This is a genomic window from Streptomyces sp. NPDC107581 (genome assembly GCF_055657175.1).
In genome coordinates this window covers 55,976-112,113 of sequence record NZ_JBVKBH010000006.1, presented here as the reverse complement: position 1 = coordinate 112,113, position 56,138 = coordinate 55,976, and the positions used below count along the sequence as shown (strand labels likewise).

53 protein-coding genes and 1 riboswitch (2 of these 54 running past the window's edge) are annotated in these 56,138 nt (G+C 73.2%); of the genes, 24 read left to right on the top strand and 29 right to left on the bottom strand.

Features of this window, described 5'->3' with window-relative positions; genetic code table 11:
* Together ACZ7P3_RS16720 and ACZ7P3_RS16715 are read left to right on the top strand one after the other, a co-directional pair.
* Positions 1-1,431, top strand: partial view of an aldehyde dehydrogenase (NADP(+)) gene (locus ACZ7P3_RS16720; protein ID WP_472082210.1) — the 3' portion only. It extends 99 nt beyond the left edge of the window; only the last 1,431 of its 1,530 coding nucleotides appear in the window; the start codon falls outside the window, past its left edge; the stop codon is at positions 1,429-1,431.
* 212 nt (positions 1,432-1,643) lie between these two features.
* On the top strand, positions 1,644-2,252 hold the full coding sequence (locus tag ACZ7P3_RS16715) for a DUF1349 domain-containing protein (protein WP_472082208.1): 609 nt from the start codon (positions 1,644-1,646) through the stop codon (positions 2,250-2,252).
* Here the strand turns inward: ACZ7P3_RS16715 and ACZ7P3_RS16710 are convergent.
* Positions 2,212-3,597 (bottom strand): MFS transporter, encoded by a 1,386-nt coding sequence (locus ACZ7P3_RS16710; protein ID WP_472082206.1) that lies wholly within the window; start codon positions 3,595-3,597, stop codon positions 2,212-2,214. The two genes, ACZ7P3_RS16715 and ACZ7P3_RS16710, sit on opposite strands and share 41 nt — an antisense overlap.
* 49 nt (positions 3,598-3,646) lie before the next feature.
* Between ACZ7P3_RS16710 and ACZ7P3_RS16705 the strand changes: the two genes are divergently transcribed.
* The 4 genes from ACZ7P3_RS16705 to ACZ7P3_RS16690 all read left to right on the top strand — a co-directional run bounded on the left by ACZ7P3_RS16705 (position 3,647) and on the right by ACZ7P3_RS16690 (position 7,106).
* Positions 3,647-4,645 carry a GlxA family transcriptional regulator gene (locus ACZ7P3_RS16705; RefSeq protein ID WP_472082204.1) on the top strand — a complete coding sequence of 333 codons (999 nt, stop codon included), beginning with the start codon at positions 3,647-3,649 and terminating at the stop codon, positions 4,643-4,645.
* Positions 4,642-5,145, top strand: a complete 504-nt coding sequence (locus tag ACZ7P3_RS16700; protein WP_472082202.1) for a GNAT family N-acetyltransferase — start codon at positions 4,642-4,644, stop codon at positions 5,143-5,145. The genes ACZ7P3_RS16705 and ACZ7P3_RS16700 overlap by 4 nt, the downstream gene beginning before the upstream one ends.
* A 76-nt stretch (positions 5,146-5,221) precedes the next feature.
* The gene (locus ACZ7P3_RS16695) at positions 5,222-5,938 is read left to right on the top strand and encodes a DsbA family oxidoreductase (protein WP_472082200.1); all 717 of its coding nucleotides are present in this window, start codon (positions 5,222-5,224) and stop codon (positions 5,936-5,938) included.
* Between the two features lie 97 nt (positions 5,939-6,035).
* Positions 6,036-7,106, top strand: coding sequence for an aminotransferase class V-fold PLP-dependent enzyme (locus ACZ7P3_RS16690; protein WP_472082198.1), 1,071 nt, complete (start codon positions 6,036-6,038; stop codon positions 7,104-7,106).
* 5 nt (positions 7,107-7,111) lie between these two features.
* On the opposite strand, the gene ACZ7P3_RS16685 is transcribed toward ACZ7P3_RS16690, so the two are convergent.
* Positions 7,112-7,618 carry a MarR family winged helix-turn-helix transcriptional regulator gene (locus tag ACZ7P3_RS16685; protein WP_472082196.1) on the bottom strand — a complete coding sequence of 169 codons (507 nt, stop codon included), beginning with the start codon at positions 7,616-7,618 and terminating at the stop codon, positions 7,112-7,114.
* Between the two features lie 163 nt (positions 7,619-7,781).
* On the opposite strand from ACZ7P3_RS16685, the gene ACZ7P3_RS16680 reads away from it, so the two are divergent.
* Positions 7,782-8,843, top strand: a complete 1,062-nt coding sequence (locus tag ACZ7P3_RS16680) for an alkene reductase (protein WP_472082194.1) — start codon at positions 7,782-7,784, stop codon at positions 8,841-8,843.
* A gap of 282 nt (positions 8,844-9,125) precedes the next feature.
* On the opposite strand, the gene thpD is transcribed toward ACZ7P3_RS16680, so the two are convergent.
* From thpD to ACZ7P3_RS16655, 5 genes are all read right to left on the bottom strand, one after another.
* Complete coding sequence (gene thpD / locus ACZ7P3_RS16675; RefSeq protein WP_472082192.1) at positions 9,126-10,013, bottom strand: ectoine hydroxylase; 888 nt, start codon at positions 10,011-10,013, stop codon at positions 9,126-9,128.
* Between the two features lie 5 nt (positions 10,014-10,018).
* The gene (locus ACZ7P3_RS16670; RefSeq protein WP_451377436.1) at positions 10,019-10,423 is read right to left on the bottom strand and encodes an ectoine synthase; all 405 of its coding nucleotides are present in this window, start codon (positions 10,421-10,423) and stop codon (positions 10,019-10,021) included.
* A 27-nt stretch (positions 10,424-10,450) separates the two neighbouring features.
* The gene (ectB, locus tag ACZ7P3_RS16665; protein ID WP_472082190.1) at positions 10,451-11,722 is read right to left on the bottom strand and encodes a diaminobutyrate--2-oxoglutarate transaminase; all 1,272 of its coding nucleotides are present in this window, start codon (positions 11,720-11,722) and stop codon (positions 10,451-10,453) included.
* A 13-nt stretch (positions 11,723-11,735) separates the two neighbouring features.
* Complete coding sequence (gene ectA / locus ACZ7P3_RS16660) at positions 11,736-12,254, bottom strand: diaminobutyrate acetyltransferase (protein ID WP_472082188.1); 519 nt, start codon at positions 12,252-12,254, stop codon at positions 11,736-11,738.
* Positions 12,255-12,704: 450 nt separating this feature from the next.
* Positions 12,705-13,805 (bottom strand): pyridoxal-phosphate-dependent aminotransferase family protein, encoded by a 1,101-nt coding sequence (locus ACZ7P3_RS16655; protein ID WP_472082186.1) that lies wholly within the window; start codon positions 13,803-13,805, stop codon positions 12,705-12,707.
* A 201-nt stretch (positions 13,806-14,006) separates the two neighbouring features.
* On the opposite strand from ACZ7P3_RS16655, the gene ACZ7P3_RS16650 reads away from it, so the two are divergent.
* From ACZ7P3_RS16650 to ACZ7P3_RS16630, 5 genes are all read left to right on the top strand, one after another.
* Positions 14,007-14,852 (top strand): transporter substrate-binding domain-containing protein, encoded by an 846-nt coding sequence (locus ACZ7P3_RS16650; RefSeq protein ID WP_472082184.1) that lies wholly within the window; start codon positions 14,007-14,009, stop codon positions 14,850-14,852.
* Complete coding sequence (locus tag ACZ7P3_RS16645; RefSeq protein WP_472082182.1) at positions 14,849-15,682, top strand: amino acid ABC transporter permease; 834 nt, start codon at positions 14,849-14,851, stop codon at positions 15,680-15,682. Before ACZ7P3_RS16650 ends, ACZ7P3_RS16645 begins: the two co-directional genes overlap by 4 nt.
* Complete coding sequence (locus ACZ7P3_RS16640) at positions 15,679-16,473, top strand: amino acid ABC transporter ATP-binding protein (RefSeq protein WP_472082180.1); 795 nt, start codon at positions 15,679-15,681, stop codon at positions 16,471-16,473. Before ACZ7P3_RS16645 ends, ACZ7P3_RS16640 begins: the two co-directional genes overlap by 4 nt.
* A 41-nt stretch (positions 16,474-16,514) precedes the next feature.
* Entirely contained in the window at positions 16,515-17,606 is a 1,092-nt protein-coding gene (locus ACZ7P3_RS16635; protein ID WP_472082178.1) for an amidohydrolase family protein, read from the top strand.
* A 168-nt stretch (positions 17,607-17,774) separates the two neighbouring features.
* A complete protein-coding gene (locus ACZ7P3_RS16630; protein WP_472082176.1) occupies positions 17,775-18,722 on the top strand; it encodes an SCO1860 family LAETG-anchored protein in 948 nt (315 codons plus the stop codon).
* Positions 18,723-19,093: 371 nt separating this feature from the next.
* Here the strand turns inward: ACZ7P3_RS16630 and cobC are convergent, their stop codons facing one another.
* The 6 genes from cobC to cobM are packed head-to-tail and all read right to left on the bottom strand — an operon-like array spanning position 19,094 to position 25,465.
* Entirely contained in the window at positions 19,094-20,185 is a 1,092-nt protein-coding gene (gene cobC / locus ACZ7P3_RS16625; protein WP_472082174.1) for an Rv2231c family pyridoxal phosphate-dependent protein CobC, read from the bottom strand.
* A complete protein-coding gene (locus ACZ7P3_RS16620) occupies positions 20,175-21,104 on the bottom strand; it encodes a sirohydrochlorin chelatase (RefSeq protein ID WP_472082172.1) in 930 nt (309 codons plus the stop codon). The genes cobC and ACZ7P3_RS16620 overlap by 11 nt, the downstream gene beginning before the upstream one ends.
* A complete protein-coding gene (locus tag ACZ7P3_RS16615) occupies positions 21,101-21,688 on the bottom strand; it encodes a precorrin-8X methylmutase (protein WP_472082963.1) in 588 nt (195 codons plus the stop codon). Before ACZ7P3_RS16615 ends, ACZ7P3_RS16620 begins: the two co-directional genes overlap by 4 nt.
* 5 nt (positions 21,689-21,693) lie before the next feature.
* Positions 21,694-23,412 carry a precorrin-3B C(17)-methyltransferase gene (gene cobJ / locus ACZ7P3_RS16610; RefSeq protein WP_472082170.1) on the bottom strand — a complete coding sequence of 573 codons (1,719 nt, stop codon included), beginning with the start codon at positions 23,410-23,412 and terminating at the stop codon, positions 21,694-21,696.
* The gene (gene cbiE / locus ACZ7P3_RS16605) at positions 23,409-24,650 is read right to left on the bottom strand and encodes a precorrin-6y C5,15-methyltransferase (decarboxylating) subunit CbiE (protein WP_472082168.1); all 1,242 of its coding nucleotides are present in this window, start codon (positions 24,648-24,650) and stop codon (positions 23,409-23,411) included. Before cbiE ends, cobJ begins: the two co-directional genes overlap by 4 nt.
* The gene (cobM, locus tag ACZ7P3_RS16600; RefSeq protein ID WP_472082166.1) at positions 24,647-25,465 is read right to left on the bottom strand and encodes a precorrin-4 C(11)-methyltransferase; all 819 of its coding nucleotides are present in this window, start codon (positions 25,463-25,465) and stop codon (positions 24,647-24,649) included. The genes cbiE and cobM overlap by 4 nt, the downstream gene beginning before the upstream one ends.
* 118 nt (positions 25,466-25,583) lie before the next feature.
* Here cobM and ACZ7P3_RS16595 point away from each other — a divergent pair, with 118 nt between their 5' ends.
* The gene (locus ACZ7P3_RS16595; protein WP_472082164.1) at positions 25,584-26,315 is read left to right on the top strand and encodes a ZIP family metal transporter; all 732 of its coding nucleotides are present in this window, start codon (positions 25,584-25,586) and stop codon (positions 26,313-26,315) included.
* A 14-nt stretch (positions 26,316-26,329) separates the two neighbouring features.
* On the opposite strand, the gene cobI is transcribed toward ACZ7P3_RS16595, so the two are convergent.
* The 10 genes from cobI to ACZ7P3_RS16545 form a co-directional block, all read right to left on the bottom strand.
* Entirely contained in the window at positions 26,330-27,079 is a 750-nt protein-coding gene (cobI, locus tag ACZ7P3_RS16590) for a precorrin-2 C(20)-methyltransferase (RefSeq protein ID WP_472082162.1), read from the bottom strand.
* A complete protein-coding gene (locus ACZ7P3_RS16585; protein WP_472082160.1) occupies positions 27,076-28,641 on the bottom strand; it encodes a cobyrinate a,c-diamide synthase in 1,566 nt (521 codons plus the stop codon). The genes cobI and ACZ7P3_RS16585 overlap by 4 nt, the downstream gene beginning before the upstream one ends.
* Positions 28,635-29,234 carry a cob(I)yrinic acid a,c-diamide adenosyltransferase gene (cobO, locus tag ACZ7P3_RS16580; protein ID WP_472082158.1) on the bottom strand — a complete coding sequence of 200 codons (600 nt, stop codon included), beginning with the start codon at positions 29,232-29,234 and terminating at the stop codon, positions 28,635-28,637. Before cobO ends, ACZ7P3_RS16585 begins: the two co-directional genes overlap by 7 nt.
* Complete coding sequence (locus ACZ7P3_RS16575) at positions 29,234-31,237, bottom strand: putative cobaltochelatase (protein WP_472082156.1); 2,004 nt, start codon at positions 31,235-31,237, stop codon at positions 29,234-29,236. The genes cobO and ACZ7P3_RS16575 overlap by 1 nt, the downstream gene beginning before the upstream one ends.
* Positions 31,234-34,902 carry a cobaltochelatase subunit CobN gene (gene cobN, locus ACZ7P3_RS16570; protein ID WP_472082154.1) on the bottom strand — a complete coding sequence of 1,223 codons (3,669 nt, stop codon included), beginning with the start codon at positions 34,900-34,902 and terminating at the stop codon, positions 31,234-31,236. Before cobN ends, ACZ7P3_RS16575 begins: the two co-directional genes overlap by 4 nt.
* Positions 34,899-36,407 carry a cobyric acid synthase gene (locus ACZ7P3_RS16565; protein ID WP_472082152.1) on the bottom strand — a complete coding sequence of 503 codons (1,509 nt, stop codon included), beginning with the start codon at positions 36,405-36,407 and terminating at the stop codon, positions 34,899-34,901. Before ACZ7P3_RS16565 ends, cobN begins: the two co-directional genes overlap by 4 nt.
* Positions 36,404-37,348, bottom strand: a complete 945-nt coding sequence (locus ACZ7P3_RS16560) for a cobalamin biosynthesis protein (RefSeq protein ID WP_472082150.1) — start codon at positions 37,346-37,348, stop codon at positions 36,404-36,406. The genes ACZ7P3_RS16565 and ACZ7P3_RS16560 overlap by 4 nt, the downstream gene beginning before the upstream one ends.
* A gap of 101 nt (positions 37,349-37,449) precedes the next feature.
* Positions 37,450-37,592: riboswitch (cobalamin riboswitch) on the bottom strand.
* Between the two features lie 544 nt (positions 37,593-38,136).
* Positions 38,137-38,364: a hypothetical protein gene (locus tag ACZ7P3_RS16555; RefSeq protein WP_472082148.1), complete on the bottom strand. Its 228-nt coding sequence runs from the start codon at positions 38,362-38,364 to the stop codon at positions 38,137-38,139.
* Positions 38,365-38,398: 34 nt separating this feature from the next.
* Positions 38,399-39,664 carry an inorganic phosphate transporter gene (locus ACZ7P3_RS16550; protein WP_472082146.1) on the bottom strand — a complete coding sequence of 422 codons (1,266 nt, stop codon included), beginning with the start codon at positions 39,662-39,664 and terminating at the stop codon, positions 38,399-38,401.
* Positions 39,665-39,791: 127 nt separating this feature from the next.
* Positions 39,792-40,580, bottom strand: a complete 789-nt coding sequence (locus tag ACZ7P3_RS16545) for a lysozyme (protein WP_472082144.1) — start codon at positions 40,578-40,580, stop codon at positions 39,792-39,794.
* A gap of 187 nt (positions 40,581-40,767) precedes the next feature.
* Between ACZ7P3_RS16545 and ACZ7P3_RS16540 the strand changes: the two genes are divergently transcribed.
* From ACZ7P3_RS16540 to ACZ7P3_RS16530, 3 genes are all read left to right on the top strand, one after another.
* Positions 40,768-41,436: a class II aldolase/adducin family protein gene (locus ACZ7P3_RS16540; RefSeq protein WP_472082142.1), complete on the top strand. Its 669-nt coding sequence runs from the start codon at positions 40,768-40,770 to the stop codon at positions 41,434-41,436.
* Positions 41,437-41,638: 202 nt separating this feature from the next.
* Positions 41,639-42,766, top strand: a complete 1,128-nt coding sequence (locus tag ACZ7P3_RS16535) for an alpha/beta hydrolase (protein ID WP_472082140.1) — start codon at positions 41,639-41,641, stop codon at positions 42,764-42,766.
* Positions 42,767-43,098: 332 nt separating this feature from the next.
* Positions 43,099-44,403, top strand: a complete 1,305-nt coding sequence (locus ACZ7P3_RS16530; RefSeq protein ID WP_472082138.1) for a hypothetical protein — start codon at positions 43,099-43,101, stop codon at positions 44,401-44,403.
* Positions 44,404-44,461: 58 nt separating this feature from the next.
* Here ACZ7P3_RS16530 and ACZ7P3_RS16525 read toward each other — a convergent pair whose 3' ends face one another.
* Positions 44,462-44,872 (bottom strand): VOC family protein, encoded by a 411-nt coding sequence (locus tag ACZ7P3_RS16525; RefSeq protein WP_472082136.1) that lies wholly within the window; start codon positions 44,870-44,872, stop codon positions 44,462-44,464.
* 66 nt (positions 44,873-44,938) lie between these two features.
* The gene (gene ypfJ, locus ACZ7P3_RS16520) at positions 44,939-45,829 is read right to left on the bottom strand and encodes a KPN_02809 family neutral zinc metallopeptidase (RefSeq protein ID WP_472082134.1); all 891 of its coding nucleotides are present in this window, start codon (positions 45,827-45,829) and stop codon (positions 44,939-44,941) included.
* 432 nt (positions 45,830-46,261) lie between these two features.
* Here ypfJ and ACZ7P3_RS16515 point away from each other — a divergent pair, with 432 nt between their 5' ends.
* The 3 genes from ACZ7P3_RS16515 (at position 46,262) to ACZ7P3_RS16505 (ending at position 49,365) form a co-directional block, all read left to right on the top strand.
* Entirely contained in the window at positions 46,262-47,860 is a 1,599-nt protein-coding gene (locus ACZ7P3_RS16515) for an ABC-F family ATP-binding cassette domain-containing protein (protein WP_472082132.1), read from the top strand.
* A 335-nt stretch (positions 47,861-48,195) separates the two neighbouring features.
* A complete protein-coding gene (locus ACZ7P3_RS16510; RefSeq protein ID WP_004002281.1) occupies positions 48,196-48,417 on the top strand; it encodes a helix-turn-helix domain-containing protein in 222 nt (73 codons plus the stop codon).
* Positions 48,418-48,561: 144 nt separating this feature from the next.
* Positions 48,562-49,365, top strand: a complete 804-nt coding sequence (locus tag ACZ7P3_RS16505; protein ID WP_472082130.1) for an enoyl-CoA hydratase/isomerase family protein — start codon at positions 48,562-48,564, stop codon at positions 49,363-49,365.
* Between the two features lie 319 nt (positions 49,366-49,684).
* On the opposite strand, the gene ACZ7P3_RS16500 is transcribed toward ACZ7P3_RS16505, so the two are convergent.
* A complete protein-coding gene (locus ACZ7P3_RS16500; RefSeq protein WP_472082128.1) occupies positions 49,685-50,464 on the bottom strand; it encodes an Asp23/Gls24 family envelope stress response protein in 780 nt (259 codons plus the stop codon).
* An 87-nt stretch (positions 50,465-50,551) separates the two neighbouring features.
* Here ACZ7P3_RS16500 and ACZ7P3_RS16495 point away from each other — a divergent pair, with 87 nt between their 5' ends.
* The 5 genes from ACZ7P3_RS16495 to amaP are packed head-to-tail and all read left to right on the top strand — an operon-like array spanning position 50,552 to position 52,865.
* On the top strand, positions 50,552-51,022 hold the full coding sequence (locus tag ACZ7P3_RS16495; RefSeq protein WP_472082127.1) for an Asp23/Gls24 family envelope stress response protein: 471 nt from the start codon (positions 50,552-50,554) through the stop codon (positions 51,020-51,022).
* Positions 51,023-51,068: 46 nt separating this feature from the next.
* Positions 51,069-51,263: a hypothetical protein gene (locus ACZ7P3_RS16490; protein WP_053654947.1), complete on the top strand. Its 195-nt coding sequence runs from the start codon at positions 51,069-51,071 to the stop codon at positions 51,261-51,263.
* Positions 51,260-51,643 carry a hypothetical protein gene (locus tag ACZ7P3_RS16485; RefSeq protein WP_472082125.1) on the top strand — a complete coding sequence of 128 codons (384 nt, stop codon included), beginning with the start codon at positions 51,260-51,262 and terminating at the stop codon, positions 51,641-51,643. The genes ACZ7P3_RS16490 and ACZ7P3_RS16485 overlap by 4 nt, the downstream gene beginning before the upstream one ends.
* The gene (locus ACZ7P3_RS16480; protein ID WP_472082123.1) at positions 51,640-52,275 is read left to right on the top strand and encodes a DUF6286 domain-containing protein; all 636 of its coding nucleotides are present in this window, start codon (positions 51,640-51,642) and stop codon (positions 52,273-52,275) included. Before ACZ7P3_RS16485 ends, ACZ7P3_RS16480 begins: the two co-directional genes overlap by 4 nt.
* Before the next feature lie 5 nt (positions 52,276-52,280).
* Positions 52,281-52,865, top strand: coding sequence for an alkaline shock response membrane anchor protein AmaP (gene amaP / locus ACZ7P3_RS16475; RefSeq protein WP_472082121.1), 585 nt, complete (start codon positions 52,281-52,283; stop codon positions 52,863-52,865).
* Between the two features lie 382 nt (positions 52,866-53,247).
* Here amaP and ACZ7P3_RS16470 read toward each other — a convergent pair whose 3' ends face one another.
* From ACZ7P3_RS16470 to ACZ7P3_RS16460, 3 genes are all read right to left on the bottom strand, one after another.
* Positions 53,248-54,003, bottom strand: coding sequence for an SDR family oxidoreductase (locus ACZ7P3_RS16470; protein ID WP_472082119.1), 756 nt, complete (start codon positions 54,001-54,003; stop codon positions 53,248-53,250).
* A gap of 5 nt (positions 54,004-54,008) precedes the next feature.
* On the bottom strand, positions 54,009-55,814 hold the full coding sequence (locus ACZ7P3_RS16465) for a glycoside hydrolase family 15 protein (protein ID WP_472082117.1): 1,806 nt from the start codon (positions 55,812-55,814) through the stop codon (positions 54,009-54,011).
* A gap of 285 nt (positions 55,815-56,099) precedes the next feature.
* Positions 56,100-56,138, bottom strand: the 3' portion of a protein-coding gene (locus ACZ7P3_RS16460; protein WP_472082115.1) for an SURF1 family cytochrome oxidase biogenesis protein. The gene runs 762 nt beyond the window's last position; the window shows 39 of its 801 coding nt (coding positions 763-801); the start codon falls outside the window, past its right edge — the gene reads right to left on this strand; it ends in the stop codon at positions 56,100-56,102.

Here is a 56,138-nt window from a genome sequence, read left to right as displayed (position 1 = left end):
GAGGCGGCCCGGGACGCCCGGGCCGCACTCGCCGTCCGTTCGGTCCGCTCCGGCTTCCTGCGCTCGGCCGCCGCCGGCCTGGACGCGGCCCGGGACGGCCTGGTCGAGGCCGCCGACGCCGAGACGGCCCTCGGCCCGGTCCGGCTGAACGGCGAACTCGCCCGCACCACCTACCAGTTGCGGGCCTTCGCCGACATCGTCGACGAGGGCGCCTTCCTCGACGTCGTCATCAACCACCCCGACGACACCGCCACCCCGCCCGTCCCCGATCTGCGGCGCTACAAGGTCCCGCTGGGCGTCGTGGCCGTCTACTCCGCCTCCAACTTCCCCTTCGCCTTCTCCGTCGCCGGCGGCGACACCGCCAGCGCGCTGGCCGCGGGCTGCCCCGTGGTCGTCAAGGCCCACCCCGACCACCCGGCCCTGTCCGAGCTGGTCGCCAAGGTGCTGCGCCGGGCCGCGGCCGAACACGGCATCCCCGAGGGCGTCGTCGGCCTCGTGCACGGCTTCGACGCGGGCCTCGAACTGATCAGGCACCCGCTGGTCGCCGCCGCGGGCTTCACGGGTTCCGTGCGGGGCGGCCGGGCCCTGTTCGACGCGGCCGCCGCACGTCCGGTGCCGATCCCGTTCCACGGTGAACTGGGCTCGCTGAACCCGGTCGTGGTGACCGAGGAGGCCGCGGCCGAGCGGGCGGAGGCCATCGGCTCCGGGCTGGCCGGATCCATGACCCTGGGCGTCGGCCAGTTCTGCGTCAAGCCGGGCCTGGTGCTGGTGCCGTCCGGCGCGGCGGGCGACGGCCTCGTCAAGGCGCTCACGGACGCCGTCAGCGACACCGACGCGGGTGTCCTGCTCGACCACCGCATGCGGGACAACTTCCTCGCCGGAGTCGCCGAGCGGGCGCGGCTGCCCGAGGTGGACTCGCCGGTCACGCCGGGAGCGGGAAGCGAGCACACGGTGAGCGCGGGCTTCCTCACGGTTCCGGCGGCGAAGCTGGCCGCGCAGGGGGCGTACGACCTGCTGCTGGAGGAGTGCTTCGGGCCGGTGACCGTGGTGGTCCGCTACGAGGACGAGGGCGAGGCGACGGCGGTGCTGTCGCGGCTGCCGGGCAACCTGACGGCGACGGTCCATCTGTCCGCCGAGGAGGCCGCCGGTGCCGGCCGCGGTGCCGAGATCCTGGCCGAGCTGACCCGGCTGGCCGGGCGGGTGCTGGTGAACGGATGGCCGACCGGGGTCGCCGTGGCCCCGGCCCAGCATCACGGGGGGCCGTACCCTGCGACCACCTCCACGTCCACGTCCGTGGGCGGCACGGCCATCGAGCGGTGGCTGCGGCCGGTCGCCTATCAGGGCGCGCCCGAGGCCCTGCTGCCCAGGGAACTGCGCGACGACAATCCGCTCGGGCTTCCGCGGCGGTTCAACGGGGTTCTGGAGCGGTAGGGGCGCCGGGGGGCTCCGGCCGGGGTGTGGCTGCGTCACGGTGGGCCCGGCTCTGGCCGGGCTGCGGCTCCCTCGCGAGGGGCCGGGCTCTGGCCGGGGTGCGGCTCCGTCGCAGAGTGCGGGCTCCGGCCGGGCCGCGGCGCCGTCGCGGCCCCTCGCGCAGTTCCCCCGCGCCCCTTGGGCGGGCTCGGCCGCCCTGCGAGAATCGGCCGATGGACGTCGAACTTCCCGAACTCCCCTTCCCCCTGCGGACCTACGGGCCCGACGGCAACTGGACCTACGAGGGAGGCGTGCTCACCGGGTGGGCCGGCCCCCGGCAGGACCGGTTCGTGCCGCCCGCCGGGGAAGGCCTGGAGCCCGCCTCCGACGCACCCCGGCTGCTCGGGGCGCCCGAGGGCGACTTCCAGCTGATCGCGCGGGTCACCGTCGGGTTCAACGCGGCCTTCGACGCCGGAGTGCTCTACGTCCACGTGGGCGACCGCGCCTGGGCCAAGCTCTGCCTGGAGTACTCCCCGGACGTGCCCACCGTCTGCACGGTGGTCACCCGGGGCCACTCCGACGACGCCAACTCCTTCTCCGTGCAGGGCAGTTCGGTGTGGCTGCGGATCAGCCGCACCGGACGCGTCCTCGCCTTCCACGCCTCCCGGGACGGCGAGCGGTGGACCTTCGTCCGGCTGTTCACACTGGGCGAGGAGAAGGAGACCGGCGCGGCCCTGGTCGGCTTCATGACCCAGTCGCCGATGGGGGAGGGGTGTGTGGTCACCTACGACCACATCGGGTTCAGGCCTGCCTGGCCGGACGACCTGCGCGACGGAAGCTGAGCAGGAAGGTCACGGCGAACAGGGCCGCACCCAGGGCCAGGCTCACCCGCAGACCGGCGACGAAGCCGTCGGCCACCAGTGCGCCGAACACCGCGATGCCCAGCCCGCCGGCCACCTGCCGCGCCGCGTTCAGCACCCCGGCCGCAAGACCGGCGCGCTCGGCCGGTACGGCGTCCAGCATCACCGCCGTCAGCGGGGGAATGGTCAGCGCGCAGCCGAGCGCCATCGGTACGAGGAGTACGGCCACCACGGCGGCGGGTGTGCCGGCGTCGACGCAGAGCAGTCCGAGCAGGCCCACCAGCGCGAGCGCCTGTCCGAGCAGCATCGGCAGGCGCGGTCCGTACCGCCCGGCGAGCTTTCCGGACACCACGTTCGTCACCGCGATCAGTCCGGACATCGGCAGGAACATCAGCCCGGTGTACAGCGCCGAACGGCCCTGCACCTGCTGGAAGAAGAGCGAGAACACGAACACCATGCCGTAGAACGCCACGCTGCACGCCGCCCCCGCCGCGACCGCCACCCGCACCGCTCCGTCGCGGAACAGGCCGAGCGGGACGACCGGGTGCGGCTGCCGTGCCTCGATCCGGACGAACAGGACGCCCGCGCCGACCGCCACGGCGAAGGCGGCGATGCCCGTCGTACCGCCCTCGATCACCGCGAAGGTGAGGGCCGTCAGGGCGACCACGGCCGTCAGCTGGCCCGGCAGGTCGAGCGGCGCGGGCCTGCGCCGCGAGCGCGGCGCCCGCAGCAGCAGGGCGAGGGCGACCGCGCCCAGCGGCAGATTGATGAAGAAGATCCCCCGCCAGTCCCAGACCGTGGTCAGCGCGCCGCCCGCCACCGGACCCAGCGCCACCGCGACCGAACCCCCGGCCGCCCAGAGGGCCACCGCCCGGGCCCGCCGGGCCGGATCGGCGTACGCCTGCCGCACCAGGGACAGCGAGGCGGGCAGCACCACGGCCGCCGCCACGCCCTGCACCACCCGCGCGCCGATCAGCGCCGGCAGGTTCGGCGCCAGGCCGCAGGCCGCCGAGGCCAGGGTGAACACCGTGATGCCGAGGGCGTACGCCCGGCTCGCCCCCGAGCGGTCGGCGAAGGCGCCCGTGGAGAGCATGAGAGCGGCGAAGGCCAGGGTGTAGGAGTCCACCACCCACTGCAGCCCGGACAGCCCGCCGCCGAGCGCGGAGCCGATCGCCGGGAGGGCCACGTTCACCACCGACGCGTCGAGGGTGATCAGCGCGAAGCCGAGAAGGGCGGCGGTGAGGGCGAGGGCGGGGGAGTGATGGCCCTTCAAGTCACCCTCGGTCCGGGGGAGTTCATGGGTGCTGACGGTCTCTTTCGTTGGCATGGCTCCATGCTGCGGATCTTTTCCGGCGTACAGTAGTGGCCTGAATGCCATGCATCCGGAGGTTCTGGCCATGTTCCGTGTCGCCGTCGTCGCCTCGCCGCCCGTGTCGATGTTCAACCTCGCCATCCCCGAGCTGCTGTTCGAGAAGGTCCAGGTGTCCGGGCGGGCCGGGTACGAGGTGGTCATCTGCGCTCCCGATCCCGGGCGGGTGCCCACCACCGGCGCACTCGCACTGCACGTGCCGCACGGCCTGGAGGCGCTGCGGGAGGCCGACACGGTGATCGTGGCGGGCACCGGGGAGCCCTTCTCGCCCGACCCGCGCGTGGTGGAGGCCCTGCGCGAGGCCGCCGGGGCCGGCATCCGCATCGCCTCCATCTGCTCCGGCGCCTTCTCGCTCGCCGAGGCCGGCCTGCTCGACGGCCGCAAGGCCACCACCTACTGGGCGCACGCCGAGGAGATGCGCCGGCGCCATCCCGGCGTCGAGGTCCAGGGGGACGTCCTCTACGCCCAGGACGGGCAGTTCCTGACCTCCTCCGGCTACGCCGCCGGCATCGACCTGTGCCTGCACATCGTCCGCACCGACTACGGCGCCGCCGTCGCCAACGAGGTCGCCCGGCTCGCCCTGGTCGCACCGGTCCGCCCCGGCGGCCAGACCCAGTTCACCCAGACCCCGCTGCCGCCCGAGCGCGGCACCGCCTGCGCCGACACCCGGGGCTGGGCCATGCGCCACCTCGACCGGCCGCTCACCCTCACCGACCTGGCCCGGCACGCCGGCGTCAGCGTGCGCACCCTCACCCGCCGCTTCCACGCGGAGAGCGGGGTCAGCCCCCTGCAGTGGCTGCTCCACCAGCGCATCGAGCGCGCCAAGGAACTGCTGGAGACCACCACCCTGCCGATGGACCAGGTGGCCGCCGCCTGCGGCCTCGGCACCGCCGACTCGCTGCGCGCCCACCTGGTCCGCCGCGCCGGCCTCACGCCGAGCGCCTACCGCGCCCAGTTCAGCCGCCATGGAACCGGGCCCGGTGGCGTCACGTCCTCCGTTGCATGATCAGTGAACGTGTGACCGGCGCGCTGGTGATCCGCACCGCTCTGTCCGCCGAGACCGAAGCCATCGCCGATCTGCACGTCCGGGCGCGCTCCACGTACGACCCGGACGGCCTCCCGCAGGCCGACTTCGACGGGGCCGAGGCCTGGCGCGGCTCCATCGAGCGCCCCGACGGCCATGTGCTGTGCGCCGTCGAGCGGGGCCGGATCGTCGCCATCGCCTCCTTCCGGACCCCGGACGGCGCACCCGCGGACACGGTCAAGCTGTTCCAGTTCCATGTCGACCCCGGCCACTGGCGCTGTGGCACCGGCACGGCCCTGCACGCGGCCTGCGTGGAGGAGTGGCAGGCCGACGGCAGACGGACGGCCGTCCTCGACGTCCCCGCGGACAACGCCCGCGCCCAGGCCTTCTTCGCCCGCCAGGGCTGGATCCCCGACCCGGAGAACCCGCCGGCCGACGGCGACCACCGGCTCTTCCTGCGCTTCTCCGTGCCCGGGGAATGAACATCGCTGTTTGAACGTTCACGTACCGCGCGGGGGGAGTCTCCGTGCCGGTACGAGCTGGAGAGAGCCGAAAGACATGCGCGTCGAGATCTGGAGCGACATCGCCTGCCCCTGGTGCTACGTGGGCAAGGCCCGCTTCGAGAAGGCGCTGGCTGCCTTCCCGCACCGCGACGAGGTCGAGGTGGTGCACCGCTCCTTCGAGCTGGACCCGGGACGCGCCAAGGGCGATGCCCAGCCGGTGATCACCATGCTCACGAAGAAGTACGGCATGAGCGAGGCCCAGGCCCAGGCCGGCGAGGACAACCTGGGCGCCCAGGCCGCGGCCGAGGGCCTGGACTACCGGACCCGGGGCCGCGACCACGGCAACACCTTCGACATGCACCGCCTGCTGCACTTCGCCAAGGAGCGGGGCGGGCAGGACGAGCTGATCCAGATCCTGTACCGGGCGAACTTCGCGGAGGAGCGGTCCGTCTTCACCGAGGGCGACGAGCGGCTGGTGGAGCTGGCCGTGGAGGCCGGGCTGGACGCCGAGGCCGTCCGCGCGGTGCTCGCCGACCCGGCCGCCTACGCCGACGAGGTGCGCGCCGACGAGCGCGAGGCCGCCCAGCTCGGCGCGAACGGCGTGCCCTTCTTCGTCCTGGACCGCACCTACGGAGTCTCCGGCGCCCAGCCCGCCGAGGTCTTCACGCAGGCGCTGAGCCAGGCCTGGGGTGAGCGTTCCCCGCTCGAGCAGGTCGGCCAGGAGGACGCCGAGGCATGCGGCCCGGACGGCTGCGCGGTGCCGCAGCACTGAGAAGCCGCAGGTCGGCGCGGACGTATAAGCGCGGCTGAGGGACTCCACGTAAAAATCAGCAATGGACTACGACTTCACGGGGCCGCAGAGTGGACCCATGGAGACCACGGAGACCACGGAGACGTTCGAGAGCCTCGTCCGCGCCGAGTTCACCCCGCAGAACACCTACCTGAACACCGCGAGCAGCGGCCTGCTGCCCGCTCGTACCGTCGCCGCCCTGCACGAGGCGGTGGCCGTCCGGGCGGAGGGCAGGCCGCTCGATCCGTTGTTCGAAGACGTGGAACTGGCCCGGGCCGCGTTCGCCCGGCTCGCCGGAGTGCCGGTGACCCGGGTGGCGGCGGGTCCCTCCGTGGCGACCCAGACCGCTCTGGTCGCCACCTCCCTGCCCGCCGGTGCCGAAGTCCTGACCGCCGAGGACGACTTCACCTCGGTCGTGAACCCCTTCCACACCAGGGGCGACCTCAAGGTGCGCGAGGTCCCGCTGGAGCGGCTCGTCGAGTCCGTGCGGTCCGGCACCGCGCTCGTCGCGGTCAGCGCCGCCCAGTCCGCCGACGGCCGGATCGCCGACCTGCCCGCCCTGCGCGAGGCCGCCCGGACCCACGGGGCGCGCACCTACGTCGACTTCTCGCAGGCCGCCGGCTGGCTGCCGATGCAGGCCGACGCGTACGACTTCACCGTCTCCACGACCTTCAAATGGCTGCTCGGCCCGCACGGGGCGGCCTTCCTCGTCGTCCCCGAGGACCTCGGCGGGCTGTCCCCGCTGCTGGCGGGCTGGGTCGCGGCCGAGGAACCGTGGAACAGCTGCTACGGCCCGGTGGCCGAACTCGCCCACTCCGCACGGCGGTTCGACGTCAGCCCCGCCCTGTTCACCTACGCCGGCGTGCGCCACTCCCTGGCCCTGATCGAGGAACTCGGCGTGGCCGCCGTACAGGCCCACGACCTGGCCCTGGCCGACCGGTTCCGGCACGGACTCGCGGCCCTCGGCCACGAAGCCCTGCCCGCCCCCGGCTCGGCGATCGTCTCGGTCCCCGGCCTCGGCGACCGCCAGCCCGAGCTGAGCCGCGCCGGCATCGAGGTCTCCAACCGCGCGGGCAACCTGCGCGCGGCCTTCCACCTCTACAACACGGCCGAGGACGTGGACCGCCTGCTGACCGTGCTGGCCGGCTGACCCGCTCAGGACGCCTGCGCGGCCCGCCCGCAGAGATTGGCCTCGACCCGGCCGAGCAGTCCCAGCAGCTGCTCGCGCTCGGCCGGCTCCAGCCCGCCGAGGGCCTCCTCCTCCAGCGTGCTCCACAGCCGCTCGACCTCGTCGAGCAGCCGTGCCCCGGAGTCCGTCGCCTCCACCAGCACCGCGCGCCGGTCCGCCGGGTCCGGCAGCCGGCGCAGGTGTCCGGCCTGCTCCAGCCGCTGGAGCATCTTGGTCACCGTGGACGGGTCCAGACCGAGCAGCCGGATCAGCTCCGCCTGCCGGGCCGGGCCCCGCTCCCACAGGTGCATCATCACCAGTTCCTGGCCCGGGTACAGCCCGAGCCCGCGCAGCAGGGAGCCGGCGGCCGTGCGGTGCAGCCGCGCCACCCGGCTCAGCGCATGGCTGACCGGCCCGCCCCGGGCGGCGGCGGGCAGCCGGGCGCACTCGGGTCCGGCCCCGTTCGCCGCTGCCGGCCCGTTGGTGGCGTCCATGGCTTGTTCCCGCGCTTTCCGTCGCCCTGCTCGTCCCGCCCGTTCCGTCCCGAAGGGTACTCAGGGGAATTTACTTGGCTGGCCAATAATTGGGTTAGGGTAGGTCCCGGCCGCTTTGCTTGGCCGACCAATCAACTGTCTCCTGTATCTCCTGGGGGTACCCGTGACCACCGCCTTCGACCCGATCGACCTCGCCGGACTGCGCCTGACCAGCCGCATCGCCATGGCCCCGATGACCCGCAGCCGAGCCGCCGCGGGCGCACTGCCCACCGACCTCACCGCCGCGTACTACGCCCAGCGCGCCTCTGCCGGCCTGATCGTCACCGAGGGGATCCAGCCCTCGGCGGTCGGCCAGGGCTACCCCGACACCCCCGGTCTGCACACCCCGGAACAGATCGCCGCCTGGCGGACCGTGACCGGCGCCGTGCACGACGCCGGCGGCCGGATCTTCGCCCAACTCATGCACACCGGCCGCGTCGGACACCCCGACCTGCTGCCCGACGGGCTGGTCAACGTGGCCCCCTCGGCGGTGGCGGCCCGCGGCCAGGTCTTCACCCACCAGGGCCCCAAGGACTTCGTCACGCCCCAGGAGCTGACCGGCGACGAGGTCCGCGCCACGATCGCCGACTTCGCGGCCGCGGCCCGGGGCGCGCTCGCGGCCGGCTTCGACGGGGTCGAACTCCACGGTGCCAACGGCTATCTGATCCACCAGTTCCTGGCGCCCGGCAGCAACCGGCGCACCGACGAGTGGGGCGGCTCCGTGTCCGGCCGGATCCGCTTCGCCGTGGAGACCGTCCGGGCCGTCGCCGACGCGATCGGCCCCGAGCGCACCGCGCTGCGGATCTCCCCGGGCAACCCCTTCAACGACATCGAGGAACCGGAGCCGGAGCCGGTGTACACCGCCCTGGTCGACGCGCTGGAGCCGCTCGGACTCGCCTACCTGCACGTGATGGAGAACGGGGACTTCCGCGCCCTGACCCCGGTGCTGCGCAAGCGCTTCGGCGGGCCCTTCGTGCTCAACCCGGCCACCGAGGGCCCGACCGGCCCGGAGGCGCTCGCCCTCGTCGAGGACGGCTCGGCCGACCTGATCGCCTACGGTCAGCTGTTCCTGGCCAACCCGGACCTCCCGGCCCGGCTGCGGGCGGGCGGTCCGTTCAACACGGCGAACCCGGCGACCTTCTACGGCGGGGGAGCCGAGGGATACACGGACTACCCGGCGCTGTGACCCGCACCAGGGGCCTCCGGCCGACGCCCGGAGGCCCCTGGAACGGCGTAGTCACGTCAGCGCACGGGAACGAAGCCCCGGGCCCCGATGCCGCATGTCCCCGGACCCGGCCGGGGTCGGTTCACCGCACCGGCGTGAAATCCCGCGCCCCGATGCTGCATGTTCCGGGGGGCGACCCCCGGACCCCCGGCCGGGGGTCGGCTCACCGCACCGGCGTGAAATCCCGCGCCCCGATGCTGCATGTTCCGGGGGGCGACCCCCGGACCCCCGGCCGGGGTCGGCTCACCGCACCGGCGTGAAATCCCGCGCCCCGATGAACGCGGGCCGGGGCACCGGTGCCGCGAACGGCTCCACCGCCTTGTTCTCCACACTGTTGAACACGATGAAGACGTTGCTGCGAGGGAACGGAGTGATGTTGTCGCCGGATCCGTGCATGCAGTTGCAGTCGAACCAGGTCGCCGAGCCCGCGCGGCCGGTGAACAACTTGATGCCGTACGCGGATGCCATGGCGGTCAGTGCCTCGTCCGAGGGCGTGCCCGCGTCCTGCATCTGCAGCGACTTCTTGTAGTTGTCCTCCGGCGTGGCCCCCGCGCATCCGAGGAACGTCCGGTGCGACCCCGGCATGATCATGAGGCCGCCGTTGGTGTCGTAGTTCTCGGTGAGCGCGATCGAGACGGACACGGTGCGCATGTTCGGCAGGCCGTCCTCGGCGTGCCACGTCTCGAAGTCGGAGTGCCAGTAGAAGCCGCTGGCGCCGAAACCGGGCTTGACGTTGATCCGCGACTGGTGGACGTAGACGTCCGAGCCGAGGATCTGCCGGGCCCGCCCGACCACCCGCTCGTCGCGCACCAGGCTCGCGAACACCTGGCTGATCCGGTGCACTTCGAAGACGGAGCGGATCTCCTTCGACTTCGGCTCGACGATCGACCGCTCGTCGGCCCGGATCGCCGGGTCGGCGACGAGCCGCTCCAGCTCCTGCCGGTACACGGCTACTTCGTCATCGGTGATCAGCTGGTCGATGGCGAGGAAGCCGTCGCGCTCGAACGACTGCAGACCGGCGGCCGGGATCGGGCCGGGCGTGTCGGGGGAACCCCAGACGACGGGGTCCTGGCGCGGGGTGGACACCTCGGTGGTGCCGCGACTGGGGTACAGGTCGGTGACGGTGGTCATGGTGGTCACACCTCCTCGGGCTCGGTGAGCAGCGGGTAGACGCCGTTCTCGTCGTGGTCCTCCCGTCCGGTCACGGGCGGGTTGAACACGCAGATGCACCGGAAGTCCTCCTTGACGCGCAGCGTGTGCCGCTCGTGCCCGTCCAGGAGGTACATGGTGCCGGGAGTGATCGTGTGCGTCTTCCCGGTCTCGTGGTCGGTGAGTTCGGCTTCGCCCTCGGTGCAGACGACGGCCTCGATGTGGTTGGCGTACCACATCGACGTCTCGGTCCCGGCGTACAGGACCGTCTCGTGCAGGGAGAAGCCGACCCGCTCCTTGGCGAGGACGATCCGCTTGCTCTCCCAGGTGCCGGACTTCGCCCTGACGTGCCGGTCAGTGCCTTCGATGTCCTTGAACGATCGGACGATCACGGTGCTGTGCTTCCCTCTCGGTTGGTGCTAGGCGGTCTCGCGGACGGCGCGGGCGACGATGCTGAGGCCCTCGTCCAGCTCTTCGGGGGTGATGGTGAGGGCGGGCAGCATCTTGACGACCTCGCTCTCCGGGCCGGACGTCTCGATGAGCAGCCCGAGTTCGAAGGCCCGCCGGGCGACCCGGGTGGCCCGCGCCTTCTCGTGGAACTCCAGGCCCCACACCAGGCCGCGCCCGCGGTACTCCTTCACGTCGGCGAGGTTCTCCTCGGTGATCGAGATCAGCGCCTGCTCGATCTGCTCGCCGCGGGTGCGGGTCTGCTTCTCCATGGCGGAGCCGTCGGCCCAGTACGTCTCCAGGGCGGCGGTGGCGGTGACGAACGCGGGGTTGTTGCCGCGGAAGGTGCCGTTGTGCTCGCCCGGCTCCCAGACGTCGAGTTCGGGCTTGAACAGGCACAGCGACATCGGCAGCCCGTACCCGCTGATCGACTTGGACACGGTGACGATGTCGGGCACGATCCCGGACTCCTCGAAGGAGAAGAAGGCGCCCGTGCGGCCGCAGCCCATCTGGATGTCGTCGACGATCAGCAGCATGTCCTGCCGCTCGCACAGATCCTTGAGGGCGCGCAGCCATTCGGGCCGGGCGACGTTGATGCCGCCCTCGCCCTGCACGGTCTCCACGATCACGGCGGCCGGCTTGTTGAGGCCGGAGCCCTGGTCCTCCAGCAGCCGCTCGAACCACAGGAAGTCCGGCACCGTGCCCTCGAAGTAGTTGTCGAAGGGCATCGGTGTGCCGTGCACCAGCGGGACACCGGCGCCGGCCCGCTTGAAGGCGTTGCCGGTGACGGCGAGGGAGCCCAGGGACATCCCGTGGAAGGCGTTCGTGAAGGACACGATCGCCTCCCGTCCCTTCACCTTCCGGGCCAGCTTCAGCGCCGACTCGACGGCGTTGGTGCCGGTCGGCCCCGGGAACATGACCTTGTACGGCAGGTCGCGCGGGCGCAGCACCAGATCCTGGAAGGTCTGCAGGAAGGAGCGCTTGGCCGTGGTCGACATGTCCAGGCCGTGGGTCACCCCGTCCCGCATCAGATAGTCGATCAGCGCCCGTTTGAGAACCGGGTTGTTGTGGCCGTAGTTGAGTGAGCCGGCACCGGCGAAGAAGTCGAGGTACGCGTGTCCGTCCTCGTCGTACATGCGGCTGCCCTGCGCCCGGTCGAACACGGTGGGCCAGCCGCGGCAGTAGCTGCGCACCTCGGACTCGAGGGTCTCGAAGACGCTGAGGTCGGGCTGGGTGATGGTCACGGTGAATCGCTCCTCAGAGGGCGGTGGAGGGTGTCAACGGGCCGATGCGGTACAGGACTTCGGGGTCGTGCGGGCCGTCCGGGAACAGGTCGGCGGAGAACAGCACCTCCCGGTGGAGGTCCGCGCCGTGCCGGGCGGCGAACGAGGTGAACAGACGCTCGGAAGCCGTGTTGCCGGGAGTGATGGTGGTCTCGATGCCGGTGATCCCGCGCTCATCGGCGAGCCGGGCGGCCAGCCCGTCCAGCAGCGTGGCGGCGAGGCCGCGCCCCCGGTGGGCGGGGTCGACGGCGACCTGCCAGACGAGCAGGACGCCGGGACGGTCGGGCCGCACGTACCCGGTGACGAAACCGACGGGCTCGCCGTCCGCGCCGCGAGCCACCGCCGAGGTGGCGGCGAAGTCCCGGCACCACAGCAGATAGCTGTACGAGGAGTTCAGGTCGAGGGTTTTCGAGTCCTTGGCGATACGCCAGAGCGCGGCTCCGTCGGACAACGCCGGTCGGTCGATGAACAGGTCTGCTTGTGCGGCAGTCATGCGGCACGAATTTAGCGAGGCAAATTCAGAAATGCACGGGCGTGGTGACCGGGGCAGTTGCCAGGGGCGTAGAAATGCCAGATTTGACCTATGGCAAACTAGGACAAAGACCCCCGTCTGTGGAGTGTGTCACAGCCTGGAAACCCATATGAAATCTTGTTGTTTAGCCTTCGAGAAAGCGGGCAGAAGAAGATGGGAAGCTATCCTCGGGGGAATTGGCGGAAATTGTGAAACTAAATTGAATTCAAGTCCCGCCGGTTCCGTCGATACGTTCACGAAGAATGCCGGCGTGCCCCTCGTGCGGCGCCCGTCGTGCCGCGCCCGCACCCCGCTGTGCAGTGCGTACGCCTCGCTGGGCCGAATCGGCACCCGGCGCCTACGACGACGGCCCGCGCCGTGCGGACGCTGCGTCCGTGCGGCGCGGGCCGTCGTCGTCCGGTCACCCGGTGTCTACTGCCAGGCCTGCTCCACGGCCCGGCGCGCCGCCTCCAGGTCCACGTCCAGGCCCTGTTCGGAGAGGGCGGAGCCCAGTGCCGCCAGAGACCCCAGCACCGCACCCGGTGTCGCGTCGGGGCCGTAGTGGTTGACCCTGATCATCTCCTTGGCCAGCGCGCCCCCGCCCGCGGCCAGCGGCAGCGCCGGGTCGCCGGCCAGGGCCCGGGCCACCAGCTCCGAGGCCACCACTGCGGAGGGCACCCGCAGGGTCGTGGCGACCGGCGCCGCGTCCTTCTCCTCGTACACATACGGCTCCAGGCCCCCGCCCAGCGCCACCGCGCCCGCCCGGCACGCCAGCGCGGCGCTGCGGTGCCGGGCCATCACCGCGGCCGGCCCGGCCGCCTCGATCCGCTCCAGGCACGCCTCCAGCGCCAGCATCTCCAGCTGGGCCGGGGCGTGCAGCAGGGCCGTGCGGCCGGCGTCGATCCAGCGCTCCTTCCAGTCGAGGAGGGAGAGGTAGGAGCGGCGTGGGGCGTGCGGGTTGGCCGCCATGCGGGACCACGCCCGCTCGCTCACCGAGATCGCCGACACGCCCGCCGGGCCGCCCATCGCCTTCTGTGCCCCGATCACGCACAGGTCCACGCCCCATGCGTCCGGCAGCACCGGTTCCGCGCCGACGGAGGCGACCGCGTCCAGGTAGAACAGCGCGCCGTGCTCCCGCACCGCCTCGCCGATCTCCGCGACCGGGTTGGTGTTGCCGGTCGCCGCCTCCGCGTGGACGAGCGAGACGAAGTCGATCTCCGGGTGCTCGGCGAAGGCCTCCCGGACCTGGTCGGCGGTGACCGCCGTCTGGAACGGGACGGACAGGTCGTGCACCGTCGCGCCGCAGTCCCGGAGCCAGTCGCCGAAGGTCTGCCCGTACGGGCCCGTGATCACGTTCAGCGCGGTGGTGCCGGGACCGGCCGCCGCGCGGATCGCGCCCTCCAGCGGCAGCAGCGCCTCGCCCTGTGTGATCACCACGTCCTGCCGGGTGTCCAGCAGCCGGGCCACCCGATCCGCGATGGCGGCGAAGCGCTCGGCGCTCAGCGGGGGCAGGTCGAGAAACGGGTGGGTCACGGCGGTGCTCTCTTCGCTCACGAGGGGCCACAAAGGCCGGCCGGAGGCCGACGGTGACGAGCGTAACTCTCGCCCTTCCCCGCCCCCGAGACCGGCGAGTTCTCAGGCCGGACAGCCTTGAGGCCATGGGTTTGGTTTGAGAGACCCAAACATCTCCTTATAATCGGAAGCCACCGTTCCCCCCACAGGGAGATCCCCCCCATGAAAACGCTCCTCGGGCGCCGGACCCGCGTTCTGGCAGCCATCACCGTGACGGCCGGGCTCGCGCTCGTGGCCGGCTGCTCCTCGGACAACGGGGGGAGCGGCAAGACCACCGTCAAGGGGGTCCACCTCGCCAAGGGCGGTCAGCTGACCACCTGCACCCACCTTCCGTACCCGCCGTTCCAGTCGGAGGTCGACGGCAAGGTCCAGGGCTTCGACGTCTCCCTGATCGACCTCGTCGCCAAGGACCTGGGCGTCAAGCAGCAGATCCTCGACACGCCGTTCGAGAACTTCAAGACCGGCGCCTTCCTCAACTCCGGCCAGTGCGACCTGGCCGCCGCCGGCATGACCATCACGCCCGAGCGGAAGAAGAACGTCGACTTCTCCGACCCGTACTTCGAGGCCACCCAGGCCGTCCTCGTCGACAGGAAGAGCGGCGTCACCTCCCTCGCGGACGTCAAGGCCAAGGGCAAGAAGCTCGGCGCCCAGGCGCAGACCACCGGCGAGGACTACGTCAAGGGCAAGGGCTTCGACCCGATCTCCTTCGAGTCCTCCGACGCGGTCCTCAACGGCCTGCGCACCGGCCAGGTCCAGGCGGTCGTCATCGACTACCCGGTGGTCCAGGGCTGGCTGAAGGACAAGGCCAACGCGGACAAGTTCAAGGTCGTCGACAACCTCAAGACCGGCGAGCAGTACGGCTTCACCGTGAAGAAGGGCAACACCGCCCTGCGCGACGCCATCGACAAGGCCCTCAAGAAGGCCAAGGCCGACGGCACCTACAAGAAGATCTACGAGCAGTGGATCGGCCCGTACAACACCTCCGTGGCCTCTCCCGCCGCCTCATGACCGATCTCGACGTACCACTCCAGCCGAAGAAGAAGGGGCTGACCCGGCGGCAGAAGCGCCGGCTGTCCCGGGGCGCGCAGTACGTCGTCTTCGCCGCCGCCGTGATCGCCTTCGCGGTCACGGCGGACTGGGGCCGGCTGCAGAACCAGTTCGCGCAGGCCGGCATCGCCCGGCAGATGTTCCCGGACGTCATCACGCTGGCGCTGAAGAACACCGTGCTCTACACGCTGTCCGGCTTCGTCGTCGGGCTGGTTCTCGGCATGCTCATCGCGCTGATGCGGCTGTCCTCGGTGGGGCCCTACCGCTGGGTCGCGAGCGTCTACATCGAGATCTTCCGCGGTCTGCCCGCCCTCCTGATCTTCATCTTCGTCGGCGTCGCCGTGCCCCTGGCCTTCCCGGGCACGGAGATCCCCGGCGGCACCTACGGCAAGGTCGCCCTCGCGCTCGGCCTGGTGTCGGCCGCGTACATGGCGGAGACGATCCGCGCGGGCATCCAGGCCGTGCCCAAGGGACAGCTGGAGGCGGCCCGTTCGCTGGGCTTCTCGCCCGCCCGTGCCATGGTCTCGATCATCCTGCCGCAGGCCTTCCGGATCATCCTGCCGCCGCTGACCAACGAACTCGTCCTGCTCTTCAAGGACTCCTCGCTGGTGCTGTTCCTCGGCGTCACGCTGGAGGAGCGCGAACTGTCCAAGTACGGCCGCGACCTGGCCAGTACGACCGCCAACTCCACGCCGATCCTGGTCGCGGGCCTGTGCTACCTGCTGGTCACGATCCCGCTCAGCCTCGTCGTGCGCCGCATGGAGTCCAAGTCCCAGGAGGCGATCCGATGAGCCGCCCGGAGATCCAGGTACGTGACCTGCACAAGTCCTTCGGCGACAACCACGTCCTGCGCGGCATCGACCTGGAGATCGGCCAGGGCGAGGTCGTCTGCGTGATCGGCCCCTCCGGCTCCGGCAAGTCCACGCTGCTGCGCTGCGTGAACCTGTTGGAGGAGCCCACCGGGGGCCAGGTCTTCGTCGGCGGCACCGAGATCACCGACCCGGACGTCGACATCGACGCCGTACGCCGCCGCATCGGCATGGTCTTCCAGCAGTTCAACCTGTTCCCGCACCTGAACGTCACCGAGAACCTCACGCTGCCGCAGCGCCGGGTCCTCGGGCGGGACAAGGCGAAGGCGGCCGGGATCGCCGCCGAGAACCTGGCCCGCGTGGGCCTCTCGGAGAAGGCGGAGGCCTATCCGTCCTCCCTGTCCGGGGGCCAGCAGCAGCGGGTGGCCATCGCGCGGGCGCTCGCCATGGGCCCCGAGGTGATGCTCTTCGACGAGCCGACCTCCGCGCTCGACCCCGAACTGGTCGGGGACGTCCTCGCGGTGATGCGCAGGCTCGCCGAGGAGGGCATGACGATGATGGTCGTCACCCACGAGATGACCTTCGCCCGCGAGGTCGCCGACCGGGTCGTCTTCATGGACGGCGGCGTGATCGTCGAGGACGGCACCCCCGACCGGGTCATCGGCAGCCCGCAGCACGAACGCACCCGCCACTTCCTGTCCCGCCTGCTCGACCCGGCCATGGCCGAGGTGGAGGAGGAGACCCCGGACCGGGCGGCCGGGACCGAGGCCTAGCTCACTGACGCGACCGGGCACCGGCTCACTAAGGTGCCGGTATGAGCGATCACGCCGTGCTGCACGTGAAGGGCCGGGTCCTGGCGGGGCCCGAGGACGTCCGCGACGAGCTGTGGGTGGTCGGGGGCCGCATCTCCTACGACCGCCCCGCCGGCGCCGGTGACGTCCGGACCGTCGAGGGCTGGGCCCTGCCCGGTCTGGTCGACGCGCACTGCCACGTCGGCCTGGGCGCGGAGGGCCCGGTCGACGCGGCCACCGCCGAGAAGCAGGCGCTGGCCGACCGGGAGACCGGCACCCTGCTGATCCGCGACGCGGGCTCGCCCTCCGACACCCGCTGGGTGGACGACCGCGACGACCTCCCGAAGATCATCCGGGCCGGCCGGCACATCGCCCGCACCCGCCGCTACATCCGCAACTACGCCCACGAGGTCGAGCCGGACGACCTCGTCGCGTACGTCGCCCAGGAGGCCCGGCGCGGGGACGGCTGGGTCAAACTGGTCGGCGACTGGATCGACCGCGACCTCGGCGACCTCTCCGCCTGCTGGCCGCGCGGGGTTGTCGAGGCCGCGATCGCGGAGGCCCACCGCCTCGGCGCCCGCGTCACCGCGCACTGCTTCGCCGAGAGTTCCCTGCGCGACCTGGTCGAGGCGGGCATCGACTGCATCGAACACGCCACCGGCCTCACCGAGGACCTGATGCCGCTGTTCGCGGAGCGCGGCGTCGCGATCGTCCCGACCCTCGTCAACATCGCCACCTTCCCCAAGCTGGCGGCCGGCGGCGAGACCAGGTACCCGCGCTGGTCGGCCCACATGCGCCGGCTCCACGAGCGGCGCTACGACACGGTGCGCGGCGCGTACGACGCGGGCATCCCGGTGTACGTCGGCACGGACGCGGGCGGGTCGCTGGCGCACGGCCTGGTGGCGGGGGAGGTCGCGGAGCTCGTCACCGCGGGCATCCCGCCCGTCGAGGCGCTGTCGGCGACCAGCTGGGGCGCCCGGGCCTGGCTGGGCCGTCCCGGCCTGGAGGAGGGCGCACCGGCCGATCTGGTGGTGTACGAGTCCGACCCGCGGGCGGACGTACGGGTGCTGGCGGCGCCGCGCCGGGTGGTGCTCAACGGGCGCGTGGTGGAGTAGGAGCCGGGGTGCACCGGACGGGCCGCAGGAACGCATGTGCCCCGCGATCCGAAAGCCCGTACGGAAACTCCACGATGGGGTGAAGTGACGCAGGATTGCTGACCGTTCACCCACAGTGCGTACAAGGTTGACGAGTCCCAAGCATGTTCCGTCTGGGGGTCCCCCGCCTTGAACAGCAACAACTTCCGCATGCCCGCACGCCGTCTCGCCACGGTCGCGACGGTCACCGCCCTGGCCGCAGCTCCCGCGGTCCTGGGCGCGGGCGCCGCGCACGCGACCGGTGACCACGGTCGCGCCTCCGCCGTCGTGCTCCGCACCGGGCTCGACGTGTCCCTGCTCAACAAGACCGTGAACGTCCCGCTCGCGGTCACCCTCAACGAGGTCCAGGCACCCGAGAGCGCCGGGAAGACCGCGCTCACGGCCCGGCTCGACGGCGTCGACGGCGGCAGGCCGTTCACCGTCCTCGGCGCCGAGGTCGCGCAGTCCAGAGCCACGGTGAACAGCAAGCTCGCCGAGGGCTCGGTCCGTGTCGCCCACGCCAGGCTGCACGTGCCGGGCCTGCCCCTGCTCTCCCTCGTGGAGATCGGCACGGTCACCGCGAAGGCGACCTGCGCGGTGGGGAAGCCGCCGGTCGCCGCCGCGAACGTCCTGGGGGCCGTCACCGTCCTCGGCAAGCGCGTCACCCTCACCGCCGGCGGCCCGACCGAGGTGAAGGTGCCCGGCGTCGGCGAGGTCCGCCTCGACCTGTCCCGGCACAGCACCACGTCCCGTACGGCAGCCGCCACGGCCCTCGAACTCAAGGTCTCCGTCAACCCGTTGAGGCTCAACGTGGCCGAGGTCGAAGGAACGATCACCCTGGCCAGGGCGACCTGCGAGTCCCCGATGGTCCCGCCCACCGGGCACCCGGTACCGAGCCATGACCCGGCCGGGGGCACCAAGTCCCAGGGAGCCCCCGTGAAGGCCGGCGCACCCGCCGATGTGAAGCCCCAGGGCACCCGTGCCGACCTCGCGGAGACAGGCGGCAGTTCGGCGACGCCGTACATCGCGGGCGGCGCGCTGGCGCTGCTGCTGGCCGGCGGGGGAGCGGTGACGGTGGCCCGGCGCCGCAAGGGCTGAGGCCCCGAGGCCCCGCATCGCACACGAGCTGCTGGACACCACGGCGGACGTCCAGCAGCTCGTCGTTCACCCTCCGCCTGACGTCACCGTCCGTCTGACGTCACCGTCCGCCGGACGTCGTGGTCTGCCGGACGTCGTCCTCCGCCGGACGTCACCCTCCACCGGACCTAGTGGTCTGCCGGACGTCGTAGTCCACCGGACCTCATGGCCTGCCGGACCTCATGGTCTGCCGGACCTCGTGATCCGCCGGACGTCGTCCTACGCCGGACCCGGTCCTCCGCGGTCCGGCGGACGAGGCGGCGCAGGAGGTGAACGCCGACCTCCGGGCGGATGCGCGGGGCGGGCTCAGGGCGATCTCGTGACCGGGCTCCTCAGCCGGGTCGTCCGGGCCGGCGGGGAGGATCCAGTGCGGCGGACAGCGCCTCCAGGAACCTGTTCACCGTCCCCCGGTCCCGCACCGCGACCCGCACCCACTCCTCGCCGAGCCCCGGGAACGTGTCCCCCCGCCGCACGGCATAGCCGAGCTCGCGCAACCGGCGCCGCACCCCGGCCGCCCCCTCCACGCGGACCAGCACGAACGGCCCCTCCGCAGGCTCCGCCACCCGCACACCGCGGGAGGCGAACGCGGCCAGGCCCGCCACCAGATGCGCCCGGTCCCCGGCGATGCGGTGCGCCGCATGCCCCGCCTCGGCCAGCGCCCGCGGCGCCACACACGCCTGCGCCGCGGCCAGCGCCGGTGTGGAGACGGGCCACAGCGGCTGGGCCCGCTCCAGCTCCGCGATCATCTCCGGCGCGGCCAGCACATAACCGATCCGCAGCCCGGCCAGCCCCCATGTCTTGGTCAGGCTGCGCAGGACGACCAGGCCGGGGAGGTCCGTCCGCCCGGCCAGGGCCTCCCGCTCACCCGGCACCGCGTCCATGAACGCCTCGTCGACCACCAACGTCCGCCCGGGCCGGGCCAGTCGGGCGATCCCGTCCGCCGGATGCAGCACGGACGTGGGGTTGGTCGGATTCCCGATCACCACCAGATCGGCATCCTCCGGCACGGCCGCCGGATCCAGCCGGAACCCGTCCGCCTCCCGCAGCAGGACCCGGTCCACGGTGTGCCCCGCGTCCCGCAGCGCGGCCTCCGGCTCGGTGAACTGCGGGTGCACGACCACCGGCCGGCGGACCTTCAGGGCGCGCGCGAGCAGCACGAACGCCTCCGCCGCCCCCGCCGTCAGCAGCACCCGCTCCACCGGCAGCCCGTGGCGCGCCGCCACCGCCGCCCGTGCGGCCCGCCCGTCCGGGTAGGCCGCGAGCGACGACAGGGACCCGGCGATCTCCTCCCGCAGCCAGGCCGGAGGCGTGTCCGCCCGGACGTTGACCGCGAGGTCGACCAGCCCGGCCCCGTCGTCACGGACCTCGGCGTCCCCGTGATGGCGCAGATCGTCCCCGGTGTACCGGGTGTCCTCAGTGTGCATGGCTGTGCGAATGCCCCCCATGGTGGTGGTGCCCGTGGTGGTGGCCGTCGTCGTCCGGGTGGAAGTGCGGCTGCTGCGGCAGCCCCACCTTGTCCTCGAAGCCCGGCAGCGCGATCCGGTACACGCAGGAGTCGCAGTTCATGCGCAGGTCACCCTTGACGGCTTCCTCGTACCGCTCCATCACCAGGTCCAGCAGCTCCGGCTCGGGCCCGATGACGTCCGCCGAGCGCACCTCGGCCTCCGGGTGGGCGGCCGCCCAGCCCTCGGTCTGCTGCCGCACCCGGTTCGGCAGGATCCCGGTGAACAGGAAGTAGGGCAGCACGACGATCCGCTTCGCCCCCAGCCGCACGCACCGGTCGAGCCCGCTCGGCACGTCCGGCGCGGCCAGCGACACGAACGCCGTCTCCACCCCGGCGTACCCCCGGCCCTCCCACAGCAGCCGCGCCGCCTTGTACACCTCGGCGTTGGCGTCCGGGTCGGTCGAGCCGCGCCCGACCAGCAGCACGGTCACGTCGGCCCGGTCCTCGGGCGTGCGGGCGGTGCCCCCGAGGGCCTCGTCCAGCCGCCGCTCCAGCACGTTCAGCAGCGCCGGGTGCGGACCGAGCGGGCGCCCGTAGGTGTACGAGATGCCCGGGTGCCGTTCCTTCTCCCGGGCCAGCGCGGCCGGGATGTCGCCCTTGGCGTGCCCGGCGGACACCAGCATCAGCGGCACGGCGGCGAACCGCCGTACGCCCTGCTCGACCAGCTCGGTGACGGCATCGCCCAGCGGCGGCGGGGACAGCTCGATGAAGCCGCCCGCGACGGGCAGATCGGGGTGACGGCGGCCCAGCTCCCGTACGAAGTCGCGGAACGCCTCGGCTCCGGCCTCGTCCCGGGTTCCGTGGCCGGCGATGAGCAGAGCGGGCGGCGGGGTGGTCACGGTTTCTCCTCGGTGGAAATCGGGTGGTACAGCAGGGCGTTGAGCGCGGCGGCGGCGACCGCCGAACCGCCCTTCTCGGACACGTTGCTCACGGCGGGCAGCCCGCTCGCGCGCAGCGCCTCCTTGGACTCGGCCGCGCCGACGAAGCCGACGGGCAGGCCGATGACGAGCGCGGGGGAGGCGTCCAGGGTGAGCAGCTCCTCCAGGGCGGTCGGCGCGCAGCCGATCACCCACAGGGCGCCGGGCCCGACCTGCTCGTAGGCGAGCCGGACGGCGTGCGCGGAACGGGTCAGCCCCGGCCCGGACACCGCGTCCTTCAGCCGGCACACGGTCTCGCGCCGGGTGATGCCGGCCGCGACCATCTCCACGTCCACGACGACGGGAGCCCCGTCGTGCAGCGCGGTGTGCGCCCTGGCCAGGTCGCCCTCGTCCATGACGAGGTCGGCCGCGTACTCCAGGTCGGCGGCGGAGTGGATGACCCGCTCCACGACCGCCCGGGTCAGCGGCGGGAAGTGCGAGGTGTCCAGTCGGGCGCGCAGCCGCCGGAAGGACTCCTGCTCGATGGGGTGGACCACACGGGCCACGGGGTTCACCGGGTGCCCTCCTGCCTCGCGCCGGAGCCGCTCATCGGCGCGGACTCCTGCCAGCGGTAGCCGCGCGGGGTCACCATGCGCCCGGCGATGTTCCGGGTCGCGGTGTTGCCCACGGTCACGACCGTCATCATGTCGACCGTCGCCGGGTCGAGCGCGGCCAGCGTCGTCAGCCGGCTCGACTCGTCCGGCCGCGAGGCGTTGCGCACGACACCGACCGGCGTCGTCGGCTCCCGGTGGCCGGCGAGGATCTCGAGCGCCTTGGGCAGCTGCCAGTCGCGGCCCCGCGAGCGCGGGTTGTAGAAGGTGACCACGATGTCCGCCTCGGCCGCCGCCCGCACCCGCCGCTCGATGACCTCCCACGGGGTGTGCAGGTCGGACAGGCTGATCGAGACATGGTCGTGGCCCAGCGGCGCGCCCAGGACCGCCCCGGCGGCCAGTGCGGCCGTCACACCGGGCACCCCCACCACGTCGATGTCGTCGGACGCCTCGGCGAGCGCCGGGGAGGCCATGGCGTACACGCCCGCGTCCCCGCTGCCGATCAGCGCCACCGCATGCCCCCTGCGGGCCTCGGCGACCGCCGTGCGGGCCCGCTCCTCCTCCGCGCCGAGCCCCGACTCCAGCACCCGGGTGCCGGGCCGCAGCAGGTCGCGGATCTGGTCGACGTACTGGTCGAGCCCCACCAGCACGGAGGCCCGGCGCAGCTCGGCCGTCGCGCGCGGGGTGAGCAGGTCCCGGGCGCCCGGGCCGAGCCCGACCACCGCGAGCCGCCCGCGCCCCGGGCGCCGTACGACGGCACAGGTCGCCATGGCCGGCTGCGCCGCGGACTTCCGCTTGGGCACGAGGAGTTCACCGCCGCGCACCAGCGCGGCCGCCTCGGCGACGGACGGGGTGCCGACGGCCGCGAGCGGCGCGTCGGACGGGTTGGGCACCGCCACGGCCGCCAGTTCCGCGGCCGCGTACGTCACCAGGGGCACCCCCAGCCGTTCGGCCGCGGCGACGATGCCGGGCTCCTCGGACTTGGCGTCCACGGTGGCGAGTTCGGCCACCGAATCCGGTGAGAGCCCCGCCTCCCGCAGCGCCTCCTCGACCAGCCCGAGCACCTCCTCGGCCGGCGCGCCCCTGGAGGCGCCGACACCGACCACCAGGGACGGCGGCCGCAGCAGCAGCTCCCGCTCGCCCGCTGCGACGGCCCGGTCGGTGAGCCGGATCGTGTACGACCCCTCGGGCGCGGTCGGCAGCGGCGGCAGCGGCCACGGCACCTCGGCCCGGAGGACGACCGCCTCGCCGTCCAGCAGGGCCCGCGACACCGTCGCCACCGAGCCCTCGTACGGGAACCCGAGGGTGTCCAGGCCCGGCAGCCCCACCGCGTCCGTCGCGGTCGTCACCACCGGCTCCGCCCCCAGCAACGCGCCCACCTCGCGGGCGAGTTCATTGGCGCCGCCGCCGTGCCCGCCGAGCAGCGACACCGCGAACCGGCCGCCCTCGTCCACGCACACCACACCCGGGTCCGTCGCCTTGCCGCCGAGCAGCGGCGCCAGCAGCCGTACCGTCGCGCCCGTCGCCAGGAAGCACACCAGCTGCCCGCACTCGACGAACGCGGCCCGCACGGCCTCCCCGACGGGACCGTCGTACACCCGCGCACGGTCCGGCCAGGCCGCGGCCAGCCGGTCGCGCGCCGCCGCCCCCGCCGCGGTGGCGGAAATGAGGCCGATCACTCAGCAACTCCTTCACTGGAAGCCGGGGTTCTCACGCCCCACAGCAGAAAAACGGGATTGGTCGCCGCCAGCCGGGTCACATCACCCGGCAGCGGCGCCAGCCGCGACGACTGCACCAGCACCCCGTCACAGGTGAACCCGGCACCCGTCAGCGCCTCGCGCGCCGCCGGCACCCGGTCCAGGGCGGCCATCGCGACGACGACGGTGCGCCGCGCCCGGCGCGCGCACGCGCCGACGACGTCGGGCAGCTCGCGCCCCGCGCCGCCGATGAACACGGCGTCGGGATCGGCGCCGAGCCCGGACAGCGCGGCCGGTGCCACGCCGTGCACCACGTGCACGTCGACACCGTGCGCCCGCGCGTTGGCCCGGATCCGCTCGACGCCGTCCGCAGCCTTCTCGACGGCGACGACGGCCGCACCGAGCCGTGCGCACTCCACGGCCACCGAACCCGAGCCGGCGCCGACGTCCCACACCAGGTCGCCCAGGCGCGGTCCGAGCCGGGCGAGTGCCAGGGCCCGCACCTCGAACTTGGTGATCATCGAGTCCCGGTGCGCGAACTCGCTCTCGTCCAGGGCCCAGCCGGACGGCTGCCCGGGCACCCCGGCGACCGTGCGCACGGCACCGAGCGCCCGTGCCTCGTCCAGGCACAGCACCACGCTCACCGCCGTACCCCAGTCGCGGGCCGCCGCCTCGGCGGGCGTCACCCGCTCCACGCGCTCGCGCTCCGGATCGCCGAGCGCGCACGCCACGACAAGGATCCGGTCCGGGCCGTCGGCGAGCGCGGCGCCCAGCTCGGCGGGCCCGGCCCCCGGACCGGTCAGCACGGCCGCCTTCGGGTGCGCCCGGCACACGTTGACGGCCGTGTGCAGGTCACGCCCGTGCGCACTGACCACCACCGCGTCGTCCCAGGGCAGCCCGAGCCGCGCGAACGCGGTGGCCACGGAGGACACCCCGGGCCGCACGTCCAGCCGTCCGGCCCCGAACCGCTCGGCCAGCACCCGCACGATCCCGAAGAACCCCGGATCCCCGGAGGCCAGCACGAGGACCGGCTGCTCCTTGCCGACGTACTCGCCGATCGCGTCCAGGGCGGGCGCCAGCGGCCCGAGCACGATCCGCTCCACGCCCTCGGGCAGCCGTACGGCGTCCAGATGGCGCCGCCCGCCGACCACCAGGGCGGCACCGGCGAGGACGTCCGCGGGGACCGGCGTCCCCGTCCCCGTACCGACGACCGTGATCAACTGTTCGCACCCCGTTCGCGCAGCGCCCGCCGTGCCTCGGGGTCGGCCTTGCGGTACCCGTGGAAGTGGCCGGGGTGGTACAGGTGCGAACGCGTCCCATGGGCGTCCAGCGCCGGGCCGACCAGGAAGAGCGTGTGCTTCCAGAGCCTGTGCTCCTTGACCGTCTCCTCCAGCGTGCCGATCGTGCACTTCACGACCAGCTCCTCCGGCCAGGTCGCCTGGTAGGCGACGACCACGGGGGTGTCCGTCGGGTAGCCGCCCTCCAGCAGCTCCCGCACCAGCTGGCCGCTGCGCGCCGCCGACAGGAAGATCGCCATGGTGGTGCCGTGCCGGGCGAACTCGCGCACCTCCTCGCCGGGCGGCATCGGCGTCTTGCCGCCGCCCAGCCGGGTGAGGATCACGGACTGGGCGACCTCGGGGACGGTCAGCTCGCGCTGCGCGAGCGCGGCGACGGCGGAGAAGGACGAGACGCCCGGTACGACCTCCGTCCCGATCCCGAGCTCGGCGCACCGGTCCAGCTGCTCCTGCGTGCCGCCCCACAGCGCCGGGTCGCCGGAGTGGATCCGCGCGACCTTCAGGCCGTCCGCCCCGGCCCGCCGGTACACGGCGACGACGTCCTCCAGGGACATGGCCGCCGAGTCCAGGATCTCCGCGTCCTCGCGCGCGTGCTCCAGGACCTCCGCCTGGACCAGGCTCGCGGCCCAGATCACCACGTCGGCCTCCGCGATGGCGCGCGCCGCGCGGAACGTCAGCAGGTCGGCGGCGCCGGGGCCGGCACCGACGAACGTCACCTTGCCGGTGGGGGCATCGGCCATGGGAAGGGGTCCTCTCGTACGGAAACTCAGGGCGGAAGCGGGCGGAATGTCAGGGTCTGGGGGAGTGCGGACAGCGCCGGATGTGCGCGAAGGCGCTTCCATCGGATAGCAAGGGCCTATGGCGGTCTTTGTCGCGCTCGGCGCGTTCCTGATGACGCTGGCCGGCGGCTGGACGGCACAGCGTGTGACCGACCGCCGCCATCTCGTCCTGGGACTGGCCGGCGGTCTGATGCTCGGCGTGGTCGGCCTGGATCTGCTGCCGGAGGCGCTGCACGCGGCCGACCGCGAGATCTTCGGCGTACCCGCGGCCCTGCTGCTGTTCGTGGCCGGCTTCCTGCTGGCCCATCTGGTCGAACGCACGCTGGCCGCGCGCCAGGCCGCCCACGGCGGTGACGAGCACAACCACCGGGCGCCCGAGGTGGGCCTGACGGCCGCCGCCGCGATGGTCGGCCACAGCGCGATGGACGGCGTGGCGATCGGCGCGGCCTTCCAGGTGGGCGGCGGCATGGGCACCTCCGTCGCGCTCGCCGTGATCGCTCACGACTTCGCCGACGGTTTCAACACCTTCACCCTCACGAGCCTGTACGGCAACGCGCGCCGCCGCGCGATAGGCATGCTGGTGGCCGACGCCTGCGCGCCCCTGGCCGGCGCCGTGTCGACCGTCTTCTTCCACATCCCGGAACCGGTGCTCGGCGGCTATCTCGGCCTCTTCGGCGGCGTACTGCTCTACCTCGCCGCCGCCGAGATCCTTCCCGAGGCCCACCATGAGCACCCGGCCCGCTCCACGCTGCTGTGCACGGTGGCGGGCGCGGCCTTCATCTGGCTGGTGGTCGGCATCTCCGGCGGCTGACCGCACCGGCGGTCTCACAGCTTCCCGCCCCGCCCGCCGTCGCGCCGCGGCGGCGCGATCAGCGTCGAGAGGTACGGCAGCGGCTCCCCGTCCAGCTCGGCGGCCGGCCGCACCGACTCCTCCGGCAGCCCGAGCGCAGAACCCCACACGGCGTCCCCGATCCGCCCGGTCTCCCGCAGCGCCTCGGCGACCTCGGCGGCCTGCCGCCCGAACTTGTACGCCACGACGGTCCCCGGCCCGGCCAGCGCCTCCTTCAGCACCGTGGAACCCGCCGTCACCGGCACCAGCGTCAGCGGCTCGGTGCCCTCCGTGAGCACGGCCCCCGAGCGCGCGGCCAGATCCTGCATGGCGGTGATCCCGGGCACGGTCTCCACCGCGACACCCGGCACCAGCTCCGTGATCGTCTGCGCGAGATAGGTGAACGTCGAGTACACGTTCGGATCCCCGATGGTGGCGAAGGCGACGCACCCGTGCGCGCGCAGCAGGCCCGCGACCCGCTCGCCCGCCGCGTCCCAGGCCGCCTCCCGGCGCGCCCGGTCGCTCCGCTCGTTCAGCGCGAACACCACCCGGACGACCTTCTCCGCGGGCACGTAGTGCAGCACGGTCGCCTCGGCCCGGCCCGGCTCCCCGCCGTCCTTCCCGTCGGATCCGGCCATCACGGGTACGACGACGACATCGGCCGCGCGCAGCGCGTTGACCCCCTTGACGGTCACCAGTTCCGGGTCACCGGGACCGACCCCGACACCGATCAGCCTGCTGCTCATGACGTCCGGCACCTCTCCACGAACCGACGGGCCACACCGGGCTCGGACGCCCAGTGCGTGTGCAGATAACTCGCGTGCACGCCCTGCTGTACAAAACCTTCGACCCGCCGGACCGGGGCGCGCACGCCCCAGGCGGGAGCCGCACCGGCGCCGGGCTCGACGACCGTGCGATGGAACTCGTGCCCGCGCATCCGCGTGCCAGCGGCGGCCAGCACACTGTCCCCGACGGCCACCGCGTCCCGGTAGCCCAGGGTGAGCCGTTCCGTCATCCGCGCGGTGGCGTCCAGGACGCCGCACAGGGGCCGCCCGTCCAGCTCCCGGCAGAGGTAGAGCAGCCCGGCACACTCCGCGGCCACGGGGGCACCGCTGAGGGCCAGCTCGGCGACGGCCCTGCGCAGCGGTTCGTTGGCGGACAGCTCGGCGGCGTACACCTCGGGGAAACCGCCCCCGATGACCAGCCCGGCCGTCGCTTCGGGCAGTCGCTCGTCCCGGAGCGGATCGAAGGTGACCACGTCGGCACCGGCGGCGGCGAGCAGCTCGGTCTGCTCGGCGTAGGAGAAGGTGAAGGCGGCCCCACCGGCAACCGCGACAACGGGCCGGCCGGTCCCGCCCGACAGAGCCGACGGCTGAGCCGCACGTCCGCCTGTCCCACCCGACAGAGCCGTACGTCCGCCCGTCCCGGCTGTGCCGGCTTCCTTCCCGGCCTGCTTGTCGTCCGACCGAGCCGCATCTCTGTCCGACCGACCCGTACCTGCGTCCGACCGAGCCGGGCCCGCCGGCTTCTCGGCCGGCTTCTCTGCCGACCGAGTCGGGTGGAGGGTCGGCGGGGCAGGGGTCCAGGGGGCGGAGCCCCCTGGTACGGGGCCGGCAGCACGGGCAAGTGCCTCCAGCGCAGCCAAGTCGCAACCCCGCGCCACCTGCTCACCCATCGCGGCAACGGCCCCGACCGCAGCGGAGTGCCGCTCGGCCACCGGCACCAGCCCCAGATGCCGGGACGGCGTGTCCACCTGGGCCACCCGCCGCAGCACACCCAGCACCGGCACCCCGGAGGCATCCAGCGCCTCCCGCAGCATCGACTCGTGCCGGTCGGAGCCGACCTTGTTCAGGATCACGCCCCCGACCCGCACCTGCGGATCCCAGGACGCGAACCCGTGCACCAGCGCCGCCACCGACCGCGACTGCGACGACGCGTCCACGACCAGCACCACCGGCGCCCCCAACAACTTGGCGACATGGGCCGTGGACGCGAGTTCCCCCTCGCCCGCGGCCCCGTCGTACAGCCCCATCACGCCCTCGACGACCGCGAGGTCGCACCCCCGAGCCCCGTGCAGGAACAGCGGAGCGACCAGCTCCGGCCCGCACAGGTACGCGTCCAGGTTGCGGCCGACCCGCCCGGTCGCGAGCGCGTGATACCCGGGGTCGATGTAGTCCGGGCCCACCTTGTGCGGGGACACGGCGAGCCCCCGCGCGGCGAACGCGGCCATCAGCCCCGTGGCGACGGTGGTCTTGCCGCTGCCGGAGGACGGCGCGGCAATGACCAGCCGGGGGACGGAACTCACCACTCGATGCCCTTCTGGCCCTTCTGCCCCGCGTCCATGGGGTGCTTGACCTTGGACATGTCGGTGACCAGGTCGGCGAAGTCCACCAGCTTCCCGGGCGCGTTCCGCCCGGTGATCACCACATGCTGGGTGCCGGGCCGGTTCCGCAGCACCTCCACGACCTCGTCCGTGTCCACCCAACCCCAGTGCATGGGGTACGCGAACTCGTCCAGCACGTACAGCCGGTACGTCTCGGCCGCCAGGTCCCGCTTGACCTGCTCCCAGCCCTCCCGGGCCTTGTCCTCGTTGTCCATCTGGGCATCCCGCTGGACCCAGGACCAGCCCTCGCCCATCTTGTGCCAGTCGACGGTCCCGCCCTCGCCACAGGCGCCGAGCACGCGCAGCGCGTTCTCCTCGCCGACCTTCCACTTCGCCGACTTGACGAACTGGAACACCCCGATCGGCCAGCCCTGGTTCCAGGCGCGCAGCGCAAGACCGAACGCGGCCGTCGACTTGCCCTTGCCGATGCCCGTGTGGACGACGACCAGCGGCCGGTTGCGCCGCTGCCGGGTCGTCAGCCCGTCCTCCGGAATCACACTCGGCTGTCCCTGCGGCATTACGCGGCCCTCCTCGAAGTCCCCTGCACGTCCCTGACCAGGCCGGCGATCGAATCGGCCCGCAGCTCGTCCAGCGTGACGGCGGTACCGCCCAGCTCACCCGCGAGCTGCCCGGCGAGCCCGAGCCGCACCGGCCCCGACTCGCAGTCCACGACCACGGACGCGACCTGCTCGGCCGCGAACAGCCGCGCCGCACGCCCCGCCAGCGCGACCGGCTCCGGGCCGCCCGTCGCCCGCCCGTCGGTCACCACCACGACCAGTGCCCGCCGCGCCGGATCCCGCAGCCGCTCCACGCGCAGCACCTCGTGCGCCTTGAGCAGCCCGGCCGCCAGCGGGGTACGACCCCCCGTCGGCAGCGACTCCAGCCGGACCGCCGCCGCGTCCACGGACGAGGTCGGCGGCAGGGCGACATCCGCCGAGGCGCCCCGGAACGTCACCAGCCCCACCTTGTCGCGCCGCTGATAGGCGTCGAGGAGCAGGGACAGGACGGCACCTTTGACGGCGCTCATCCGCTGTCGCGCCGCCATCGAACCGGAGGCGTCGACCACGAACAGCACGAGGTTCCCCTCGCGCCCCTCCCGCGTCGCCTGCCGCAGATCGTCCCGGCGCAGCACCAGCCCCCGCCCGGACCGCCCGCGCGAGCGCTGGTGTGGGGCGGCGGCCTGCATGGTCGCCGCCAGGTGCAGCTTGGTCAGCGTGCCCCGGGGCCGCCGGGCCCCGGTCGTCCGCCCGTGCTCGGTCCGCGCCCGCGAGCGCCGCCCGGCGGCACCCTCACCGAGGCCCGGCACGCTCAGCACCTTCGTACGGAACGGCTCGGCGGCCCGTGCGGCCGGCTGCTCCTGCGCGCCGGCGGTCTGCGGCTCCCCGCCCTCACCGGCCTCGGGCCGTGCGGCGGAGCCGCCGTCGTCCTGCGGGCCGTCGTCGGGCGCGGGCTGCCCGCCGCCGCCACCGGGCCCGTCGGGGTCCGGATCGTCGTCGCCGTTCCCGTCGTCCCCGGAGAACTGCTCCAGCGTCTCGTCCAGCTTGTCCTCGTCGAGCCCCGGCGCGTCGAACGGATTGCGCCGCCGCCGGTGCGGCAGCGCGAGCAGCGCGGCCTGCCGCACGTCCTCGGCGAGCACATCGGTGCGGTCCGCCCAGGCGGCCAGCGCGGTGGCGGTACGCGCCATCACGATGTCGGCGCGCATCCCGTCCACCTCGAAGGCCGCACAGGTCGCCGCGATCTGGCGCAGCGCCCCGTCGCCCAGCCGCACCTGCGGCAGCAGCTCCCGCGCCGCCACGATCCGTCGGCGTACGGCGGCCTCCTCCTCGGCCCACCGTGCGGCGAAGCCGGCCGGGTCGTCGTCGTAGGCCAGCCTGCGCCGTACGACCTCCACCCGCAGGTCGGGCTCCCGCGAGGCCGCGACCTCCACGGTCAGCCCGAACCGGTCGAGCAGCTGCGGCCGCAGCTCCCCCTCTTCGGGGTTCATGGTGCCGACGAGCAGGAAGCGGGCCGCGTGCCGCACCGACACACCCTCGCGCTCGACGTAGGACGCGCCCATCGCCGCCGCGTCCAGCAGTAGATCGACCAGGTGGTCGTGGAGGAGGTTGACCTCGTCCACGTACAGGATCCCGCGGTGCGCGTCGGCCAGCAGGCCGGGCTCGAACGCCTTCACGCCCTCGGCGAGCGCCCGCTCGATGTCCAGGGCGCCGACCAGCCGGTCCTCGGAGGCGCCGACGGGCAGCTCGACCATCCGCGCGGGCCGCGGCCCACCGGCCCCGGCCTCGTGCGGCCCGTCCGGGCAGGACGCGTCCGGCGCCGCCGGGTCACAGGAGAAACGGCATCCGGGAACCACGGACACCTGGGGCAGCAGCGCCGAAAGGGCGCGTACCGCCGTCGACTTGGCGGTGCCCTTCTCGCCGCGCACCAGCACACCGCCGACCGCCGGCGAGACGGCGTTCAGCAGCAGCGCGAGCCGCAGGTCGTCCTGGCCGACGACGGCCGTGAACGGAAACGGGGTACTCACTTCTCCTCGCCCTCCAAGTCGCCTTCGAGCTCCAGATAGGTGGCGCGCAGCCGCTCCAGCGTCTCCGCGTCCGGCTCGGCCCACAGCCCGCGGTCCGCCGCCTCCAGGAGCCGCTCGGTGATGCCCCGCAGGGCCCACGGGTTGGACTTCTTCATGAAGTCCCGGTTCTCCGGGTCGAAGACGTACTCCGCGCTGAGCTTCTCGTACATCCAGTCGTCGACCACGCCCGCCGTGGCGTCGTAGCCGAACAGGTAGTCCACGGTCGCCGCCATCTCGAAGGCGCCCTTGTACCCGTGCCGGCGCATGGCCGCCATCCAGCGCGGGTTGACCACACGGGCACGGAAGACCCGGTGCGTCTCCTCGCCCAGCGTGCGGGTCTTCACCTGGTCCGGCACGGCGCTGTCACCCACGTACGCCTCGGGGCTGGCGCCGGTCAGATGGCGCACCATGGCGACCATGCCGCCGTGGTACTGGAAGTAGTCGTCGGCGTCGACCAGGTCGTGCTCGCGGGTGTCGACGTTCTTCGCCGCCACCGCGATCCGCCGGAACGCGGTCTCCATGTCCCCGCGCGCCGCCCGCCCGTCCAGCCCGCGCCCGTACGCGTACCCGCCCCACACCGCGTACACCTCGGCGAGGTCGGCGTCGGAGCGCCAGTTGCGGGCGTCGATCAGCGGCAGCAGACCGGCGCCGTACGCCCCCGGCTTCGAGCCGAAGACACGGGCCGTCGCGCGCCGCCGGTCACCGTGCTCGGCGGTGTCCTCGTCGGCGTGCGCCTTCACGAAGTTCTGCCCGGCCGGCTCGTCCAGCTCGGCCACCGCCCGCACCGCGTCGTCGATCAGCCCGACCACGTGCGGGAACGCGTCCCGGAAGAAGCCGGAGATGCGGACCGTGACGTCGATGCGCGGCCGCCCCAGCTCCGCCGGGGGGATCACCTCGAAGCCCGTCACCCGGCGCGAGGCGTCGTCCCACACCGGGCGGCAGCCCAGCAGCGCCAGGATCTCGGCGATGTCGTCGCCCTGGGTGCGCATCGCCGATGTGCCCCACACCGTCAGCCCGACCGACCGCGGGTACTCCCCGGTGTCCTGCAGATACCGCTGCACGAGCGAGTCGGCGAGCGACTGGCCGACCTCCCAGCTCAGCCGGGAGGGGATGGCCTTGGGGTCGACCGAGTAGAAGTTCCGGCCGGTCGGCAGCACGTTGACCAGACCGCGGGTCGGTGAACCGGACGGGCCCGCCGGGACGTAACCGCCGTTCAGCGCCTTGAGGATGTGAGCGATCTCGTCGGTGGTGCGGGCGAGCCGGGGAACCACCTCGGTGCAGGCGAACTCCAGTACGGTGACCGCGTCCGGCAGCTCGGTGCCCAGCACCTCACGGACGAGCGGCGCGCTCTCGGCGACCGCCCAGCCGCGGGCCTCCATGCCCTCCGCGATCCGCCGGCACAGGTGCTCCAGCAGGTCGATCGCGTCGGCGGCCGTGCGGGCGGGGCCCTCGGCCAGATCCGTCAGCTCGACGGGCACCTTCACCGGGGCCCCCGGCTCGGCGAGCAACTCCTTCTCCACGAGCCCGAAGTGCCCGGCCAGCGCGGCCCGCAGCCCCGGCAGCGCGTTCGCCTGCCCGCCCCACACCTGCGAGGCGCGCAGCACGGCCAGGACCAGGTTCACCCGCGGCTCGGCCTCCGGCCCGCCGCCGAGGATGTGCAGGCCGTCCCGGATCTGCACGTCCTTGATCTCGCACAGATAGCCGTCGATGTGCATGACGAACTGGTCGAAGTCGTCGTCGCCCGGCTGCTCGTCCACGTGCAGGTCGTGGTGCAGCTCGGCGGCCTTGACCAGCGTCCAGATCTGCGCCCGTACGGCCGGCGCCTTCGTCGGGTCCAGGTCGGAGACGAGCGCGTACTCGTCCAGCAGCTGCTCCAGCTTGGCCAGGTCCCCGTAGGTGTCGGCGCGCGCCATCGGCGGCACCAGGTGGTCGACCACCGTGGCGTGCCCGCGCCGCTTGGCCTGGGTGCCCTCGCCGGGGTCGTTGACGATGAACGGGTAGACGAGGGGGAGGTCGCCGAGGACGGCGTCCGGGGCGCAGACCCTGGACAGGCCGAGGCCCTTGCCCGGCAGCCACTCCATCGTGCCGTGCTTGCCCATGTGCACGATCGCGTCCGCGCCGAAGCCCCCCTCCGACGGTGCGGCCGCCAGCCAGCGGTAGGCCGCCATGTAGTGGTGGGAGGGCGGCATGTCGGGGTCGTGGTAGATCGCGATCGGGTTCTCGCCGAAGCCGCGCGGCGGCTGGATCATCACGACGACGTTCCCGAACTGCAGGGAGGCGAGGACGATGTCGTCGCCGTCCACGTACAGGCTGCCCGGCGGCTCGCCCCACGCCTGGAGCATGGCGTCCCGCAGCTCGGGGTCGAGCCGGTCGAACCAGGCCCGGTAGTCGGCCAGCGGCACCCGCGCGGGCGCCACGCGCAGCTGCTCCTCGGTGAGCCACTCGACGTCGTGCCCGCCGGCCCCGATCAGCCGGTGGATCAGCTCGTCGCCGTTGTCGGGGTACTCGGTGAGGCCGTAGCCGGCTTCCCTGAGGGCGTCCAGGACCCGCACCGCCGACGCGGGCGTGTCCAGGCCCACCGCGTTGCCGACGCGCGAGTGCTTGGTCGGGTACGCGGTGAAGACGAGCGCGAGCTTCTTGTCGGCGTTCGCCTTGTGCCGCAGCCGCGCGTGCCGTACGGCGATTCCGGCCACGCGCCCGGCCCGCTCGGGGTCGGCGGCATAGACCGGCACGTCGTCCGGACCCTGCTCCTTGAAGGAGAACGGCACCGTGATCAGGCGCCCGTCGAACTCCGGGATCGCGACCTGCATCGCCGCGTCCATGGGGGACAGGGCGGCGTCGGACTCCTCCCAGGCGCTCTTCGAGGAGGTCAGGCACAGCCCCTGCAGGACGGGCACGTCGAGGTCGGCGAGCGCCCCGATGTCCCAGGCCTCCTCGTCGCCGCCCGCCGAGGCCTCGGAGGCGTGCGTGCCGCCGGCGGCGAGGACGGTGGCCACCAGGGCGTCGGTCCGGCCGAGGATCTCGTACAGCCCGGCGTCCGCGTCGCGCAGCGAACCGCAGTACACGGGAAGGGCGTTGGCGCCGTGCGCCTCGATCGCCTCGCACAGCGTGTCCACGAAGGCGGTGTTGCCGCTCAGCTCGTGGGCCCGGTAGAAGAGCACGCCGACGGTGGGGCGGCCCTCGACGAGGTCACGCCCGCCGTGCACCCCGAACTCCGGCATCTTCCGCGGTTCCTCGAACCCCTCGCCGGTCAGCAGCACCGTGTCGGAGAGGAACCGGGCCAGCTCGGTCAGGTTCGCGGGCCCGCCCTCGACCAGGTACTTCAGCGCCTCCGCCACGACGCCCGCCGGAACGGACGACTCGGCCATCAGCTCGGCGTCCGGCACGGCCTCGCCGCCCAGCAGCACGGTCGGGATCCCGGACGCCTTCAGCGCGGCGAGCCCGTCCTCCCAGGCACGCTTACCGCCCAGCAGCCGTACGACGGCGATACCCGAGCCCTCGATCAGACCCGGCAGTTCCCCGGCCACGTCGACCCGGGTCGGGTTGCCGATCCGGTACCCGGCGCCGGAGGCCCGGGCCGCCAGCAGATCGGTGTCGGCGGTCGACAACAACAACACTGTGCTCATGCGGGCGCTCCCGGTGGAATGAAAGGCAGTCCTTGCGGCGCGCCCGACTCGATGAGCCGCCAGAGCGCGTCCGTGTCCGCGTGCTGTTCGATCAGGTCGCCGAGCCGGTCGAGCTGCTCCTCGCGCAGCGCGGCGAAGCATGTGTCCGGGGCCGGCACGAACCGGCGGCCCGCGGCGGCCGCCACCTCGCGCAGGAAGGCCCGGCGGAAGCCGTCCGACTCCAGCGAGCCGTGCCAGTGCGTGCCCCAGGCCGGGCCGACCCGGCAGCCGTCCAGGAAGGGCTCTCCGCCCGTCACTTCGGCGACCCCGTGGTGGATCTCGTACCCCTCGACCCGCTCGCCGAGGGCTTCGCCGGTGGGCCGGGTGAGGGTCTTCTCCCGGGCGAATTTCACGCGCACCGGGAGCACCCCGAGGCCCCGGACCTGCCCGGCGCGCGACTCGACCTCGTCCTCGATGTGCTCGCCGAGGATCTGGAAGCCGCCGCAGATGCCGAGGACCGGCCGCCCCTCGGCGGCCCGGCGCACGAGCGCCTCCGCCAGGCCCCGTTCCCGCAGCCACTCCAGCGCCCGTACGGTCCCGCGCGTACCCGGGACCACCACGAGGTCGGCGTCCGCCAGCTCCTCCGGCCGGTCCACGAACCGCACCACGACGCCCGGTTCGGCGGCCAGCGCGTCCACGTCCGTGAAGTTCGACATCAGCGGGATCGCGCAGACGGCGACCCGCAGGACGTCCTCGCCGAGCGGAGGCGTCACGGCCGACTCCCGGACCGTGCCCCGCAGGGACACCCGCAGCCCGTCCTCCTCGTCGATGCCGAGCCCGTGCCGGAACGGCAGCACGCCGTAGGTGCGCCGCCCGGTGAGACCGTGCAGCATCTCCAGCCCCGGCTCCAGCAGGCCGACGTCGCCGCGGAACTTGTTCACCAGGAAGCCGGCGACCAGCTCCTGGTCCTGCGGTGAGAGCAGGGCGAGCGTCCCGAAGAAGGAGGCGAAGACGCCACCCCGGTCGATGTCGCCGACGACGAGCACGGGCAGCCGCGCGCCCCGCGCGATCCCCATGTTCACGATGTCGGTCCGCCGCAGATTGATCTCCGCGGGCGAACCGGCCCCCTCACAGATCACCGCGTCATACGTGCCCCGCAACTCGGCCAGACAGTCCAGGACCGTGCCGAGGAGCCGCTGCTGGCGCCCTCCGTGGTAGCCGCGTGCGCTCATCTCGCCCACCGGCCTGCCCAGCAGCACCACCTGGCTGCTCTGCTCACCGCCCGGCTTGAGCAGCACGGGGTTCATCAGCGCGGTCGGCTCGACGCGGCAGGCCTGGGCCTGCATCGCCTGCGCCCGGCCGATCTCGGCACCCTCCCGTGTCACGAACGAGTTGAGGGACATGTTCTGCGCCTTGAAGGGCGCGACCTTCACGCCCTGGCGCACCAGCCACCGGCAGATCCCGGCCGTCACGACGCTCTTGCCGGCGTCGGAGGTGGTGCCGGCGACGAGGAGACCACCGTTCACTTCCCACGTCCCTTCACGAGTCGGCGCGCGGCGAGGGTGACGCCGAGCGCGAGCAGGCCGACGCGGCGGGAGAGCCGTACGGCCCGGTCGATGTCGGTGACCCGGACGGCCCGCCCGGTGTCCCCGTTGAGGACGGGCCGGTGCTCGACGCGCCCGCCGTAGGAGAGCGTCCCGCCCAGCCGCACGCCGAGCGCGCCCGCGAACGAGGCTTCGACGGGCCCGGCGTTGGGGCTCGGGTGCTTGCGGGCGTCGGCCTGCCAGGCGCGCAGGGCGCCGCGGGGGTCGGGTCCGGCCGCGGCGGCGAGTACGGCGGTCAGCCGCGCCCCCGGCCAGCCGGCCACGTCGTCGAGGCGGGCCGAGGCCCAGCCGTAGCGCCGGAAGCGGGCCGACCTGTGCCCCACCATCGCATCCAGGGTGTTGACGGCCCGGAACCCGAGCAGCCCCGGCACCCCGCCGCCCGCACCCCACACCAGCGCGCCCACCACGGCGTCGGAGGTGTTCTCGGCGACCGACTCCACGACGGCGCGGGCGATCCCGTCCGCGTCCAGGGCCTGCGGATCCCGGCCGCACAGATGCGGCAGCCGCGCACGTGCCGCCTCGATGTCCCCGGCCTCCAGGGCGCGCCCGACGGTCCGGGCCTCCCGGGCCAGCGAAGTACCCCCGACGACCGCCCAGGTGGCGGCGCCGGCCAGTGCGGCGGAGGCGACGGGGGAGCGGCGTACGGCCCGTTCGGCGACGGCCCCCAGGGCGACGGCGCCGCCGGCGCACACGGCGGTGTGCAGGGCGCCCCAGCCGCGGTGGTCGCGCCACAGCACGCGTTCCACGGCTGCGGCCGCGCGCCCGAACGCGGCGACCGGATGCCCGCGGCGCGGATCGCCGAGAAGGAGATCGCCGAGAAGGCCGGCGGCGGCGCCGTACGCGTACGAGCGATCGGCACCCATCGGCTCAGCCGGCCGTGAGGTCAGGGGCGGGCCTGGTACTGGTCCTCGATCGGCAGCCGAGCATGGCGATATGTGTCCTCACTCAGGGTGTCCACGCCCTGGTCCGACGAGACCGGCGGTGAGAGTTCCTGGCTCCCGGGGTGTTCTTCCCCGGTGACAGTGGCGGGACCGCGCCGGATTCGCACCGGCTTCCTCTTCTGCCGCCGTACATGGCGTGGGCAGTCCACCACGCACTCGGAAGAGCCGTCAACTTGCCTTTGACCAGGGACGGCGGACTGTGCTGAGCCCCACATCGGCAGCGCGCCCGACCGCGCCGGAGGACCGGATTGCGGTGAATTCCCCTCCTCTCGGGCGGCGTTCGCGCATCCCTCCGGTACCCACGGACCGTGAGGATCAGCAAGAGGGCGTACGTCTCATACGGGATGGAACGGACGCGGGAGGAGACACGAGGAGACGCGAGGCGGCGCACGCGGGCGAGATGCCGCTGGACGACGGCCAGGTCGTCCAACTGGGGGGCGGGCGAGGGCCCGCCGGAGCGCAGTGGGTCTCGCGCGAGCGCGGCGGGCCTCTCGCGGGAGCGCAGTGGGTCTCGCGGGGCGGCGCGACGGCGGAGGCCGCCCCGGACACACGGCGACCGCCCTGCCGGGTCGCCCACTGGGGGCTCGGCAGGGCGGTCCGGGACCGTCCGGCCCGCGCGGACGCGGACCTTTCGAAGGTCAGGCCTCGGTGACGATCAAGAGGTCGGGCCTCGGTCACGCAAGAGGTCGGGCCTCGGTCACGATCACAGGTCAGGCCTTGGCCACGATCAGATAGAACCCGTACGCCACCGCGGCCGCACAGGTCGCGAAGCACACATAGGCACCGGTCACCGCCAGCGCGGCGGAGTCGCCCTGCGCGGCGGCCTTCTCGCGCCGCGCCAGGCCGTTGACGCCGAGGGTGAACAGGGCCACCAGGCCCACCGTGAACACGAGGCTGACGCCGAAGACGGAGCCGAGGGCCGCCCAGTCGATCTTCATGGGGATGCTTCCTTCAGGTACCGGGTGCTCGGGGTCAGACGGCGGCGGCCGGCGGGGCCGGCTCGGTGGCGGCGGCGGGAGCCGGGACGGCGGCGGCCGGAGCCGGGATGGTGGCCGTCAGGTCCTCGGTGACGACGCCCGCGGGGGGCGGGGTCACCGCGGCGATGGCGGTGGTCACCACGCCGGCCGGCTCGGCGTCGTCAGCGGGCACGACGCTGGTGTGGTCGACGACCTCGCGGCGGGAGAACTTCCAGATCGCGGCGCTGGCGCCGACGAGGAAGACGGCGACGACCGCGGTGCCCCAGTCGCCGAGGTCCGTGACGGACTCGGCGCCCGCGCCGACCAGCGCGGCGGCCGGGAGGGTGAGCACCCAGGCGACGACCATGCGGGTCGCGGTGGACCAGCGGACCACACCGCCCTTGCGGCCGAGGCCCGCGCCCATCACCGAGCCGGAGACGACATGGGTGGTGGAGAGGGAGAAGCCGAGGTGCGAGGAGGCCAGGATGGCCGTGGCCGCGCTGGTCTGGGCGGCGAAGCCCTGTCGCGGCTCCAGGTCGGTCAGGCCCTTGCCCATGGTGCGGATGATGCGCCAGCCGCCGATGTAGGTGCCGAGCGCGATGGCCATGCCGGCGGAGAGGATGACCCAGGTGGGAGGGTTGGAGCCGGGGGCGATCGCACCGCCCGCGATCAGCGCGAGGGTGATGATGCCCATCGTCTTCTGCGCGTCGTTGGTGCCGTGGGCGAGGGAGACCAGGCCGGCGGAGGCGATCTGCCCGGCGCGGTAGCCCTTGCGGGTGGCCTCGCCCTCGGCGCCCCGGCCGATGCCGTAGGAGAACCGGGTGGCGAGCAGTGCCGCGAGACCGGCCACGACCGGGGCGGCGACCGCCGGGAGCAGCACCTTGGTGATCAGGACGTCACCGTGGACGGCGCCGAGGCCCGCGGAGGCGACGGTGGCGCCGATCAGTCCGCCCATCAGGGCGTGCGAGGAACTGGAGGGCAGGCCCACGAGCCAGGTCACCAGGTTCCAGAGGATCGCGCCGACCAGGGCGGCGAAGATGACCTCGGGCCGGATGCCGTTCTCGTCGACGAGTCCCTTGGAGATCGTGTTGGCGACCTCCACGGAGAGGAAGGCGCCCACAAGGTTGAGGGCGGCGGACATGGCCACCGCGACCTTGGGCTTGAGCGCACCGGTCGAGATGGTCGTGGCCATCGCGTTGGCGGTGTCGTGAAAACCGTTCGTGAAATCAAACGCGAGTGCGGTCACCACCACAATCGCGAGGATCAGCGAGAAGTTTTCCATTTACCCAGGCAATCATTCGAGGTCATTGGCTGTTGGACCGTAGGCAACCTGGATGAACGGAAGGTGAACTGGAGCGGGCGCCAGGGTTTCTATGGGAGGGGTCCCGGATTTTGCCCGGATCTGCCCCCTAGGCGCCCCTTGGCCACCGGCCTTGCGCGAAGGCCCGCAGCCGCCTCGGCGGCCCGTGGAAGAGATTCTGGTCACCCGTGCGGCTGCCCTCGGCGGTGTACTGCCACAAGGTCCAGGAGGACCAGCCGCCCGGCAGCGGTCCCGGGCTCCGTGTGCCGTGCCGGGCGATCCACAGGGGATGGTCCGAGAAGGCGCGGCTGTCGCCGGTGCAGGCCCTCCACCACTGGGCGGTGGTGTAGATGACCGGCCGCCGGCCGGTCATCCGTGCGACGGTGTCGCTGAAGGACCGGATCCAGCGGACCATCCGCGGCCGGCCCAGCCCGTAGCACCTGTGCTTCGCGTCGTACGGGTTGTACTCGATGTCGAGCGCGGGCGGCAGCGTCCAGCCGTCCGCCCGCCATTCGCCGCCGTGCCGCACGAAGTACGCGGCCTGCCGGGCGCCCGAGGACGTGTCCGGCCGGGCGAAGTGGTACGCGCCGCGGATCAGGCCGGCCCGGCGCGCGCCGTCGTACTGCCGCCTGAAGAGGGGGTTGCGGTAGGCCGTGGCCTCGGTCGCCTTGACGTAGGTGAACCGTGCGCCGTCCGACCGGGCGGCCGGCCAGTCCACCTGCCCCTGGTGGGACGACACGTCGCGCCCGCTGGCCCGACCGGCTCCCGGCGGCGACGGGCCCGCAGAGGCCGGCGGGCCCGCGGAGGCCGCGGCGGTGCCGGCGAGGACCAGGGCCGCCATGGCCGCCGCCGTGAGGACGCCCGCACGGCGGCGGGAAGGTGTGCGGTCACGGGCCATGGGTCCCCCTGGAGTCGCGGCGGAACGTCGTCCGGCGAGTGGGAAAGATCATTGAATGCCCGGTGATCGACGGGGAGCTGTCATTTCATCTGTTTTGCAGTGATGTTCGCCCGTTCGGGTGCACGGCTTCCGGTCCGATCCACGCGACCGGACCACTCGGCACCGCGCCGGCTGGCAGGATCCCCGCATGGCTGAGCAGCGGCGGGACACGACCGAGGACGAGGCGCGCGGGTGGGAGGAGGTGGTCGCGACGGCCCGCCGGACCGTCGCCGACGGACTGGTCGTCGGCACGTCCGGCAACGTGTCGGCACGCGTCGGGGACCTCGTACTGGTCACCCCGTCGGGCGTGCCCTACGACCGGCTGACCCCGGACGACATCACCGGCGTCGACCTCGACGGGCGGCAGGTGCTCGGCACGCTCGTGCCGACCAGCGAGCTGCCCATGCACCTCTCCGTCTACCGCACCACCGACGCCCGCGCCGTCGTCCACACCCACGCGGTGCACGGCACGGCCGTCTCCACCCTCGTGAGCGAACTGCCCCCGATCCACTACATGGCCGCGGCCATGGGCGGCCCCGTCCGGGTCGCCCCCTACGCCGCGTACGGCACGGACGAGCTGGCCGAGAACATGCTCCGCGCCCTCGCCGGCCGCTCCGGCTGCCTCCTGCGGAACCACGGCATGATCACCTACGGCGCCACCCTCGACCAGGCCTACGACCGCACCGCCCAGCTGGAGTGGATGTGCCGGCTGTGGCTGACGGCGTCCGCGGCACCGGGACGGGCGCCCTCCCTTCTGACGGAGGAACAGATGGACGAGGCCGGGGCGCGTTTGAAGGGATACGGCCAACGAGGCTGAGGCCGCGCCGGGACGACGACGGCGCGACGGCGGCCGGCCCGGGCACCACGGCCGGTGCCGTCCGCGGGGACGCTCCCCCCTCGCTGAAGATCCCCTTCTTCCGCCCCGTCGACCGGCGCCTCCCCTTTCTCCGCCGACTTCCCGCCGATCCGGACCGCCCCTTCCGCTGGCCGGTATCGAGATCCCCCACGACACTGGACCCGTGCGCACCGTCAAAGCGACCGCCGCCGCACTCACCGCCGTCCTGGCCGCCGGTGCGGCATCCGTGGCCGCGGGCCGTCTCGCCAGCGGCGCCGCGCTGAAGGCGCCCGCGGGCCGTCCGCTGCCCACCGAACCCCGGCTCACCGTGCACGGCACCGCCGCGGGCCGGATCACGCTCACCCGCCATCTGGCCTCCCTGCGCCCCGGCACCTACGGGCTCGCCGGGGACGGCTCCCACGCGGTCGTCGGCCCGGTCCTGGAGGCGGCCGAGCACACCGCCGACACCGTCGTACGCCGCCTCATACGTGTCACGCACGGTGCCCTCGCCCCCGGCGACGCCGTGTGGCTGACCCCGAACGTGTACGTCGGCAACCCGGACGCCGCCCTCGGCCTCCAGCACTCCGACATCGACGTGCCCGGCGAACTCGGCGCGCTGCCCGCCTGGTTCGTGCCCGGCTACCGGGACACCTGGGTGATCGCGGTGCACGGCCTCGGCACCACCCGCGAGCACGCCATGAACGTCATGGAGTTCCTGCACGGCCGCCGGCTGCCGGTCCTCGCGCTCGCCTACCGCGGCGACCTCGGCGCCCCGCGCCCGCCGGACGGCCTGAGCCACCTCGGCGAGACCGAGTGGCGCGATGTGGACGCGGCGATCCGCTACGCCGTCCGCTACGGCGCCCGCCGGGTCATCCTGCTGGGCTGGTCCACCGGCGCCACCATGGCCCTGCGCGCCGCCGAGCACTCCGCCGTGCGCGAGCGCGTCGCCGGGCTGATCCTCGACTCGCCGGTGCTCAGCTGGCAGGCCACCCTGCGCGCCCTCGCCCAGGCCCGGCACACCCCGGAGCCGCTGCTGCCGCTCGCGGTGCGGGCCGCGCAGGGCCGGGCCGGGCTGCACGCCGACCGGTTCGCCGAGACCGCCGACCCCGAGCTGCTCGCCGTGCCCACCCTGATCATCCACGGCCCGGACGACACGGTGGCCCCCTGGGAGCACTCCCGCCGTCTGGCCGCCCTGTGTCCCGACCGCGTCGCCCTGCACACCGTGCCGCAGGCCCCGCACGCGGCGATGTGGAACGCGGACCCCAAGGAGTACGAGGAGCGCCTGCGCCGGTTCCTGACCCCGCTGATGTAGGCGCGCTCCCGGCCCCGCCGGGACAAGGCGGATGCCCCGGTTCCAGTCATTCCGTTTAAGGCCGTACGACTGGCCTGAACATGTCTCTGCGCCCTCCACCGGACCCGGTGCGTTGGCCAGCCCCGTCGCCCCCCGTGACATTCCGTTTGGGTTTTCGGACCGTCAACCGGAAGACTGCACCCGTGACGTCCCGTATCCCGCGCGACTCCAGGCTTCGACTCGTCCGACCGCGACCCCTGGCCGCCGCCCCCCGAGCTGTGAACCAGCGGCGCCCACGCCGCCCCGCCCCCCGCCCCCCGGAGGGCACACCGGCCCCCGGCGAGCTGGCCAGAATGGCGCGCACCGGCCTGGCCGGAGCGGTCCGCGTCGCCCGCTGGGCCGACACCGCCCTCGGCCCCGGCCGGGACGGCGCCACCACCGACGGCAAAGCCACCCTCTCCGAAGCGACCACGGAGCGCGCCGCCGCCGACCTCGGCCTGAGCGCCGCCCGGATCCGCGCCCACTGGGACACCGCGCGCCTCGCGGGACTGATCGAGGTGCACGGGGACAGCGCGCGCCCCGGCTGGCGACTGCGTGCCTGGGACCGTGACGACAGCGCCGTGCTGCGCGGCTGGGTCGCCCTCTTCGACGCCTGGTCGCTCGCCTGCCCGGAGCCGGCCGGGCAGGAGCCGGCCGGTGTCGCCGAGGTCGTCTCGGCCATGCCCCAGGTGCTCTCCTTCCTCCAGCTGTCCGCCGGTCCCGTCCCGGTCGAGCAGCTGCTGGACCTGCTCCAGCAGCGGGTCACCGAACTGCGCACCGAGCGCTGCGAGGTCTCCTACGGGCCGGGCTCCGCCGACTCCGCGGGACCCGCCGGGACCGCGGGCCCCGCCGAGACCGTGAGCCCGGCCGAAGCCGCACCGGCCGGGGAGACCCCGCTCGCCCCCCTCCGCCCCCTCCTCGACTGGGCCCTCAAGGCGCTCGCCTCCGTCGGCGCCCTGACCTACGGCGACGGCCACGGCACTCTGACCCCGCTGGGCAGCTGGGCGGTCTGGGTCAAGCTGGAGCAGATCTGTGTGGCCGCGCAGAGCCCCGCCGGCAACATCGAGCAGTCCGCCGAGGACATGCTGCGCGGCTGCGCGCAGCTGCGCCCCAACGCGGCCCGCGCCGAATACCGCGCCTGGCTCGCCGCCCGCCCCGTCGGCAGCGCCGTCACCGAACTGCTCGGTGCCGCCCGCGGCGAGGACGCCCTGCTGCGCGGTCTCGCCTTCGAGGCGCTGCGCGTCGTCGGTGCCCCGGCCGAGCCCGACGTGCGCTCCGTGGTGCAGGAGCCGGCGCTGAGACCGTACGCCCTGCTGTGGCTCGCCGAGCACGACGGCATCGACCCGGAGGACGCCCACGAGGTCCTCACCCGGGAGGAGGCCACCTGGCTGTGGGTCGACACGGCCGCCGCCGTCGCCGACCACGGCGAGACCACGATGCTGGTACGGCACCTGGAGGCCGCGGTGCAGCCCACCGTCCCCGTGCTGCTGGACGAGGTCCGCGCCGTCGGCCATCCGCGCACCGTGCAGGTCCTGGTCGCGCTCGCCGCCGCCCACCCCGACCCCGCCCTCGCCAAGGCCGTGCGCCGGGCCGCCTTCCAGGTGCACACCGGGGGATAGCCCGCACCGGGGGCGGCCGGCGACCGCGGGACGGCCGACGACCGCGGGAGCGGACCGCTCAGACGCCGATCTCGGGGGCGTACGTCCCGAAGCTCCAGATGTTGCCCTCGGCGTCCCGGGCCATGTAGTCCCGCGAGCCGTAGTCCTGGTCCGTCGGGGGCATCAGGATCTCCACACCGTGCTCCACGGCCCGCTGGTGGTGGGCGTCGACGTCGTCCACGACGACGTACACCCCCGTGGGTCCCGCGTCCTTCATCGCCGCGTCGAACCGGCCGCCGCGGCCCTTGGAGCCGACCATCACCGCTCCGTTGCCCTGGACCAGCTCGGCGTGCATCACCGTGCCGTCCGCCCCCTCGTACACCGACAGCTCGGTGAAGCCGAAGGCCTCCGTCAGCTGCCTGATCGCCGCCTTCGCGTCCGCGTACAACAACGACGGGTAGATGCTCGGCCGTCCGCCCGTGCCTGCCATGCCGATCACTCCTTCGTGCGTCGGTTCTGCCCTGGCACCGAGTCTTGCAGGCACCACTGACAAGCCTCAGCGGAACGTGTTGCACCGGGCCGGATCACCGGTCCGGTATCCCTGCTGGAACCACTGCTGCCGCTGCTGCGCAGAACCGTGCGTCCACGTCTCCGGGGTGACCTGCCCCTGGAACCGCTCCTGGATCCGGTCGTCGCCCACCGCCGCCGCCGCGTCCAGACCGTCCCGGATGTCGGCCGCCGTCAGACTGGTGACCAGCGGCCGCCCCGTCGACTCGTCCGGCGTCGTCGTCGCGTGGCGCGCCCAGACCCCGGCGTAGCAGTCCGCCTGCAGCTCGGTCCGGACCGAGCTGCTGTTCGCGCCGGTCAGCCCGTCCTGGGAGCGGCCCAGGACGCCCAGCAGGTCCTGCACGTGGTGCCCGTACTCGTGCGCCACGACATAGGCCTGCGCGAAGGCCCCGCCGCTCGCCCCGAACTTCGTCCTCAGGTCGTTGAAGAAGCCGAGGTCCAGATAGACCCTGCGGTCCCCGGGGCAGTAGAAGGGCCCCACCGCCGAGGTGGCCGTGCCGCACGCCGTGCCGACCCGGTCCCTGAACAGGACGGTCGTCGAGGGGGTGTAGGTCCTGCCACGGCTGCGGAACTCCCGCGTCCAGTAGTCCTGCACGCTGTTGACCACGGCCACCATGCGGCAGTCGTCGCGCGTGTTCGCGTCCCGTCCGGTGCGGCAGGTCTGCTGGACCTGTGCCAGCGAGGAGGAGGCGGGCGCCGGCGAGGTGTCGCCGGACGACAGCCCCAGCTGGTCCGGGCCGATGCCGAAGAAGAGGGCCAGGAGCAGGGCGATCAGACCCGCGAGGCCGCCCCCGACCGTCATCCGCCCGCCCGGGATCCGGCTCCCGCGCACATCCTGTACCTCGGAGGTGTCCAGGTTCGCGTCGTCGTCGAACTGCACGCGCCACCACCCTCCGTCCGCGCCCCGGCGCCGACCGTCCGAAGGCCTGGCGCCATCCATACCCGGCCACCCGCCCCGGACGTCGGGCGGTCACCCGGACGGAGCAGGTGCGCCGGGCCGCAGGGCCGTGCCGTCGAGCCCGGGCGTGCTGTACGTCACACCGTCGTTCCGCTGGGCGTCACACCACGGCCCACTCGACGCCGCACCACCGTTCCGCCCGACGTCACAGCACTGTTCCGCGCCTGGCCCGGCGCGGTCGGTCCGGACCGTGGACGCAGGAAAACGGCTTGCACGGCCCCGTTAGACTTGTCTGCATGGCCATTCTCCTCGCGCATTAGACGGCGGGAAAGTCCTCAGCCGCCCATCCCGCCAACCCTCCCCCACTCTCGGCCTCGCTCGAGCGGGGGACCCCCATCGCCCTGGAGTCTGTCCGTGATCTCCGCCTCCGGTATCGAGCTGCGCGCCGGTGCGCGCGTCCTCATCGAGAACGCCACCTTCCGTGTCGCCAAGGGCGACCGCATCGGCCTGGTCGGCCGCAACGGCGCCGGCAAGACCACCCTCACCAAGTGCCTGGCCGGCGAGGGCATCCCGGCCGCGGGCCAGATCGCCCGCTCCGGCGAGGTCGGCTACCTCCCGCAGGACCCCCGCACCGGCGACCTCGACGTCCTCGCCCGCGACCGCGTCCTGTCCGCGCGCGGCCTGGACGTCCTGATCCGCAAGATGCGCGACAACGAACAGCGCATCGCCAACGGCAAGGGCACCACCCGCGAGAAGGCCCTCAAGCAGTACGAGCGCCAGGAGACCGAGTTCCTCACCAAGGGCGGGTACGCCGCCGAGGCCGAGGCCGCCACCATCGCCGCCGCGCTCAACCTGCCCGACCGTGTGCTCGGCCAGCCCCTGCACACGCTCTCCGGCGGTCAGCGCCGCCGTATCGAGCTGGCCCGCATCCTGTTCTCGGACGCCGACACCCTGCTGCTCGACGAGCCGACCAACCACCTCGACGCGGACTCGATCATCTGGCTGCGCGACTACCTGAAGACCTACCGCGGCGGCTTCATCGTGATCTCCCACGACGTCGACCTGGTCGAGACGGTCGTCAACAAGGTGTTCTACCTGGACGCCAACCGCGCCCAGATCGACGTCTACAACATGGGCTGGAAGCTCTACCAGCAGCAGCGCGAGGCCGACGAGAAGCGCCGCAAGCGCGAGCGCGCCAACGCCGAGAAGAAGGCCGCCGCCCTGAACGCGCAGGCCGACAAGATGCGCGCCAAGGCCACCAAGACGGTCGCCGCGCAGAACATGGCCCGCCGCGCGGGCAAGCTCCTCGCCGGCCTGGAGGCCGTGCGCCAGTCCGACAAGGTCGCCAAGCTCCGCTTCCCGGAGCCCGCGTCCTGCGGCAAGACCCCGCTGATGGCCGAGGGCCTGTCGAAGTCGTACGGCTCCCTGGAGATCTTCACCGACGTCGACCTGGCCATCGACAAGGGCTCCCGGGTGGTCATCCTCGGCCTCAACGGCGCCGGCAAGACGACCCTGCTGCGCCTGCTCGGCGGAGTCGAGCAGCCCGACACCGGCGAGGTCGTCCCCGGTCACGGCCTCAAGCTCGGTTACTACGCCCAGGAGCACGAGACCCTGGACCCCGGGCGCACGGTCCTGGAGAACATGCGCTCGGCCGCCCCGGACATGGACCTGGTCGAGGTCCGCAAGGTGCTGGGCTCGTTCCTGTTCTCCGGCGACGACGTCGACAAGCCCGCCGGTGTCCTCTCCGGCGGTGAGAAGACCCGGCTCGCCCTCGCCACCCTGGTCGTCTCCTCGGCGAACGTGCTGCTCCTGGACGAGCCGACCAACAACCTCGACCCGGCCAGCCGCGAGGAGATCCTCGGCGCGCTGCGCACCTACAAGGGCGCGGTGGTCCTCGTCACCCACGACGAGGGCGCCGTCGACGCGCTCCAGCCCGAGCGGATCATCCTGCTGCCGGACGGTGTCGAGGACCTGTGGGGCTCCGACTACGCGGATCTCGTCGCCCTGGCTTGATCGAAAGCCTGATCCACTGCGTATGGATCATTCGGCCGATCCGTGATCCATCATCTGTGTGAGATCTCCTCGTATCGAGGTGTGTCGTACATCGATTTTGCGGCCGATCCTCCGGCCTTCGGGGGGTCGGCCGCTTCGCGTCTCTGACCTGGTGCTTCGCGAATCCACGGGTTCGTCCCCGCCGACGGAACTCGATGGAATTGCGGATTCCGGATGTGGGGATGTGCTCCTGTCGTCACAACGATGTCTCACGGACCTTGCCGAATGGGTGGCCATCACGCCCCGGAGGGGTGATCATGAGGAGACCAGAGCGCACTTCCCATGAGGAGGCACGGGTGGCCGAGACTCTGAAGAAGGGCAGCCGGGTGACCGGCGCCGCGCGCGACAAGCTCGCGGCAGACCTGAAGAAGAAGTACGACTCCGGTGCAAGCATCCGGGCACTGGCCGAGGAAACCGGCCGCTCGTATGGCTTCGTGCACCGGATGCTCAGCGAGTCGGGCGTCACGCTCCGTGGGCGTGGCGGAGCGACCCGGGGCAAGAAGGCCGCTTCGTCCTGACTCCGGGCGGCCCATCGCCTTCGATGGTGGCCACCCGGTCGGTCGGCTGATCGGCCGGGTGGTTACTGTGCAGTCACTTAGCATGCCGTCATGGCACGAGCTGTCACGGCAATGCGTGATGACCGCACTCATCGGAGGCGCCCCATGGCTTCGCCCGACCAGGACCTCGCACCTGTACTCGACAAGGACGGCGTACGGCTCACCGTCGACGACGCGCTCGCCACGGTGACGCTGGCCAACCCGGCCAAACGCAATGTGCAGAGCCCCGCCCTGTGGCGGGCGCTCACCGAGGCCGGCCGGCTGCTGCCGGGCTCCGTCCGTGTCGTCGTGCTGCGCGGCGAGGGCAAGTCCTTCTCCGCCGGGCTGGACCGTCAGATGTTCACCCCGGAGGGGATCCCGGGCGAGCCGACCTTCACCGATCTGGCACGCCGTGACGATGCCGGACTCGATGCGGCCATCGCCGAATTCCAGGAGGCGTTCACCTGGTGGCGGCGGAACGACATCGTGTCCATCGCCGCCGTCCAGGGGCATGCCATCGGAGCCGGGTTCCAGCTCGCGCTCGCCTGCGACCTGCGAGTCGTCGCGGACGACGTGCAGTTCGCCATGCGCGAGACCAGCCTCGGCATCGTCCCCGACCTGACCGGCACACATCCGCTGGTCGCACTGGTCGGGTACGCCCGCGCGCTCGAAATCTGTGTCACCGGGCGCTATGTGCAGGCCCAGGAGGCGGTGGCGTCCGGGCTGGCCAACCTCGCGGTGCCCGCCGGGGAACTCGACGGAGCCGTACAGGACTTGGCCGGCGCGCTGCTGGCTGCGCCGCGGGATGCCGTGGTGGAGACGAAGGCGTTGCTGCGCGGTGCGCAGGAGCGGGACTACGAGGCTCAGCGTGCGGCCGAGCGGGCCGCGCAGGCGCGGCGGCTGAGGGACTTGGCCGGCGTCGGCGAATGAGCCGTCGTCCGGGCAGGCGCGGGCTGCGGGTCGCCGTGGTCCGGTGCGGGGTCGCTGCCGTCCGGTGCCGGTCCCTGACGTTCGGTTGCGGTTGCCGTCGTCCGGTGTCGGTCGCTGCTGTCCGGTGCGGGTCATTGTCGTCCGGTGTCGGTCGCTGCTGTGCGGGTCGCTGCCGTCCGGTGTGGGGTCGCTGTTGCCCGGTGTCGGTCGCTGTCGCCCGGTGCGAGGCGCCGTGGCCGCCCGTCCCCGGCTCTCGGCTTCGCCCGAAACGGGGAACACCCGTCCTCCCGCCGAGCGGCCGCCCACAGCGAGGCGGCGGTCAGTCCACGCTCGTGACCAGTACCGCCACCGTCGGACGGTCCTCCAGCGTGTCCCGTACCGCCGTGCGCACCTGCCTGGCCACGTCCACGGCCCGGTAGCCCGTCCCCACCGTCACCGCCACCTCCACCCGGACGTGCCGGTGGGGCAGCGCCGCTTCGCGCGGGCGTTCCTCGATGTGGACCGCCCGCCGCAGACCGCCCAGTGAGCCGGTCAGCCGGGTCACCCCGGGCACGGAGAGCACGGCGGCCGCCACGCGGGACTCCTCCGGATCCGTGGTCCCGCGCGCCTGCGGCGGCTGCGGCGCGGGCACCTGCGCAGCCGGCCCGTCCGGCTCCAGCAGATCCGTCACCCGCAGGTCCACCTCCGAGACCGTGAGACCCAGCCGCTGCGCCGCGGCCGCCGCCAGGACCTGCCGAAGCCGGACCGCCGTCGCCGGCAGCGGCCCGGCCGCCGTGGCCGCGAAATCCGCCGTCACCCGCAGCGCGCCCGGCGGCAGCGCGCTCGGCGGCAGCGGTACGACCGGCTCCTGGACGTCCTCCGGGTCGGCGAGCGCGATCCGCAGCGCGCCCAGCCGCACCTCCGGCACGCCGGCCGCCGCGCGGCCCAGCACCGCACCGGCCGCCTCCTCCGCGATCCACGCTCCGTCGCGCGCGCCACCGAGCGGCAGGAGCCTGCCCAGCCTCAGCTGCTGCCGCACCGTCCGCCCGTCGCCCACCACCGCCCCGTCCGAAGGCGCTGCGCGCCGCCCTCTTCCCTCGGTCCACCGGTCCGCCGTCATTCCTCCAGCCTGCCGCACATCCGGCGCGCAACCGGGCAACCTTGCTTACGGTGGTCGGAGGAAGACGACCGAAAGGGACGTACGGTGATGACTGAGACAACGACGACCCCAGACGGTGACAACGAACCCCAGGTGTCGACCCGCAGGACCACCAGGCGCGGCGGCGGGGACCCGGCGGCCCGGGGACGGACGACCATCGCCGACGGGGTCGTGGAGAAGATCGCCGGGCTGGCCGCCCGGGACGTCCTCGGCGTACACGCCATGGGCAGCGGAATCTCCCGCACCCTCGGAGCCGTGCGCGACCGGGTGCCGGGCGGCTCGAAGTCGGTGACCCGGGGGGTGAAGGCCGAGGTCGGCGAGGTCCAGACGGCGCTCGACCTGGAGATCGTCGTGGACTACGGCGTGTCCATCGCCGACGTCGCCCGCGCGGTACGGGAGAACGTGATCGCCGCCGTGGAACGCATGACCGGACTGGAGGTCGTCGAGGTCAACATCGCCGTGAGCGACGTCAAGCTGCCCGATGAGGAGGAAGAGGAGCCGGAGCCACGGATCCAGTGAGGCGCCGTGGCGCACGACACCTGTCCGACGAGCTGAGGAGCGCTGCATGAGCATGGCCGTGGTCGGCATGATCGCCGGAATGGCGCTGGGATTCGCCGGGTACTTCGGCGGGTTCGGAGCCTTCCTGCTGGTGGCGGCGCTGGGAGCCATCGGATTCGTCGTCGGCCGGTTCGCGGAGGGCGACCTGGAACTCGGCGACTTCTTCCGTACCCGCGACGACCGGCGCGACCGGCGGCGGTGACCGCCGTGAACGCGGAGACCGGCACGGCACGCCCGCCGCTGGGGCGGGTGGCGCCGGGTGAGCGCGGCGCGACCCGGATCGCCGACCGGGTGGTGGCGAAGATCGCCGCGCAGGCCGCACGCGAGGCGCTGGCCCCGCTGCCCGCGGGCGCCGCGGCCCCGCACGCCACCGTCGTCGTGCACCAGGAGACGGCCCGGGTCCGTGTCCACCTCGAACTCGGCTACCCCTGCGACATCGGCAGCCGCTGCGCCGCCGTGCGTCGCCACGTCGTGGAGCGGGTAGGCGCGTTGGTGAGCATGCAGGTGCCGGAGGTCGCCGTCCAGGTCGAGCGGCTGCACCTGGCACCGGCACCCGGCGCGCCACACGGGAGGACGCGATGAGCGAGCCCCGGCCACCCGAAGACACCACCCGGCGACTGCCGGTTGTGCTCGACAAGACCCCCGAGGCCCCGCCGTCCCCGCTCCCCGCGGGCAGCGGCCGCTTCTGGTCGGCGCGCCGCGTCCCGGCGGGCATCGTCGCCCTGCTCCTGCTGGTCGGCGCGGGCGTCCTGCTGTACGACGTCTGCGCCGTGCGCGCCCACCGCCCCGCGATGCACTGGCGCCGCGCACTGGCCCGGCAGCTCGCCGAACGGCCGCTGGACGACCCGTGGGTGCTGGCCGGAGCGGGCCTCGCCGCCGCCGTCGGCCTGTGGCTGATCGTGCTCGCCGTCACGCCCGGCCTGCGGCGGCTGCTGCCCATGCGCCGCCCGCACCCCGAGGTCCGCGCCGGACTCCGGCGCGAGGCGGCCGCGTCGGTGCTGCGCGACCGTGCCATGGACGTCTCCGGCGTACGGACGGTACGGGTGCGGATGCGCCGCAAGAAGGCAGACGTCCGCGCGGTGTCGCACTTCCGCGACCTGGACGAGGTGCGCGCCGACCTGGACGCGGTGCTGGGCGACGCGGTCCGGGGGCTCGGGCTGGCCCGGCCGCCCGCGCTGTCGGTCGACGTCCGGCGGCCGGGACGGAAGGGGTGAGGCGGATGCGCAGGGGTGCCGTCAACCGCGTCCTGATCGGACTGGTGGGCCTGCTGCTGCTCGCCCTGGGCGGCTCGGTGCTGGCCGTGGGCCTCGGCGTACCGCCGCCGCACTGGTGGATCCACTCCGGCCCGCACGACGTCCTGCTCAGCCGCGCCGAGCGGACGCGCTGGCGGGACACCGGCTGGTGGTGGCCGGCGGTCATCGCTGCCCTGGCCGTCCTCGTCCTGCTCGCCCTGTGGTGGCTCACCGCCGTTCTGCGCAGGCGCCGCCTGAGCGAGGTCCTGGTCGACACCGGCGACGGCGAGGGCGCCCTGCTGCGGGGCAGGACCCTGGAGTCCGTCCTGGCCGCGGACGCCGCCCGGCAGGAGGGCGTGGCCGACACGGAGACGCTCCTGACGGGCCGCCGCCGCACGGCACCCGAGGCCCGGGTCCGGCTCCGGCTGGAGCCCCATGCGGACCCCGGCCTCGCGCTGAGCGACTTCACGGCCCGGGCACTGACCCATGCCCGGGAGTCGGCCGGCCTGGCGTCCCTGCCGGCGGAGGTACGGCTGGCGGCGGTCAAACACCGCGCGGAAAGGGTGAGTTGACGTCACCTCGGGGTCGCGGTCGCGGACCACGGACGGGGCACCGGCACGGCGATACGCTGAAGTCGTCGGCCTGGGACACCGGGGCATGCCGCCGACGCAACGCGGCCACGACGGTCGGTGGTGCCGCGGCCACGACGGTCGGTGGTGCCGCGGCCACGACGATCGGTCGTCCCGTGGCCGCAATGGTCCGTCGTCCCGTGGCCGCAATGGTCCGTCATGACGTGGCCACAACGGTCCGTCGTCCCGCGGCCACACGGTCCGTCATGACGCGGCCGCCGGGTCGGCGGGAACGGGGCCCGTGCCGGTCGGCCACCTGTCCGGTGACCGTGGCCCGCCCCGAACTCCGCCCGTACGCAACCGGCTCAGGGGCTGGAGGACGAGCTCAGAACCCGTGCCGCATCCCCCCGTCCACCGGCACCATGATCCCCGTCAGATAGGACGCGGCCGGAGAGAGCAGAAACGCCGCGACCCGGCCGAACTCCTCGGGCGCCCCGTACCTGCGCAGTGGAATGCGCGACTCGTTGGCCGCCCGGGTGGCCTCGGGATCCGCGGACAGCGCGTCCAGCTCCCGCACCCGGTCCGTGTCGATTCGCGCCGGCAGCAGCCCCACGACCCGGATCCCGCGCGGTCCCAGCTCGTCGGCGATCGACTTGGCGAACCCGGCGAGGCCCGGCCGCAGCCCGTTGGAGATCGTCAGCGCGGGGATCGGCTCGTGCACCGAGCCGGACAGCACGAACCCGATGACCCCGCCCGGCTCCAGCTCGGCCGCGGCGGCGCGGGCGAACCGCACCGCGCCGAGGAACACCGACTCGAACGCGTCCCGCCACTGCTCGTCCGTGTTGTCGGCGAGGAACCCCGGCGGCGGGCCCCCGACGCTGACGAGAACGCCGTGGAAGCCGCCGAAGTGCTCCCGGGCGGCCGCGATGAGCCTCTCGGGCGCGCCCGCGTCCGCGTTGTCGACGGCCATGCCGACCGCGTTCGGGCCCAGTTCGGCGGCCGCGTCGGCGACCCGCTTCTCGTCCCGGCCGGTGATGACCACCTTCGCCCCGTCGGCCACCAGCTCCCGCGCCGAGGCGTTGCCCAGCCCGCGGGTGGCGCCGGTGACGATGTACACCCGGTCCTTCAGTCCAAGATCCATGGCCCCTATCCTGCCCTCCGCCCGGCTGTTGGCGTCGCTCGGCTGCCGAAGAGGGTGAGGGCGGTGTTCACCAGCGCGATGTGGCTGAACGCCTGCGGGTAGTTGCCCACCTGGCGGCCCAGTCCGGGGTCGTACTCCTCGGCCAGCAGCCCCACGTCGTTGGTCAGGCTCACCAGTCGGCCGAACAGCTCCCGGGCCTCGTCCGTGCGGCCCGTCATGTGCAGGGCGTCCGCGAGCCAGAACGAGCAGGCGAGGAAGGCGCCTTCACCGCCCGGCATTCCGTCCACGCCGACGGCGTCGGTGTCGTAGCGGCGCACGAAGCCGCCGTGGCCCAGGTCCGCGCGGATCGCGTCGACCGTGCCGATCACGCGCGGATCGTCGGGCGGCAGGAAGCCGACGCGGGGGATCAGCAGCAGGGCGGCGTCCAGCTCGCGCGAGCCGTAGTACTGGGTGAAGGTCCTGCGCCGCGGGTCGTAGCCCTTCTCGCACACCTCCCGGTGCACCTCGTCGCGCATCGCCCGCCAGCCCGCGAGGTCGCCCTTGAGCTCGTGGTGCTGCTCCAGCGTCCGCACGGCGCGGTCGGCGGCCACCCACACCATCACCTTGGAGTGCACGAACTGGCGTCGGCCGCCGCGCACCTCCCACAGGCCCTCGTCGGGCTGTTTCCACGCCGACCGCAGGAACGACATCAGCGCGCACTGAATCGACCACATGTGCGGCTTGGTGGGCAGTCCCGCGCTGCGCGACAGCGACAGCGAGTCCATGACCTCGCCGTACACGTCCAGCTGGAGCTGGTCGACGGCGCCGTTGCCGACGCGTACGGGTGCGGACTCGGCGAAGCCGGTCAGCCAGGGCAGCTCCCACTCCGGCAGCCGTCGCTCGCCCGCGAGCCCGTACATGATCTGGAGGTCGGCGGGGTCGCCCGCCACCGCGCGCAGCAGCCAGTCGCGCCAGGCCTCGGCCTCCCGGTGATAGCCGGCGGCGAGCAGGGCGCCGAGGGTGAGGGTGGAGTCGCGCAGCCAGCAGTAGCGGTAGTCCCAGTTGCGCACGCCGCCCATCTCCTCGGGCAGCGAGGTGGTGGCCGCGGCGACGATCCCGCCCGTCGGGGCGTAGGTGAGGGCCTTGAGCGTGATCAGGGACCGTACGACGGCGTCCCGGTACGGCCCGTCGTACCGGCAGTGGGACGCCCAGCGCCGCCAGTCCCGGACGCTGGCGCTCAGCGCCTGAGCGGGGTCGACGAGCGGCGGGCGCGGCTCGTGCGAGGGGTGCCAGGTGAGCACGAACGCGATCCGCTCGCCCTCGGCGACGGTGAACTCCGCGTGGGTGCTGAAGTCCTCGCCCCACATGTGCACATGGGGCTCGGTGCGCAGCCACACCGAGTCCGGGCCGGCGACGGCCACCCGATGGCCCTCGGAGCGGCGCATCCACGGAACGACGGATCCGTAGTCGAAGCGCAGCCGGAGTGTGCTGCGGACGGTGACGCGCCCGCTGACCCCCTCCACGATGCGTACGACGTCGGGGGCGCGGTCGCGCTGCGGCATCAGGTCGGTGACGCGCACCGTGCCGTCGGCGGTCTCCCACTCGGTGTCGAGGACGAGGGTGTCGGGCCGGTAGCCGCGACGCGTGCAGGTGTCCGCCCCATTCGGCGCGATCCTCCAGTAGCCGTTGTCCTCGTCGCCCAGGAGCCGGGCGAAACAGGCACCGGAGTCGAAGCGGGGCAGGCACAGCCAGTCGATCGAGCCGTCCCTGCCGATCAGTGCCGTGGTCTGTTCGTCGCCGATGAGGGCGTAGTCCTCGATGCGCGCGTTCACGGGATGCGGTTTCCCGGCCGGCCTGGGGGCCAATCAGGTGGTGCGCCGGGGGAGTGACGATCGTCCGGGGGCGCCGAGGAGTGACGATCGTCCGGAGGTGCCGGCGGAGGTGCCGGAGAGTGACGCTCCCTGAAGGCGACTGGTCGGCCTGGCCGGGGCCCATGGTCCGGGGATCACGGACCGAGACTCACAGACCGGGACTCACGGACCAAGGCTCACGGGCCGAGACTCGCAGACCGGGACTCACGGACCAAGGCTCACGGACCAAGGCTCACGGATCCGGGCTCACACCGTGGCCGGCGCCGTCTCCTCCGTCTCCTCCGG

Bases quoted from the DNA above. Each gene is read 5' to 3' on its own strand.
- ACZ7P3_RS16645 (WP_472082182.1), top strand. From the start codon at position 14,849: ATGACCGATCTCGACGTACCACTCCAGCCGAAGAAGAAGGGGCTGACC.
- ACZ7P3_RS16700 (WP_472082202.1), top strand. From the start codon at position 4,642: ATGATCAGTGAACGTGTGACCGGCGCGCTGGTGATCCGCACCGCTCTG.
- ACZ7P3_RS16495 (WP_472082127.1), top strand. From the start codon at position 50,552: ATGACTGAGACAACGACGACCCCAGACGGTGACAACGAACCCCAGGTG.
- ACZ7P3_RS16685 (WP_472082196.1), bottom strand. From the start codon at position 7,618: ATGGACGCCACCAACGGGCCGGCAGCGGCGAACGGGGCCGGACCCGAG.
- cobO (WP_472082158.1), bottom strand. From the start codon at position 29,234: ATGCCGCAGGGACAGCCGAGTGTGATTCCGGAGGACGGGCTGACGACC.
- cobI (WP_472082162.1), bottom strand. From the start codon at position 27,079: ATGAGCAGCAGGCTGATCGGTGTCGGGGTCGGTCCCGGTGACCCGGAA.
- ACZ7P3_RS16525 (WP_472082136.1), bottom strand. From the start codon at position 44,872: ATGGCAGGCACGGGCGGACGGCCGAGCATCTACCCGTCGTTGTTGTAC.
- ACZ7P3_RS16540 (WP_472082142.1), top strand. From the start codon at position 40,768: ATGGCTGAGCAGCGGCGGGACACGACCGAGGACGAGGCGCGCGGGTGG.
- ACZ7P3_RS16470 (WP_472082119.1), bottom strand. From the start codon at position 54,003: ATGGATCTTGGACTGAAGGACCGGGTGTACATCGTCACCGGCGCCACC.
- ACZ7P3_RS16640 (WP_472082180.1), top strand. From the start codon at position 15,679: ATGAGCCGCCCGGAGATCCAGGTACGTGACCTGCACAAGTCCTTCGGC.
- ACZ7P3_RS16490 (WP_053654947.1), top strand. From the start codon at position 51,069: ATGAGCATGGCCGTGGTCGGCATGATCGCCGGAATGGCGCTGGGATTC.
- ACZ7P3_RS16705 (WP_472082204.1), top strand. From the start codon at position 3,647: ATGCATCCGGAGGTTCTGGCCATGTTCCGTGTCGCCGTCGTCGCCTCG.
- cobC (WP_472082174.1), bottom strand. From the start codon at position 20,185: ATGCACACTGAGGACACCCGGTACACCGGGGACGATCTGCGCCATCAC.
- ACZ7P3_RS16710 (WP_472082206.1), bottom strand. From the start codon at position 3,597: ATGCCAACGAAAGAGACCGTCAGCACCCATGAACTCCCCCGGACCGAG.
- amaP (WP_472082121.1), top strand. From the start codon at position 52,281: ATGCGCAGGGGTGCCGTCAACCGCGTCCTGATCGGACTGGTGGGCCTG.
- ectA (WP_472082188.1), bottom strand. From the start codon at position 12,254: ATGACTGCCGCACAAGCAGACCTGTTCATCGACCGACCGGCGTTGTCC.
- cobM (WP_472082166.1), bottom strand. From the start codon at position 25,465: ATGGCCGATGCCCCCACCGGCAAGGTGACGTTCGTCGGTGCCGGCCCC.
- ACZ7P3_RS16715 (WP_472082208.1), top strand. From the start codon at position 1,644: ATGGACGTCGAACTTCCCGAACTCCCCTTCCCCCTGCGGACCTACGGG.
- ACZ7P3_RS16530 (WP_472082138.1), top strand. From the start codon at position 43,099: ATGGCGCGCACCGGCCTGGCCGGAGCGGTCCGCGTCGCCCGCTGGGCC.
- ACZ7P3_RS16560 (WP_472082150.1), bottom strand. From the start codon at position 37,348: ATGGGTGCCGATCGCTCGTACGCGTACGGCGCCGCCGCCGGCCTTCTC.
- ACZ7P3_RS16550 (WP_472082146.1), bottom strand. From the start codon at position 39,664: ATGGAAAACTTCTCGCTGATCCTCGCGATTGTGGTGGTGACCGCACTC.
- ACZ7P3_RS16555 (WP_472082148.1), bottom strand. From the start codon at position 38,364: ATGAAGATCGACTGGGCGGCCCTCGGCTCCGTCTTCGGCGTCAGCCTC.
- ACZ7P3_RS16635 (WP_472082178.1), top strand. From the start codon at position 16,515: ATGAGCGATCACGCCGTGCTGCACGTGAAGGGCCGGGTCCTGGCGGGG.
- ACZ7P3_RS16480 (WP_472082123.1), top strand. From the start codon at position 51,640: ATGAGCGAGCCCCGGCCACCCGAAGACACCACCCGGCGACTGCCGGTT.
- ACZ7P3_RS16500 (WP_472082128.1), bottom strand. From the start codon at position 50,464: ATGACGGCGGACCGGTGGACCGAGGGAAGAGGGCGGCGCGCAGCGCCT.
- ACZ7P3_RS16650 (WP_472082184.1), top strand. From the start codon at position 14,007: ATGAAAACGCTCCTCGGGCGCCGGACCCGCGTTCTGGCAGCCATCACC.
- thpD (WP_472082192.1), bottom strand. From the start codon at position 10,013: ATGACCACCGTCACCGACCTGTACCCCAGTCGCGGCACCACCGAGGTG.
- ACZ7P3_RS16505 (WP_472082130.1), top strand. From the start codon at position 48,562: ATGGCTTCGCCCGACCAGGACCTCGCACCTGTACTCGACAAGGACGGC.
- ACZ7P3_RS16695 (WP_472082200.1), top strand. From the start codon at position 5,222: ATGCGCGTCGAGATCTGGAGCGACATCGCCTGCCCCTGGTGCTACGTG.
- ACZ7P3_RS16690 (WP_472082198.1), top strand. From the start codon at position 6,036: ATGGAGACCACGGAGACCACGGAGACGTTCGAGAGCCTCGTCCGCGCC.
- cobN (WP_472082154.1), bottom strand. From the start codon at position 34,902: ATGAGCACAGTGTTGTTGTTGTCGACCGCCGACACCGATCTGCTGGCG.
- ACZ7P3_RS16545 (WP_472082144.1), bottom strand. From the start codon at position 40,580: ATGGCCCGTGACCGCACACCTTCCCGCCGCCGTGCGGGCGTCCTCACG.
- ACZ7P3_RS16595 (WP_472082164.1), top strand. From the start codon at position 25,584: ATGGCGGTCTTTGTCGCGCTCGGCGCGTTCCTGATGACGCTGGCCGGC.